Source organism: Methanonatronarchaeum sp. AMET-Sl (assembly GCF_029854155.1).
Classification (GTDB): Archaea; Halobacteriota; Methanonatronarchaeia; order Methanonatronarchaeales; family Methanonatronarchaeaceae; genus Methanonatronarchaeum.
Window position 1 is genome coordinate 230,686 of the sequence record NZ_CP122958.1, and the last position, 57,671, is coordinate 288,356.

General features: G+C 34.0%; 56 protein-coding genes, 1 tRNA gene and 1 pseudogene (1 of these 58 running past the window's edge). 34 read left to right on the forward strand and 24 right to left on the reverse strand.

Going from position 1 to position 57,671, the window contains the following annotated elements; translation table 11 throughout:
- Positions 1-773 precede the first annotated feature (773 nt).
- Complete coding sequence (locus QEN48_RS01095; protein ID WP_280108577.1) at positions 774-1,685, forward strand: glycosyltransferase; 912 nt, start codon at positions 774-776, stop codon at positions 1,683-1,685.
- A 219-nt stretch (positions 1,686-1,904) separates the two neighbouring features.
- Here QEN48_RS01095 and QEN48_RS01100 read toward each other — a convergent pair whose 3' ends face one another.
- Entirely contained in the window at positions 1,905-2,759 is an 855-nt protein-coding gene (locus tag QEN48_RS01100) for a hypothetical protein (protein ID WP_280108578.1), read from the reverse strand.
- A 210-nt stretch (positions 2,760-2,969) separates the two neighbouring features.
- Here QEN48_RS01100 and QEN48_RS01105 point away from each other — a divergent pair, with 210 nt between their 5' ends.
- From QEN48_RS01105 to QEN48_RS01115, 3 genes are all read left to right on the forward strand, one after another.
- Entirely contained in the window at positions 2,970-3,743 is a 774-nt protein-coding gene (locus tag QEN48_RS01105) for a hypothetical protein (protein WP_280108579.1), read from the forward strand.
- Between the two features lie 56 nt (positions 3,744-3,799).
- Positions 3,800-4,729 carry an ATP-grasp fold amidoligase family protein gene (locus QEN48_RS01110; protein WP_280108580.1) on the forward strand — a complete coding sequence of 310 codons (930 nt, stop codon included), beginning with the start codon at positions 3,800-3,802 and terminating at the stop codon, positions 4,727-4,729.
- Positions 4,730-5,892: 1,163 nt separating this feature from the next.
- The gene (locus QEN48_RS01115) at positions 5,893-6,570 is read left to right on the forward strand and encodes a class I SAM-dependent methyltransferase (RefSeq protein ID WP_280108581.1); all 678 of its coding nucleotides are present in this window, start codon (positions 5,893-5,895) and stop codon (positions 6,568-6,570) included.
- Positions 6,571-6,600: 30 nt separating this feature from the next.
- Here QEN48_RS01115 and QEN48_RS01120 read toward each other — a convergent pair whose 3' ends face one another.
- Together QEN48_RS01120 and QEN48_RS01125 are read right to left on the reverse strand one after the other, a co-directional pair.
- Positions 6,601-7,014 (reverse strand): class I SAM-dependent methyltransferase, encoded by a 414-nt coding sequence (locus tag QEN48_RS01120; protein ID WP_280108582.1) that lies wholly within the window; start codon positions 7,012-7,014, stop codon positions 6,601-6,603.
- Complete coding sequence (locus tag QEN48_RS01125) at positions 6,999-7,319, reverse strand: hypothetical protein (protein WP_280108583.1); 321 nt, start codon at positions 7,317-7,319, stop codon at positions 6,999-7,001. The genes QEN48_RS01120 and QEN48_RS01125 overlap by 16 nt, the downstream gene beginning before the upstream one ends.
- Before the next feature lie 118 nt (positions 7,320-7,437).
- Between QEN48_RS01125 and QEN48_RS01130 the strand changes: the two genes are divergently transcribed.
- From QEN48_RS01130 to QEN48_RS01150, 5 genes are all read left to right on the forward strand, one after another.
- Positions 7,438-7,902, forward strand: coding sequence for a hypothetical protein (locus QEN48_RS01130; protein ID WP_280108584.1), 465 nt, complete (start codon positions 7,438-7,440; stop codon positions 7,900-7,902).
- On the forward strand, positions 7,902-8,393 hold the full coding sequence (locus tag QEN48_RS01135) for a metal-dependent hydrolase (protein WP_280109112.1): 492 nt from the start codon (positions 7,902-7,904) through the stop codon (positions 8,391-8,393). Before QEN48_RS01130 ends, QEN48_RS01135 begins: the two co-directional genes overlap by 1 nt.
- 133 nt (positions 8,394-8,526) lie before the next feature.
- On the forward strand, positions 8,527-8,823 hold the full coding sequence (locus tag QEN48_RS01140; protein WP_280108585.1) for a polysaccharide deacetylase family protein: 297 nt from the start codon (positions 8,527-8,529) through the stop codon (positions 8,821-8,823).
- A gap of 146 nt (positions 8,824-8,969) precedes the next feature.
- The gene (locus QEN48_RS01145; protein ID WP_280108586.1) at positions 8,970-9,215 is read left to right on the forward strand and encodes a hypothetical protein; all 246 of its coding nucleotides are present in this window, start codon (positions 8,970-8,972) and stop codon (positions 9,213-9,215) included.
- Positions 9,216-9,268: 53 nt separating this feature from the next.
- On the forward strand, positions 9,269-9,484 hold the full coding sequence (locus QEN48_RS01150) for a hypothetical protein (RefSeq protein ID WP_280108587.1): 216 nt from the start codon (positions 9,269-9,271) through the stop codon (positions 9,482-9,484).
- Position 9,485: 1 nt separating this feature from the next.
- Here QEN48_RS01150 and QEN48_RS01155 read toward each other — a convergent pair whose 3' ends face one another.
- Positions 9,486-10,235 (reverse strand): phosphotransferase, encoded by a 750-nt coding sequence (locus QEN48_RS01155; RefSeq protein WP_347985141.1) that lies wholly within the window; start codon positions 10,233-10,235, stop codon positions 9,486-9,488.
- A gap of 866 nt (positions 10,236-11,101) precedes the next feature.
- Here QEN48_RS01155 and QEN48_RS01160 point away from each other — a divergent pair.
- From QEN48_RS01160 to QEN48_RS01215, 12 genes are all read left to right on the forward strand, one after another.
- Positions 11,102-11,401 carry a hypothetical protein gene (locus QEN48_RS01160; protein WP_280108589.1) on the forward strand — a complete coding sequence of 100 codons (300 nt, stop codon included), beginning with the start codon at positions 11,102-11,104 and terminating at the stop codon, positions 11,399-11,401.
- A 154-nt stretch (positions 11,402-11,555) separates the two neighbouring features.
- Complete coding sequence (locus QEN48_RS01165; RefSeq protein WP_280108590.1) at positions 11,556-12,668, forward strand: glycosyltransferase family 4 protein; 1,113 nt, start codon at positions 11,556-11,558, stop codon at positions 12,666-12,668.
- A gap of 437 nt (positions 12,669-13,105) precedes the next feature.
- Positions 13,106-14,389, forward strand: a complete 1,284-nt coding sequence (locus QEN48_RS01170) for a hypothetical protein (protein ID WP_280108591.1) — start codon at positions 13,106-13,108, stop codon at positions 14,387-14,389.
- A gap of 690 nt (positions 14,390-15,079) precedes the next feature.
- On the forward strand, positions 15,080-16,291 hold the full coding sequence (locus QEN48_RS01175; RefSeq protein WP_280108592.1) for a glycosyltransferase family 4 protein: 1,212 nt from the start codon (positions 15,080-15,082) through the stop codon (positions 16,289-16,291).
- Positions 16,288-17,406 (forward strand): glycosyltransferase family 4 protein, encoded by a 1,119-nt coding sequence (locus tag QEN48_RS01180; protein ID WP_280108593.1) that lies wholly within the window; start codon positions 16,288-16,290, stop codon positions 17,404-17,406. The genes QEN48_RS01175 and QEN48_RS01180 overlap by 4 nt, the downstream gene beginning before the upstream one ends.
- 95 nt (positions 17,407-17,501) lie before the next feature.
- On the forward strand, positions 17,502-18,434 hold the full coding sequence (locus QEN48_RS01185; RefSeq protein ID WP_280108594.1) for an SDR family oxidoreductase: 933 nt from the start codon (positions 17,502-17,504) through the stop codon (positions 18,432-18,434).
- Entirely contained in the window at positions 18,418-19,677 is a 1,260-nt protein-coding gene (locus QEN48_RS01190) for a nucleotide sugar dehydrogenase (RefSeq protein WP_280108595.1), read from the forward strand. The genes QEN48_RS01185 and QEN48_RS01190 overlap by 17 nt, the downstream gene beginning before the upstream one ends.
- A 351-nt stretch (positions 19,678-20,028) precedes the next feature.
- Entirely contained in the window at positions 20,029-22,230 is a 2,202-nt protein-coding gene (locus QEN48_RS01195) for a DUF2206 domain-containing protein (protein WP_280108596.1), read from the forward strand.
- 99 nt (positions 22,231-22,329) lie between these two features.
- Positions 22,330-23,484: a glycosyltransferase gene (locus QEN48_RS01200; RefSeq protein WP_280109113.1), complete on the forward strand. Its 1,155-nt coding sequence runs from the start codon at positions 22,330-22,332 to the stop codon at positions 23,482-23,484.
- 780 nt (positions 23,485-24,264) lie between these two features.
- The gene (locus tag QEN48_RS01205; protein WP_280108597.1) at positions 24,265-24,708 is read left to right on the forward strand and encodes a hypothetical protein; all 444 of its coding nucleotides are present in this window, start codon (positions 24,265-24,267) and stop codon (positions 24,706-24,708) included.
- A gap of 5 nt (positions 24,709-24,713) precedes the next feature.
- Positions 24,714-25,124: a hypothetical protein gene (locus QEN48_RS01210; protein WP_280108598.1), complete on the forward strand. Its 411-nt coding sequence runs from the start codon at positions 24,714-24,716 to the stop codon at positions 25,122-25,124.
- A 331-nt stretch (positions 25,125-25,455) separates the two neighbouring features.
- Complete coding sequence (locus tag QEN48_RS01215; protein ID WP_280108599.1) at positions 25,456-25,617, forward strand: hypothetical protein; 162 nt, start codon at positions 25,456-25,458, stop codon at positions 25,615-25,617.
- 923 nt (positions 25,618-26,540) lie between these two features.
- Here the strand turns inward: QEN48_RS01215 and QEN48_RS01220 are convergent.
- The 4 genes from QEN48_RS01220 to QEN48_RS01235 all read right to left on the reverse strand — a co-directional run bounded on the left by QEN48_RS01220 (position 26,541) and on the right by QEN48_RS01235 (position 30,481).
- Positions 26,541-27,962, reverse strand: coding sequence for a polysaccharide biosynthesis C-terminal domain-containing protein (locus QEN48_RS01220; RefSeq protein ID WP_280108600.1), 1,422 nt, complete (start codon positions 27,960-27,962; stop codon positions 26,541-26,543).
- A gap of 482 nt (positions 27,963-28,444) precedes the next feature.
- Positions 28,445-29,341: a hypothetical protein gene (locus QEN48_RS01225; protein WP_280108601.1), complete on the reverse strand. Its 897-nt coding sequence runs from the start codon at positions 29,339-29,341 to the stop codon at positions 28,445-28,447.
- A 49-nt stretch (positions 29,342-29,390) separates the two neighbouring features.
- Entirely contained in the window at positions 29,391-30,194 is an 804-nt protein-coding gene (locus QEN48_RS01230; RefSeq protein WP_280108602.1) for a hypothetical protein, read from the reverse strand.
- A 116-nt stretch (positions 30,195-30,310) separates the two neighbouring features.
- Positions 30,311-30,481 (reverse strand): hypothetical protein, encoded by a 171-nt coding sequence (locus QEN48_RS01235; RefSeq protein WP_280108603.1) that lies wholly within the window; start codon positions 30,479-30,481, stop codon positions 30,311-30,313.
- A gap of 262 nt (positions 30,482-30,743) precedes the next feature.
- Here QEN48_RS01235 and QEN48_RS01240 point away from each other — a divergent pair, with 262 nt between their 5' ends.
- Both QEN48_RS01240 and QEN48_RS01245 read left to right on the forward strand, forming a co-directional pair.
- Positions 30,744-31,556: a type II CAAX endopeptidase family protein gene (locus QEN48_RS01240; protein WP_280108604.1), complete on the forward strand. Its 813-nt coding sequence runs from the start codon at positions 30,744-30,746 to the stop codon at positions 31,554-31,556.
- Positions 31,557-31,606: 50 nt separating this feature from the next.
- Positions 31,607-31,834, forward strand: a complete 228-nt coding sequence (locus tag QEN48_RS01245) for a hypothetical protein (RefSeq protein ID WP_280108605.1) — start codon at positions 31,607-31,609, stop codon at positions 31,832-31,834.
- Positions 31,835-32,001: 167 nt separating this feature from the next.
- On the opposite strand, the gene glmU (QEN48_RS01250) is transcribed toward QEN48_RS01245, so the two are convergent.
- Positions 32,002-33,195, reverse strand: coding sequence for a bifunctional sugar-1-phosphate nucleotidylyltransferase/acetyltransferase (gene glmU / locus QEN48_RS01250; RefSeq protein WP_280108606.1), 1,194 nt, complete (start codon positions 33,193-33,195; stop codon positions 32,002-32,004).
- Positions 33,196-33,426: 231 nt separating this feature from the next.
- On the opposite strand from glmU (QEN48_RS01250), the gene QEN48_RS01255 reads away from it, so the two are divergent.
- Positions 33,427-33,603, forward strand: a complete 177-nt coding sequence (locus QEN48_RS01255) for a hypothetical protein (protein ID WP_280108607.1) — start codon at positions 33,427-33,429, stop codon at positions 33,601-33,603.
- A 37-nt stretch (positions 33,604-33,640) separates the two neighbouring features.
- Here QEN48_RS01255 and glmS read toward each other — a convergent pair whose 3' ends face one another.
- The 5 genes from glmS to QEN48_RS01280 form a co-directional block, all read right to left on the reverse strand.
- Positions 33,641-35,437 (reverse strand): glutamine--fructose-6-phosphate transaminase (isomerizing), encoded by a 1,797-nt coding sequence (gene glmS / locus QEN48_RS01260; protein WP_280108608.1) that lies wholly within the window; start codon positions 35,435-35,437, stop codon positions 33,641-33,643.
- A gap of 6 nt (positions 35,438-35,443) precedes the next feature.
- Entirely contained in the window at positions 35,444-36,637 is a 1,194-nt protein-coding gene (glmU, locus tag QEN48_RS01265; protein WP_280108609.1) for a bifunctional sugar-1-phosphate nucleotidylyltransferase/acetyltransferase, read from the reverse strand.
- Positions 36,638-36,858: 221 nt separating this feature from the next.
- Complete coding sequence (locus QEN48_RS01270) at positions 36,859-37,746, reverse strand: glycosyltransferase family 2 protein (RefSeq protein WP_280108610.1); 888 nt, start codon at positions 37,744-37,746, stop codon at positions 36,859-36,861.
- Positions 37,747-37,784: 38 nt separating this feature from the next.
- Positions 37,785-38,759, reverse strand: coding sequence for a DUF1616 domain-containing protein (locus QEN48_RS01275; RefSeq protein WP_347985113.1), 975 nt, complete (start codon positions 38,757-38,759; stop codon positions 37,785-37,787).
- 97 nt (positions 38,760-38,856) lie between these two features.
- On the reverse strand, positions 38,857-39,615 hold the full coding sequence (locus tag QEN48_RS01280) for a nucleotidyltransferase family protein (protein ID WP_280108611.1): 759 nt from the start codon (positions 39,613-39,615) through the stop codon (positions 38,857-38,859).
- 543 nt (positions 39,616-40,158) lie between these two features.
- Here QEN48_RS01280 and QEN48_RS01285 point away from each other — a divergent pair.
- Together QEN48_RS01285 and QEN48_RS01290 are read left to right on the forward strand one after the other, a co-directional pair.
- Positions 40,159-40,305, forward strand: a complete 147-nt coding sequence (locus tag QEN48_RS01285; RefSeq protein WP_280108612.1) for a hypothetical protein — start codon at positions 40,159-40,161, stop codon at positions 40,303-40,305.
- Complete coding sequence (locus tag QEN48_RS01290; RefSeq protein ID WP_280108613.1) at positions 40,280-40,603, forward strand: hypothetical protein; 324 nt, start codon at positions 40,280-40,282, stop codon at positions 40,601-40,603. Before QEN48_RS01285 ends, QEN48_RS01290 begins: the two co-directional genes overlap by 26 nt.
- A gap of 1,102 nt (positions 40,604-41,705) precedes the next feature.
- Here the strand turns inward: QEN48_RS01290 and QEN48_RS01295 are convergent.
- Both QEN48_RS01295 and QEN48_RS01300 read right to left on the reverse strand, forming a co-directional pair.
- A complete protein-coding gene (locus QEN48_RS01295; protein ID WP_280108614.1) occupies positions 41,706-42,560 on the reverse strand; it encodes a hypothetical protein in 855 nt (284 codons plus the stop codon).
- 249 nt (positions 42,561-42,809) lie between these two features.
- Positions 42,810-43,115: a hypothetical protein gene (locus tag QEN48_RS01300; protein WP_280108615.1), complete on the reverse strand. Its 306-nt coding sequence runs from the start codon at positions 43,113-43,115 to the stop codon at positions 42,810-42,812.
- A gap of 1,071 nt (positions 43,116-44,186) precedes the next feature.
- On the opposite strand from QEN48_RS01300, the gene QEN48_RS01305 reads away from it, so the two are divergent.
- Positions 44,187-44,930, forward strand: coding sequence for a hypothetical protein (locus QEN48_RS01305; RefSeq protein WP_280108616.1), 744 nt, complete (start codon positions 44,187-44,189; stop codon positions 44,928-44,930).
- A 445-nt stretch (positions 44,931-45,375) separates the two neighbouring features.
- On the opposite strand, the gene QEN48_RS01310 is transcribed toward QEN48_RS01305, so the two are convergent.
- Both QEN48_RS01310 and tnpA read right to left on the reverse strand, forming a co-directional pair.
- Positions 45,376-45,552 carry a hypothetical protein gene (locus QEN48_RS01310; protein ID WP_280108617.1) on the reverse strand — a complete coding sequence of 59 codons (177 nt, stop codon included), beginning with the start codon at positions 45,550-45,552 and terminating at the stop codon, positions 45,376-45,378.
- Positions 45,553-45,921: 369 nt separating this feature from the next.
- A pseudogene (tnpA, locus tag QEN48_RS01315) lies at positions 45,922-46,118 on the reverse strand (IS200/IS605 family transposase); the annotation flags it as partial.
- Positions 46,119-46,350: 232 nt separating this feature from the next.
- On the opposite strand from tnpA, the gene QEN48_RS01320 reads away from it, so the two are divergent.
- The 3 genes from QEN48_RS01320 (at position 46,351) to QEN48_RS01330 (ending at position 48,616) form a co-directional block, all read left to right on the forward strand.
- Complete coding sequence (locus tag QEN48_RS01320; RefSeq protein WP_280108618.1) at positions 46,351-46,770, forward strand: hypothetical protein; 420 nt, start codon at positions 46,351-46,353, stop codon at positions 46,768-46,770.
- 287 nt (positions 46,771-47,057) lie between these two features.
- On the forward strand, positions 47,058-48,044 hold the full coding sequence (locus QEN48_RS01325; RefSeq protein WP_280108619.1) for a GDP-mannose 4,6-dehydratase: 987 nt from the start codon (positions 47,058-47,060) through the stop codon (positions 48,042-48,044).
- Between the two features lie 62 nt (positions 48,045-48,106).
- Entirely contained in the window at positions 48,107-48,616 is a 510-nt protein-coding gene (locus tag QEN48_RS01330; protein WP_280108620.1) for a type IV pilin N-terminal domain-containing protein, read from the forward strand.
- A gap of 1,163 nt (positions 48,617-49,779) precedes the next feature.
- Here the strand turns inward: QEN48_RS01330 and QEN48_RS01335 are convergent.
- Positions 49,780-51,495, reverse strand: a complete 1,716-nt coding sequence (locus tag QEN48_RS01335) for a type IV pilin (protein ID WP_280108621.1) — start codon at positions 51,493-51,495, stop codon at positions 49,780-49,782.
- 465 nt (positions 51,496-51,960) lie between these two features.
- Here QEN48_RS01335 and QEN48_RS01340 point away from each other — a divergent pair, with 465 nt between their 5' ends.
- Together QEN48_RS01340 and QEN48_RS01345 are read left to right on the forward strand one after the other, a co-directional pair.
- Positions 51,961-52,581 carry an archaellin/type IV pilin N-terminal domain-containing protein gene (locus tag QEN48_RS01340; protein WP_280108622.1) on the forward strand — a complete coding sequence of 207 codons (621 nt, stop codon included), beginning with the start codon at positions 51,961-51,963 and terminating at the stop codon, positions 52,579-52,581.
- Positions 52,582-52,601: 20 nt separating this feature from the next.
- A complete protein-coding gene (locus tag QEN48_RS01345) occupies positions 52,602-53,621 on the forward strand; it encodes an archaellin/type IV pilin N-terminal domain-containing protein (RefSeq protein WP_280108623.1) in 1,020 nt (339 codons plus the stop codon).
- Between the two features lie 434 nt (positions 53,622-54,055).
- Here QEN48_RS01345 and QEN48_RS01350 read toward each other — a convergent pair whose 3' ends face one another.
- Both QEN48_RS01350 and QEN48_RS01355 read right to left on the reverse strand, forming a co-directional pair.
- Positions 54,056-54,583: a metal-dependent hydrolase gene (locus tag QEN48_RS01350; RefSeq protein ID WP_280108624.1), complete on the reverse strand. Its 528-nt coding sequence runs from the start codon at positions 54,581-54,583 to the stop codon at positions 54,056-54,058.
- Complete coding sequence (locus QEN48_RS01355) at positions 54,583-54,882, reverse strand: hypothetical protein (RefSeq protein ID WP_280108625.1); 300 nt, start codon at positions 54,880-54,882, stop codon at positions 54,583-54,585. The genes QEN48_RS01350 and QEN48_RS01355 overlap by 1 nt, the downstream gene beginning before the upstream one ends.
- On the opposite strand from QEN48_RS01355, the gene QEN48_RS01360 reads away from it, so the two are divergent.
- Positions 54,854-55,129: a hypothetical protein gene (locus QEN48_RS01360; RefSeq protein ID WP_280108626.1), complete on the forward strand. Its 276-nt coding sequence runs from the start codon at positions 54,854-54,856 to the stop codon at positions 55,127-55,129. The two genes, QEN48_RS01355 and QEN48_RS01360, sit on opposite strands and share 29 nt — an antisense overlap.
- 125 nt (positions 55,130-55,254) lie before the next feature.
- Here QEN48_RS01360 and QEN48_RS01365 read toward each other — a convergent pair whose 3' ends face one another.
- Complete coding sequence (locus tag QEN48_RS01365; RefSeq protein WP_280108627.1) at positions 55,255-56,502, reverse strand: tyrosine-type recombinase/integrase; 1,248 nt, start codon at positions 56,500-56,502, stop codon at positions 55,255-55,257.
- Between the two features lie 345 nt (positions 56,503-56,847).
- A tRNA-Arg gene (locus tag QEN48_RS01370) sits at positions 56,848-56,922 on the reverse strand.
- Positions 56,923-56,978: 56 nt separating this feature from the next.
- Here QEN48_RS01370 and QEN48_RS01375 point away from each other — a divergent pair.
- Entirely contained in the window at positions 56,979-57,404 is a 426-nt protein-coding gene (locus QEN48_RS01375) for a hypothetical protein (RefSeq protein ID WP_280108628.1), read from the forward strand.
- An 11-nt stretch (positions 57,405-57,415) separates the two neighbouring features.
- Here the strand turns inward: QEN48_RS01375 and QEN48_RS01380 are convergent, their stop codons facing one another.
- Positions 57,416-57,671, reverse strand: partial view of an Lrp/AsnC family transcriptional regulator gene (locus QEN48_RS01380; RefSeq protein WP_280108629.1) — the 3' portion only. The gene runs 191 nt beyond the window's last position; only the last 256 of its 447 coding nucleotides appear in the window; its start codon lies off the right edge, out of view; the stop codon is at positions 57,416-57,418.

The following is a 57,671-nucleotide window of genomic DNA, read 5'->3' on the forward strand; positions in this document are numbered from 1 at the left end:
ATTCGAACTTATTTACTTTATAAAAACAAAAAAATCTTTTAACGTCTTTATAATTTTACCCTGAAGTATACATATTAATTTTAATATTCTAAAATAATCATCATTTTTACTTTAAATTCTAAACGTTAAATGTGATAAATAAACCAAATATAAAACCAAATATATTTTTCCTTATTTATTATAAAAACAAATAGCTAATTAAATTTCAAAAATACTATCCAGTCTTTAAAAAAATAAAACTCAATTTATTGCGTTCAAATGAAACATTTTAAGTAAAAAAAGTATAAACTCTCTAATTATCAAAGATAATGAAAATAATCAGATATATATTAATTTAAGGCAAAATTGACCAATAATCGAAACTCGAACAAAAAATAATATAGGAAAGTTCGAAGAATATGAAAAAAATAACCGAGAAGATAAAAAGAACAATTTGGAGCCTTAATTAACCTGAAAAATCTTAGGATAAAGGGGATTCCCTATTTATTGAACTACAAGAAAAAAAACAAAAGTGAAAACAAAATATTAAACCTAAAAATAATTTCAAAAAGTAATTTTGTGGTTTTTCCTCTGTTCTTTAAGCTATAAGGATTTAAAGATATCTTATCAAACAGAATTTTTAATAAAAACGATTAATAAAAAACAGCTAAATTCAAAGGAATTTAAATAGATTTTTAATATAGTAACACTAGAAGAAATATTAGTAATACTAGAGAACTTGATTTTTTATTTAGATCGAGAAATCTTTAAAAAAGCATTCTTGATGTGGAAATATGAAGTTTGTATCGATATTGAATGATGGTTTTGTGGATGGGTTTATTGCATTGCTTAATTCTCTTATTCAAAATTCCGGGTTAGATACGATAGATTATACTATAGTTGAAATTGGAGAAGGTATTTCTTCTATTAATAAAAAGAAAATTAATTCAATGGCTTTAGATTCTAATGTCGAAGTTGAACTTAGTTATTTTGATTCTAAAGGACTTGGAGAAATAGCTTTTAATTCATCCTTATTTAATGATAAATCTAAATCTCTAAACATTAATAAATTACTTATATTTAACCTTCCTTTCGATGAACCTATTTGTTATTTAGATGCAGATATGCTTTGTTTAAGCGATATTAAATATTTGAAAGAGATTGAAGCAGGCTGGTCCTGTGAAAAAGGCTTTTATGCCGTTCCTAACATTGGAAAACTTCCTCCTAAATCTATAAAAAATCAACCTATGTTTAATGCTGGCCTATTTGTATTTCGCCCAGATGAAGAAGTCTTCAATGAAATAAAAACATTCACAAAAAACTTTATGACAAAAAATAGAAATACAGATAAAAAATACTTACAATATAGTGACCAACGCATAATCAACGAATTCATATACAAAAATTACCCTAATTCTCTAAAATTATTAGGTTTCGAGTGGAATGCAATAATAACTTTAAAACACCATAACAAAGGTCTTTGGCGTTATATCAATTCAAGTGACGCTAAATTTTACCACTATACAGCTATAAAACCATGGAGAATAAACCCAAAAACAGCATATAAAGATTATAAAAAGAGAAAAGGAATTAGAGGTAAAATAGGATATATATACGATTATATTTCCTCTCAAATCTTATACAAAAATGAAATAAAAATTTGGAAAAACTACATACCTAAAAATAGGGAAAATAATCCAATATGATTTATTTCACAGTAAAATCATATTTTATATGAAGTGGTTTAAACAAAATGTTAGAAATCAAGTATTTTAGTTAAAATCGAATATAACAAAAAACTAACATCAGAAAAAAGCTTTAAACACACCTTATAAAACTTTCTAAATAAAAAGAAAAGTGTGGCAAATTCTTTATATACTTATGATGAAAACGTCCATCAGTTAAAAAAATAATTTTAATTTTCGTTAAGAGTTTTTCATTAATTCATTTATATCTGGGTGGTTTAAATGGTTTTTAGCTCTTTTACTAAGTTCTTTAATACTTCCAGAATTAATAATTTCATTTCGTAATTTTTGCCATTTTTTGTGACGTACAAAAACCCTTACCGGAATTTCTTTTATTCCAAGTATTTTAGCTATACATACTCTATTTCTACCGTCATCAAATATTAATTTACCGTCTCTACCAATATTAATTAATATTTCCTCTTTGAAAGATAATTTATGATTATGAATTGAAGGAGTTTCTCCCTCTTTTTTTAATTCATCTTGTGTTTTAAAGCCTCCCTTCTTAATGCTGTGGTATAATCTGTCAATTTCTTTAAGATAATTTTTCTTAAACTTTTTAATTGACCCATACCTCGGATGGGATTTTGAATGATTTTTTATTTTTTCCTTTTTATTTTCATAAAATTCGGTTTCTTCCCATGGAACCCCATTTTTAAAATGTCTTTTGTAAGATTCATATCTAGTAGAATTTTTAAACGGTACTAAACATCGATTATTTTTTGCTGATTTTTGTTCAGCTCCACACCTATTAATATCCCAGTTACCAGAAAAAATATAACTAAATCTTTTCAAATATCTGGAAGAAAATCTTGGGTGTATTTTATATTTTATATCAATGGGATTAACCTTAATTATCTTACATCGACTCGGAAATTGGCTCCTATATTTTGATTTACAATAAAAATAATTAATGAAAGATCGAATGCTCCTAGGGTTTTTTATTTTGACTTTACTATATCTATAAACCGCAGAAATAACCCCAAAAAAGCCCTCTACTTGATATATTTTTACAATCCGGTCTTTTATACGCATACAGCCATCCTATATTATATCTATGTAAATAGTTTTTACGTCAAAAGTTACATTAGAAATCAAGTTAGGTAATTACTATTTATAATAGAAAATAAAACCTAAAAAAGAATAAAACGTTAAATAATATTTACTATAAAATCAACCTATTAAATTTAATTGAAAGTTTTATTGAAAAAAATTATAAAGTTTATAAGAAAAAGAAGTAATAAAATGACATACATTGAGTTTATAGGTCCACCAGGAGCGGGTAAATCGAGTTTGCACAAAAAAATAACCAAAAAAAGCAATATATACGGTGGGACTCCTGAAAAAGCTTCTGAAAGGGCGTTTTTAGATAATTCAATATTTGACACTAACATACCTAAACACTATCAGATTTTATATCAGTTTTTTCCAACCCCATTAAAGAAAATCTTTTCAAAAAAAGTTCTTAGAAATTATTTATCACCCTTTGTTTTAACTGATTTTATGTTAGAACACCAAGAGTTCTTGGAAGTTCTAAAAGATATCTTGAAAAAAGAATATTATAAAAAAGAAAGGGTTTTACAAATCATATTGAAAAAAAGTGAAAACTATCAGTTAGGTATTTCAACTATTAGAGAGAATGAAAAGTTACTTTTAGATGAAGGATTTGCAATGGGTGCTGCTATTATCTTATGGTTAAGTAAAACGAAGGATTTTTCTTTTCAAAATTATTTTAAAACCATTCAAAAGTATTTTAATGCTGTCCCAATTCCAAAAACCCTTATCTATGTTAATTGTCCGCCCAAATTATGTATTAAAAGACAAAAAAATCGAAGTAACGTTATCGTTGAACAAAATTGGGGTGAAATGTTAAATCTTCAAATCAAACATCAAAAAGCTTGTGAAAAAGTAATTAAATACCTGAAAAAAGAGAAAGAAGTTCAAATTATTAATATTCAAAACGAAGGAGAAATAGAAGAAAATAAATATAAACTAAATGAAGTAATACAAAATTTATAGTTTTTATCATATATTTTAGCCATAAAATAATACATAAATCCATTAAATATGAAAATATGTCTAAAATAAAAAAATCATTAAAAATTATTAAACAACAAGGATTGAAAAATTTTGGCCAAGAAATTTGCAAATATACTTTATTAGAAAGCCCTATCTCTTCGTTTTTGAAAACAATATTAGGTGAGAAGACAAACCATGAGTTTTATAATTATTTCAACTTGGGTTACTGGCCTAATATAAAAACCCCCGAGACCTTTAATGAGAAACTGTTACATCGTAAATTGTATACAAATAACAAGCTTTTTTCCATTGTTGAGGATAAATTTAACGCTAGGAGCTATGTTAATAGAAAACTAGAAAATGATATTCTACCAGACCTATATCATGTCACAGAAGATCCAGAAACTATACCTTTCCAAGAACTTCCTGATGAATACGTTATAAAGCCAACACACTTGAGTGGACCAGTAATCATACTGGATAAAGATACTGACCTTGAAGAAAAAGAAATAAAAGATAAGTGTAGTGATTGGCTAAAAATAAATCATGGGAAAAAAAACAAAGAGTACTGGTACGAACAAATAAAACCACGTATAATCGTAGAAGAAAGACTCAAAACTGAGGACTCTTATGTGCCCTTGGACTTTAAATTTTTTGCTTTTCATAATAAAGTAGAGTATATCCAGGTTGATTTTGATAGATATGATAACCATAGAAGGACAATATTTGATAAAAATTGGATTGCTCAGAACTTTAAAATAAAATATCCAAAAGGACCTAAAATTCAAAAACCAAGTAATTTAGAAGAAATGATTGAAATAGCAGAAAAACTAAGTGCAGATTTTAATTTCATACGAGTTGATTTATATAGTCTAAACAATGAACGAATCGTTTTTGGGGAATTAACCGTGTGCCCAGAATCAGGTGCAGCAAAAATTAGGCCCTTAAAATATGATTACAAACTAGGTGATTTATGGAGAAAATAACATAACTATTTGAACTATAATTAATCGTATATTGTTTACAATCAATGGTTCTCATTTTATAAAAAATTCTTCCAATTCTACTTAGGTATATCCCTCTATCTCACCACCGATCATTGCATTATACAGTTTAACTCCCTTGCCTTCTAATATAATTTTAGCAACAGTATTTGCCTTTTAATTTCCTCGTTAAAATACTTAAACAAAATCTTGTTTCATTAAGATTCATCAAAATGGTCTTTTCGATATAACTGTAATAAGCCGAGCCAACAGCATCATCAAACAAAAAATATGGTTTTTAAGCTTTTTATTGCTATCTCTAATTTACCATCATATCAGTTTAAAAATTTTTGTAGGTACGGACCCGAGGGGATAAAATCGCTATAGCGACCGTATATCCGTTATTACGGTTGCTATGTAGTTGGTTACCAAAAAACAAACCAAATCGATTCGATAACATAATTATCAATGATAAAATGGACGTAAAACCATATAAAACTTTGGAAAACACATTTAAAAATCGTGATATAACCACATCAAAAACCCTAAAACCATAAAAAACCAGTTATTGATAGAGATATGTTGAAGAAAAAATTAGTTTTTAAAAAAAATAGAGTTAACTTAGATTTCTTATACAGATATTAAATAAACAAGAGCTTTATAGTAAAACTGGAGTGATGGCGGTCAAATTAAATTAGAATTTGGTAAACTATTTTTACTCTATTAAAACCAGATTCTTGGCCAACTTCTGAATGGATTAGCAAAAATTAAAACTAATTCAAATGATTGTTCCCTTTTTCAAATAATACATTCAAATAATAAAACGTTATTTAAGTTTCAATAAAACTCTCCTATCAGAAATAAGTAATAGATTACTACTGGTTTTGATTTCATTGATTTCGTTTTCCTAATTGATATCAGATATTGAAATAGATTAAACCATCAGGAGGGGGGTTTCTTAGCCTTTTGACATTATCTTTTGATTAAATTTGCCTAAAAATATACAAAATATAGCCTTTAATTCAAAAAAAGAAGACTTAAGGTTCTTGAGCAAATTAAGTCTTAGGGGATTATAAAGATGGATATTGAAGATTACATTAGTAAATTAAAAAAGTCAGAATTTTCCGATTATTTGGAATTAGATAAAAAAAGACGAAATCAAGTATATGAAAGCACATAAATATAGATTTGAAAAAATATTAGATAGATTACCTGAATCCTCAAAAGAATTGAATTTACTTGATATAGGGACAACTCCTTTTACTCTTTTTCTTAAAGAAAAATATCCAGACTATGAGATTTCAACTTTAGATCGGACTGATTTAATGGAAAATCGGTGTAAGGAGAAAGATATCGAATTTAAGTCTTGTAATCTTGATAAAGTTTCAATTCCATTTGAAGATAATCAATTTGATATAGTTATTTTTACGGAGGTATTAGAACATATTTTTGCACCACCTAGTAAAGTATTAAATGAGATAAATAGAATACTAAAAAACAATGGTAAATTGATTATAAGTGTTCCTAATATTGCCAGTTTACATCGAAGAGTGAAACTTTTATTGGGTAGAAATCCATTACCTCATCCAGATAACCAATTTAAGAAAGATTGGGTTCATGGCCATGGTCATCTTCATCTATACACAAGAAAAGAGCTAATTTCAATATTAAAAGATTCCGACTTTAAAATTAAATCAAAAAAGTTTTTACAACCAAACATATTATCTAATCCAAAAAATGAAGGAAGCACTACCCGTATAGTAAAGACCATTTATTATACTATCACAAAGTTGTTTCCACCTTTCAGAAACATTATCTTTGTTGAATGTATAAAAAATGCATAAACCTTATATATCGCTCTGAAATTCAAGATTTTATTTGTTATTTTTTGCTTGAATAAAAAGAAGAGGGTTTAATTGTTTTAATTTTTTAACGGGCCAACCATATATAGATACGTTATCAAATATGGATTTCAATTCATTAATTGTATATGTGTAATTGTAATATCGATGTCCTGTTCCATGCTTATTTCTGGGAACGGTCTTTAGAAATTCCTCCAAGGAATAATCAAAATAACGAGAGACTCCATTAGGTGTACCTCCCCTATTTGGATATACAAAATTCTTGGCTAAAAAACGTATTAACCCAGAAAAACCAACTTCAACCGGAGCAGTCAGATATAAAGCTCCATCGTTATTCAGACACCTATCAACTTCAGTAAAAAAATTAATTCTCTTATCTTCTGGAATATGTTCCACGACTCCAGCTCCTATTACAACATCAAACAAGTTTGATTTAAATGGGAGAGGGGGTGCTTGACCTCAATACTATTTAGACCTTTATCTTTTGCAATTCTAGCTTTTTTTTGGTTGATTTCTAAGGTAAAAACTTCTTCAAATTCATTTGAAAGAATTTTTGATTCGAGTTCAGAATAACCTGAACCAATGGACAACATATATCTTCCGGACGGAATAATTTTTGAAAAGTCTCTTAGGCGTTTTATATTATAATGCTTAATAATTTTCCTACGAAGCTTTGTCGGACTTTTCTTTCTTCGGCTTTCAGACGGATCAAAATTATCATTCTCAATCATTGAATCTACCTTAATCTTCAAAAATTAAATAATTTTACTTGCATTTAACAAAAAAAAGAATTCTTATTAAATTTTTATTTAAAAGTTTAATATATCTTCATTTATTATATTTAATAAGATGGATAAAATTAGGATGGGTAAGCGTTTGTTGTTTGTTTTGGTTTTATTGGTTGGGTTGTTTTTTCTTAATGTTGGGTATGCTGAGTATCAAGTAGAGAACGAGATTTTGGCGGAGGAGCTTGCTGAGGGTTATGGTGAGTATGTTGGTGGTGAGTTTAGTGGTTCTGGTGAAGTGGTAAGTGTTTCTCCCCTTGTTATTTCTATTGAGTATGGTTTGGATAGTGAGTTTAGGTTGGAGTTGGTTGGGGTTGATCGGGATGTTGAGGAAGGTGAGATTTTATCGGTTTATGGTGTTCTGGAGCCAGATGAAACCCTTGAAGTAAAAGACATGGTAGTTCAAAGCCAAACCGATTACCTCTATATGTATCTAGTTTCTATATTCGGTTTATTAATTACGTTGGGGTTGTTTTTCCGGTACTGGAAACCCGACTTCAACAAACTGGTGTTTAGGAGGAGAGAGTGATGGCAGACCTATTCACCCACATAGCAACTGTTTTTATTATCCTGAAATTACTTTCCTGGAAAACAGAGTTTATAGAAGATAAACTAATACCAGTTGGGATGATAGGAGCTATAATACCAGACCTATCAAGACTCGAAATTATAATACCAAGCCCAATAATAGAACAACTCGGCATTCACTACACATGGTTCGGCCTACACACTCTTGTAGGAGCCACAATAACCTCAATCATACTAACTTTGTTTTTTGAAAAGCAACATAGAACTAAAGTCCTAATCCTATTGGTTTTTGGAGTAATATCCCACTTAACCCTAGACTTCTTTCTAATATCACCCTCTCCAGAACAATACGCAATACTATATCCTCTTGCTTGGGAACCACCAACAATCGGGATATATCTATCCACAGATAAAATACCAGCAATACTAACAGGAACAGCAGCAACAACCATAATACTGATTGAAAAAACCCGAAAAAACAAAAGACAGTAAATAAAAATACCCAAGATTTTTAGGTAAATAGTTAAATCACTTCAACCAAAATAATGAACATTAGCTGAAAAAATAGTTTTCTAACTATCTGTTTCCTTTCTTAATAAGTGGTTTTCACTTTTGTTCAGGAGTTTTGTTTGTAGATAAGTTTGTTGTGACAACAAGTTGGGATGGCGGTCATCCTCTTGACTTAAAACTGGCTAAACTATTAACGAAATACGATATACCGAGAACATTCTACATACCAATAGACAATATCGAAAGGAAAAACATGGACTCTAAACAGATTAAGGATATATCTAAGGAGTTTGAAATTGGAGGGCATACATACCACCATAAAAGAAAGAACTATCTAAAAAAGAAGCATACCAAGAAATCAATTAATTCTGCTATCCAGGAGGAAAATATAACAAAAACCATCCCGAAATAGTTGAAAAAGCAGGATTCAAACTATCCAGGACAACAAAACCAATCTGATACACAAACCAACAAAAACCCTTTGAACTAGGAACAACCGTACAAGTTGGATCGATCCATCGAGGACATTATATAGGCTATTTAAAGAAAATCAGATCGATGGAAGATTTGGGTTTACCGATAAAATTAATTTTAAAGAAAAGAGCATTTGGCGGTTGGTTTGACATAGCAGAAAGGTCAATAGAAATCCTCAGGGAAAAAGGAGGAATGTTCCATCTACGGGGGCATTCCTGGAGTATAGACAAAAGAAACAACTGGCAAAAACTGGAAAGAATACTCAAAAAACTATCAGAGATTGAAGACACAACCTACGTCAACAATGCAGAGCTAATTAGATACTTATAATTAGGAGGGTTTATCTGGTTAATATAGAAGTCAAAAGCTATAATTCTATATCTATGGTGGATAAAAAGCAATGGAACAATTTAGTTGAACAAAGAAATCTAGGAAGTCTTTTACATAGGTATGAATGGATAAAATCTGCTAAAGAATCGCTTAATAATGATTTTAGACATATTTTTGACTTCAAAAAACAAAACCCAATTGGTATATTCCTAAACGCCATCAAAAAAATTAAATTAACTCCATTTAAGGCAGAATTAAGATATTTATAGGTTATTTTGTTTCTTTTTTGATTTTATGTAGCATATAAAGATGATATATGTTTGTAAGTTTGCCTTTGATGCTTTGGTTTTTAGTATTTTTTATTTTATTTCTTTCTGTTATAACGTATTCTTTTAATAGATTTTTTATGATTTTTTTGTCTATATTATTTATTTTTGAATCTATTTCGTTTTGATAGCCTTCTGCAAATTGTTCAAACAGTTTTTCTGGTGACCACCAGTCAAGTGGTAAAAAATTAAAATGAGGATACAAATTTAGTCTGTATAGAGAGTATTTGAACCTTGCTAAATCTATGTGAGGTGGACCTATACATCCTTTTTTCGATGGACTGGGAAAATCGATTAGATATGCTTTGTCATTCTTAACTAATATATTATCAGGGCTTATATCTCCAAATGTGCTTGATACATAATTTAATCTACTTTTTTTCAATCGTCTTAAAGAAATCTTTGTTTCTCCCCTTATTCTCCAATAACTGCAATAGTTCTCTAAATTTTTCTTAGATTTCCAATCCGGTTTAATAAAAGTCTTGTGGAATTTTGCTAATCCATTACCAACCGACTTAAGAATCATTGATAAATAATCAGAATCTACTGGTTTTCTTCTAAGAAGAAGTTTTCTTAAATCATTTCCTTCAATATAGTCCATTACTAAGATATCTCTATCTAAATCAACTTTCCTTACTTTAGGACAGTTAATATTTTTTTGTTCTGGATTATTTTCAAGGGTTTGATGGAAAATTTTTTGGTAATAATATTCGTTAGACGTTCCTAAATGACCTTCTCCATGTTATGGATAATTCTTCAGCAAATACTTTTGTTTTTTATCATTATCTAAAAAAACGTATAGCTGTGTTTTACCTGAATGAGAATGATTAACTATTTTGAAATTCGAATGATTTAGGAAATTCTCAATAAAACTAATAATTTCTTCATGCTCCATTAATCACCAACTCCAGTCAATTAAGATATTATAATAACGAGAACTGTCTTAATTAATTCGATACAATTTAAACTAAACTTTCCGATTGAATTATTTTTTTTCCTTTAAAAGCTTCTTTAAGACCATAATTATCTCATTAATCTTAAATAGAATTAAATTTAACCTATAAGTAGCTATAGCTGTATAGAAACTATTCGATGATACTCCAAGGTATGTAGATTTGTAAAAAAATAAGCATAAAAGCTTAAATTCAGTAAAATATATTTGATTTAAGTAGATTTTTAAACTTTAACCTTTATTTAATTGTTTTATTTAATATATCGATTGGTTTTTGACAAAATTATCAATTGGAAGCCATTCAATCGGCGACAGAATTAATTAAATTAACAACGGTATAGTATTCAATATAAAGTTTATACTCTATATAATACTGTATATAGAAAGTAGGAGGTCTTTAAAAATAATATAGTGTTATAGTGTTCCTTTTGGTAAGGAGATAATTGGTTTATCTCAAGAAAACAAAAAAGCAAATTTGTGATTAAAGATTAAAATGATTTACCAAAACTTTTTATACTTAAATTGGAATGACGTAGGTAAATTTGATTCATCAATGGAATTAAAAACCATGGGGAACAAAGAGACTTGGTATAAAGTGGAGGCATAAAATGTTTTTAGGGTTATATGGTTTTTTAACAGTGGTTTTGCTAACAACAAGCTTTTTTATTTTGCTAGCTGGAGTTTTCATGGCTTATTTCGGTAGAGGTAAAAGCAGAAAAAAAGGGATATACCTAGGTATAGGTGGAGTAGTCCTTGGTTTTATTACATATTTAACTTACTACTTTGATTTATGGGGTGGTCAAAGTTTTATAGAGATATTGATACCTAGCATCTACTATATAGGTGCGTTCATAATAGGTTTAATAATAGCTATAGGAATTTTCCTATTAATAATAATTAAATCATAAACTCTTAACCAAATATATCTATATAAACAACTTTTGAATTAGATAATTAAGTAGAAGTGGTTTATTGTTTTTTTGGGTTATAATTATTAGATGGAAGTTCAATTAAACTAGCTGTGTTAATCGGTTGTTTATTTTAGGTTTTTATGGTGGTATTTTGAAGATTCTGCGGGTTGCTGGGGATATTTATCCTGAGGTTGTTGGTGGTGTTGGTCTGCATGTTCATGAGATGTCGAAGATGCAGTCGGAGATGGGTCATGATGTGACTGTTCTTTCTAAAAAAACTGGAGAAAAACCTAATAGGGAGTTTAGAGATGGATATGAACTTTATAGATATGATCCGGATATAGAGTTGTTTGGGAACCCTATATCTCTGAATGTATTTAATAGATTGAGGAGTTGTGTTGGTGATTTTGATGTTGTTCATGCTCATTCTCATCTTTTTTTCACCACCAATCTGACTGCATTTTTAAGTAAATTTAGGGAGACACCTTTGGTTATTACGAATCATGGTCTTGAGTCTCAAACCGCTCCATTATGGTTCAGTAATCTCTATAACAAAACTCTTGGGAGATGGACATTCAGACAAGCAGACGCAATAATAACCTATTCAAAAGAAGAAAAACAAAAAATAAGAGAATTAGGAATTAAAAACAAAATAGAAACCATACATAACGGAATAAACACAGATACCTTCAAACCACTCAATCAAGTTGAAGAAAAAAACCAGATCTTATGGGTAGGTCGCTTCCAACCTGGAAAAGGAGTTAAACACCTAATAAAAGCATTCAAACAACTCAAAAACAAAGGATATAAAAATTTAAAATTAAAGATGGTTGGAGAAGGACCATTAAAAAAAGAAATAATCAAAAAAACCAAAAAACACGGCTTAGACCAATCAATAATATTCAAAGACTTCACTCCAAATAAAGAAATGCCTCAACTATACAACGAATCAAAAGCCTTTATCCTACCAAGCCTTACCGAAGGCGTACCCAGAACAGTGCTAGAATCACTATCATGCGGAACACCCGTCATAACAACCAACCTACCCCAACTCAAACAAATAGTCAACGGATGCGGCTACATGGTACATAAAAAAAATCCCCACCAACTGGCAGAAAAAACCTCCAAACTCCTAAACAATGAAACTAAAAGAAATAAATTTAAAGAAAACGGCCGCAAAAAAATAAAAAAACACTACAGCTGGAGCGACACAGTAAGAAAAACCAACCTCGTATATAAAAATCTAATCAACTCTAATCAATGATATACTCAAACTAAATAAATAATTAAAATTACAAATTAAGCTTTGAAATATCTTTAAATATAACTAAAATCTCCGAAAACTAAATAAAACAGAAAAAAAGGTTACAAAAGATTAAAAAAGCAAAAAAAGAGGGATTTGAGAAAAATAATTAAACATATTATAACATTATACCATTCTATAGAGATAATTTTTTAAATAAACAGTATTTTAGCCAACTACTATCCAGATTCTAAAGGATATGCTTAACGTTTGGAATATATTATTACACAAAAAGGTCTTAAGAAATTTAGTAATTAGAAAACAAAATTTTGAAAAAAATAGGATAGTGAAGAAATATCGTGAAGAAGGTGGAAAGGGAATTAAAAATATATTTCGAAGTGATACTTTATAAAAAACTTTAGGGTTTTATCAAAGGATTAATTAGTTTGGTGGTTGATTTGAATCTTATCTCACCTATAAGGAAATTTTATTATTTAAAAAGATTACAGAGAAATCAATGGAAAGGTTTAGAAGAATTGAGGGAGCTGCAAAACAAAAAACTTAGAAAGATTATTAAGTTTGCATATGAGAACATCCCATTTTATCACGACAGATTTAGAGAAGTAGGAGTAAAACCTCAAGATATCAAAAGTAAACGGGATTTAAAAAAGCTACCGATTTTGACCAAAAAAGAGATTAAAGAAAATTTTGAAGATATAGTAAACCCAGAGCTTGATTTATCAGAAGCTAGGGTTGTACCCACTAGTGGGTCAACAGGAACCCCATTAAAAGTAGTTTATGACCAAAGGGGCGATGATTTTAGTAAAGCTGTTAATTTAAGATCCCATATAGAGAATGGTTTAAATTTTTACAAAAAATGGGCGATTATGGGAGATGCTCGAACTGTTCCACCCCAAACATTTTTTCAGAAATTTGGGATATTCAGGATTCAATATATAAATCTTTTTGATGATGTAGAAAAACAAGTTCAAGATTTAAAGAAAATCCAACCGGATGTTTTTACAGGATATCCCTCTCAAATAGAGTTGATAGCTGAATATCTTAATGATAACAATGATGAATTGAATATAGAAACAGTGTTCACTACAGCAGAACTGTTGGACAATATAAGTAGATCAAAAATAAGTAAAAATTTTGGTAGTGACGTTATAGACCTGTTCGGCTGTATCGAGGTGAACAGAACAGCATGGGAATGTGAAGAACATATGGGATATCACATGGATATTGATTCTGTTGCAATAGAATTTACAAAGAATAATAAGGAAGTTAGCCCAGGGGAATGGGGGGATATCATATATACTACCCTTTTCAATTACGGTATGCCTTTAATAAGATATGATGTAGGAGATAGAGGCGTACCAAGTGATGAAGCCTGCAAATGCGGAAGAGGTTTACCTTTGATGGATAAAGTGCTAGGAAGGAAAGGAGATTTTATAAAATTAAAAAATGGAAAGCAGTTATCACCAATACCATTCCATCTAGCAGTTAAACACACAAAAGGTATTGAAGAAGCTAAAATAATTCAAAAGAAGAAAGATCTAATAATAGTGAAAATTATTGGGAATGAAAACTATTCTAAAAAAACAAATTCTAATATTCGAAATAAAGTTAAAGAAATATGCGGGAAGAATGTAGATGTAAGAGTTCACGAAGTTGATGAGATTAGAAAAGATTCTTCAGGGAAAATCCGGATGGTAAAATCCGAAATTAGCGAAACCTGATATATGACGTGAAATTATGAATGAGATAAGTATCTGACAAGATAATAGTTATAATATAGTTAACATACAGGGTGGTCAGGGAGGCTATCATCATCCAAGCCCAAAAACCATGAAGCGATATAGGTTTATTGCTGAAAATGGATCGGATATAGTAGCGGAACATCACACTCACTGTATTGAAGGATATGAATCACATAAGGAGACCCCTCTCTTTGATAGTTTAGGAAACTTTCTATCCACCCCTTCACTCAGAAAAAAGTTATCCCCATTACTGGTTTGAAGGTTACTCGGTTTTACTACATATAACTAAAGAGAATTTAAATTTTGAAATAATACCTTATACGCAATGTAACAATAACAGTATTTCAATTGATATAGAAGAAGCGTCCAAAATTAAAGATAAAATAAAAAAACTTTCAGCTAAAGCTCAAAAAGAGGAGGTAATTCAATCAAAATGGATGGGGTTTATAAATAAAAAACCAAAAAAACCCAAATACGATAGAGAAAGAGAAGAGACAAGTCACTTATTCATAATTTTAATAAAAATCCTACTTATGAATACTAAAATAAATAAAAAATTTTAAAACAATTTAAACGAATTATTACCTGCTAAACCTATAGAAAAACCGCAGAAGAACACTAGAACGGTATATAAATAAAAATAAATAAAAAATAAGGGTTTTTACAAAAATGAGTAAGAAGATAGGGTTTTTTAATACAGAATTCCCCTCCTCTCCCCCATTCAACAAAACTGAAACAAATTGCTCAGGTGGTGCAGGCTATTCCCTAAGAGACACAGTATTGAATATCGATAAAGATAAATTCAAATGCACAATTATTTCAGTCGGCTCAAAAAACCATGTACAAAAAGAAAAAATAAATCAAAATACTAGACTATTTAGATATCCTACTTTGGAGCCATTTTTCTCAAATTATGGTAGCCCATATAAACTAATACCAACCCCACAATTTGTATTCGGACCCTCAAATAAACAATTTGACTTAATTCATTGTCATTTAGGATACCCAGGGGCTGGCCTACCTGCCCTTTACTATAAGTATAAAAACGGTGTCCCGTTAGTGCTCTCTATAAGAGGGTCACTTAACGCTAATTGGGGTGGTTTAAAAAGAAGAATAGGGATGGAAACGTATTTAAATACTGTTATGCCTTTATTGTTACATAAAAGTGATATGGTTGTTGTTCCAACTGAAGGATTTATATCAGAAGCTTCTATCTTGAAGGGATATGAAGACGAAATTAGAGTGGTGAATAATGGTGTAGATTTTGCAGCTTTTTCAAAGAAAGAGGCCAGTTTAATTAAGGATATTCCTTATTATCAGGAGCTAAAAGAGTTTAATCAGAAATTGTTATTTGTTGGAGATCTAGTTGAGAGGAAAGGTATTAAAACCTTAATGGCTGCATTTGAAAGTGTCATAGATAAATATCCATCTACTTGTCTTATAATAGTTGGAAGCGGTCCTTTAAAGGAATTTGTTGAAAAAAGGGCTGATAAAAAAGGTTATTCAAATAAGGTAATCTTAACTGGATATGTATCGAGCCAGGATAAATTGGCTAAATTATACTCGTGTTCCGATTTATTTGTGTTTCCATCGAAAGCAGAGACCTTTGGTAGAGTTCTTCTTGAATCAATGGCTGCGGGAACACCATGTTTAGTAAGCGATATCGGACCATTAATGAGCGTTATTAAAAAAGGGGAAGTTGGTTTACATGCAGAAGTTGATAACCCAAGGGACTTTGCTGACAAAATAATTGAGTTTTTCGAGATGCAGGATGAAGATAAAAGGATGTTGGAGGAGAAGTCTGTTGAGTATGCTAGAAGGCATTCTTGGAGTAATGTTGCTAGGCAGATGGAGGAGATTTATATGGAGTTGTTATCTTGACTGAGTTCGATTCAATCGGGATTGTTCGTTTTCCTGCTAGTTCGGCTGGTTCTAAGCCATTAAGTAACTTAGTTTCTATATGTAGTTCCTTTTCTGATGAAGTCTATGTGGTATCTGGAAATCAAGGTTTTGAACAGACACCTGATTCAAACAAAATTAATACACATCGGGTTAACCATAAGAGCGGAAATAATATCTTTACAAGGACTTTAAGATATCTCTTTAGCCAGATTAGGATGTCATATGGTATATTGAAAGAAAAAAAAGTAGATAACTACTTGTTCTTCTGGTCAGGATACCTACTACTACCTCTAATAGTAGCGAAACTAATGGGTAAAAACACTGTAATAGCTCTTATGGCTAAGCCTACTAGCTACAATAAGGATTCAGGTCGACACAATATTCTAATTAAATTTAGTTTTTGGTTATCCGATGGAATCATACTCTACTCAGAGAACTTGTTGAAGGAATGGGGGCTTGAAAAATATAAAAATAAAACCGAGTTTGCTTATGAACATATAGTTGATTTCAGTACTTTCAACTTAGATAAATCTTATTCTGAAAGAGAATATGATATTGGTTATATTGGCAGGTTTGAAGAGGTTAAAAACGTTATAGGTTTTTTAAAATCCATTCCTTTACTCTTAAATTCAACAGAGTCAGTTAAAAATGTTTTTTTAGGTGGTGATGGAAGCCAAAAAAAGGAAGCTATGAAGTACATCGAAAATGAAAAACTTGAAGAATATATTCATTATGAGGGTTGGATTGAACACAATCACCTCCCAGGATATTTGAATGAATTAAAGGTTTTAGCACTTCCATCTCATTCGGAGGGATTGCCTAACATTATGTTGGAAGCAATGGCATGTGGAACCCCTGTACTAGCTTCACCAGTAGGTTCAATTCCAGATATAATAGAAGATGGAGAAAATGGATTTATATTAAAAGAAAACACACCCGAAGGTATCGCAGAAAAAATAAAAGAAATAGATGAACTTGAAGAATCAAAAAAAGAAGAAATTGCTAGAAAAGCTTATAAAACAGTAAAAAAACACCATACCTCTAAAAAAGTAAAGGAAAACTACAAACAAACCCTTAAACATACATTCAAATAAAAAAACAAGAAAATAAACTTTTATATCTTATAATTGGTTTTATTGAACACGAAATTTATTATCTAACACGGAAATTATCACAGAAAGGGTTTTATATGAATGTATTGGTTACTGGTGGCGCTGGATTCATTGGCAGTAATTTAGCAGAGGAACTATCTAAAAATCATGATGTAAAGATTTTAGATAATCTCTCTACAGGTAAAATCGAAAACATCTCAGAATTATTGAATAAAAATAATGTTGAGTTTATCGAAGGAAGTATCACGGATTTAAACTTGGTTAAAGAGAGTTTAAGTGGTGTTGATTGGGTTTTTCATCAAGCAGCTCTGGCTTCCGTACCAAGGAGCGTAAAAAATCCTGAAAAAACAAACCAAGCTAACATTGATGGTACCTTGAATGTTTTAACTGCAGCAAGAGACCTAGGTGTCAATAAAGTTGTTTTTGCATCTTCTTCATCGGTATATGGTGGCGGTGAAGACCTACCTAAAAAAGAAAATATGAGAGCTAGAACGTTGTCTCCTTATGCTGCATCAAAATTAAGTGGAGAGAAATATTGTGAGGCCTTTCATGAAGTATATGGTTTGGATACGGTCTCTTTAAGGTATTTCAATGTTTTCGGCCCTAAACAAGATCCTGGCTCGGAGTATGCAGCAGTGATTCCAAAATTCATAAAGCGCCTATCAAACGACCAGCCACCCGTAATCTATGGGGATGGTCAGCAAACCAGAGACTTCACATATATAGATAATGTGGTTAGGGCAAATATACTGGCCGCTAAAAAGGATGAGCTCGGTGTTTTTAATGTTGGTTGTGGAGAAAGATTTTCAATCGATGAGCTTGCAAGGAGCCTAGCGGAGATAATGAGTAAAGATATAGATCCTGTGTATACTGAGCCTCGTGAAGGAGATGTCAGACATAGTTTAGCGGATATAACTAAAATAGAAGAAAATTTGGGATACGCTCCTGATGTTGGCTTTTATGAAGGATTGGAACAAACTGTTGAGTGGTATAATGAAGCTTATAGATAAACTTTTAGAGAATGAAGCTACAGTCTGTGTTATGGGTGTTGGTTACGTTGGGGAAGCTCTTATAGAGGAGTTTTCCAAAAAAATAGATGTTATCGGTCTCGATATCAATCAAGATAAAATAAATCGTTTAAACGAAAGAAATGATAAAAATAACCTTGAATACACTACAAACCAAAATCGGATTTCTGAGGCTGATTTCATTTTGATTGCTGTACCTACTCCTATAAAAGATGGAGAGCCGGATCTCAGTATTTTGAAGGATGCTGCAAGTACTGTCAGTGAAAATTTAACTAAAAATAGCGTTGTGGTAGTTGAATCAACTGTATATCCTGGAGCGACTGAAGAGGTTGTTAAACCGGTTCTAGAGAAATCTGGTCTTGTTTGTGGTAGAGATTTCTCGATAGGATACTCACCAGAAAGAATAAACCCAGGCGACGATGAACACACATTAAAAACAATCACCAAGAATATAGCAGGATATGACGAAGAAACCACGGAGTTACTATCCAAATTATATGGGAAGGTTTGTGATGAGGTCTATATTGCTGAGGATATACGTACAGCAGAGGCTGCTAAAGGTATAGAGAACATACAGAGAGACTTGAACATAGCTTTGATGAATGAACTATCCTTGATATTTGATAGGCTGGATTTGGACACAGATAATGTTCTGGAGGCTGCCGCTACTAAATGGAACTTCCATCCCTATGAACCTGGATTAGTAGGTGGACATTGCATACCCGTAGACCCATACTACCTCCTACATAAATCAAAAAAAGCAGGATACGATCCAAAAATAATCACCGCAGGAAGAGAAATTAATAACGAAATGCCAGAACACATAGTAGATTTAGTCCAAAAAAATCTAGAGAAAGTTAATAAAAAAATCAGCGATTCAAAGATACTGATTTTAGGATTAACTTACAAAGAAAACGTAGCTGACACCAGAAACTCACCAGCCAAAAAAATAGCAGAAAAACTTAAAAAAAGAGATGCAGAAGTCTACGGACTAGACCCCTACGTCAAGGAAATTGAAAAAGAATTCGAGATACAGGAAGTAAAAGACATAGAGGATTGCAATCCGGATTGCACAATTGTAAGTGTAACACACAAAGAATTTGAAAAAATTACCCTAGAAAATTTGAAAGATAGTATGAAAGAGAACCCAGTTTTAATTGACGTTAGAGGTAAATATAATAAAGAAAAAGCCATAAAGAAAGGATTCTATTATAAAAAGCTATAATTTTTTTAATAAATAAGTGTATTATACTTTATTTCTATTCTATATTACATTTTATTTAAATAAATGTATATGTTTACTGTTGATTTATTTAATAGATAGTTTAGGATGTCTGAATTTAAATATAGTAATTCAATAAATAATTTAAAACGAAGAAATTAAAAGTAGTACTAAATCCATTCATAGTTTTCTTGAAATTTGAAAACAATTTCTATAGTATGAAATAATTATTCTAAAATAAAGTTTAGATTATTATTTTACAATTAATTTTTTTATTTAGATTTATTAATTATCTTTAGATTTCAGTAACAAATAAGTAGAATTAGGTATGTTAAGATTGTCAAGGTCTTTTTGATGTTGGATAGAAAAGAATTGTTCCTATATTTTGGGTTGGTTTTAGGGAGTGCTGGATATATTTATTTTGAGCTTCCTTTTAGAGAGTGGGTTGTGCTTCCTGTATTTTTGTTTCTACCTGGCTTTTTAATATTGAAGATTTTTGATTTAGATTCTCTTAGAAACTGGGGGGTTTTTTCTTTCTCATTAGCTTTTAGTATAGGGTTTTTGATGGTATCCGGATTTATTTTGAACAATACATTATTGTATTTAGGAGTTAAAAATCCCTTGAATTATCTTTATCTTGGCGTTTCTGCAATACTACTAATTTTTAGTATATTGGCGGTTCACTTCGGGAGAAATAGTGGTTTTGTTTTGGATGGATCAATTTTTAGTTTAAATCATTTGGAAATTTTCATAGTTTCATTGTCTGTATTTATTTTTGCCTTGAGTGTTTTTTCAGCTAATTTTATGAGGGCCTATGACGTTGTTTTTTATTCTTTTATTACTTATCTATCGATAGCTGTAGGATTGGTCGCTATATGGATTGTTAAAGACAAAATAAATGAGGGTATGTATCCATTAGCAATACTTTCGTTTTCTCTTTCGATTACCATTCTATTGGTATTCAAATCGAGTTATTTCTATGGACATGATGTTTATTCTTCTTATTACTTGGCAAATAGTATTTCTTATGCTGGTTACTGGAGTATTTTATATGACGGTGGATTAACGAGTTCCTTGAGTATTACGCTTTTACCTCCTGTTTTGGAGAGTTTTTCAGGGCTTGATATGCTTTTGGTTTTTAATTTGCTTATAACGCTTGTTCTTGGTTTAATACCGGTTATACTTTATTTGGTTTTGAGGAGTTTTATCAGTCCTTTCTGGTCTTTTATCGGTGCGTTTTTCTATTTAGCTAATATGTGGTATGTGACAGCGGGGAGTGGTCTTAGGACTCAGATGGCTTTTCTTTTTGTTGCCTTGTTAATCTATCTTTTATCCGGGTCTATAAAGGTGCATTGGAAGAAATATTTGCTGTCTGTTTCTGCATTGGTATTTATTATATTCTCACATTATGCGACAACCTATGCATTTATTTTTATTTTGTTTTTTGGTTATCTATGGACTGTGTTCAACAAGAATTCAGGGGTTTTATTTAAAAAAATGGAAATCTCCGATATATCTTTACCATATAATACTCTGACTAGTCTTTTGCTCACTTTATTAGGCTTTACATTTATCTGGAACAGCTATATATCTGCTCCATTTGAAAGCGCCGTAAGAGTAATAGAAAGAAGTTTACTTGGATTTTTCTATGGTATAGAGGAAGAACATACATACAGAGATACATTAACAGGTCATGGAGCCGAGGCACACCTATTAGAATACCCATTAACGGTTCAGATAGAGTTTGTGCTTCAGTGGTTAATTATCATCTTCATCGCTGTTGGAGCCATCTATATATTGTTGAAAAATCTGTATCCAAAAAGAAATTTACTGAAAACACCAAAAGACTTGGAATTAAACCAGTATTTTGATTCTGAATATTTTGCACTGGCTGTTGGAGGGTTTTTTGTTGGAGCAATTCTTTTAATGCCAGGACCCGATCCAGGTATGGGAATCAGTAGAACATGGGGACTTTTATCTTTATTCTTCCCAATACTATTCATAATCGGTGCAAACCTACTTCTCAAAAAAACCAGAAAAAAACAACTAACCATAATAATATTGCTCGCCATCTTCTTTCTAAGTCTTACAGGATGCACCTACTATGCATATGACAAAATTGGCGAAGAACACAGGGACATAGAAGACTTTAAAGGGAGTGTCTTAAATAATATTGATGAAGTTAGGGGTATGCATTACGAAATCTATGACTCAGAGATACATTCAGGAAAATGGACATCTGAAAATATAGACGATTTAAAGAACGTCTATACTGACCATAGAGGATTGGAAAGAGTTATCGCTACATTCTATGACAGTGGCTACGTTTACGATTGGGATAAAAGTTGGACATGGTTCTATGATTATAGTTTTGAGGACTTCGAGGAGATTGATGGATATATCTACTTAAGACATGTTAATGTGGAACAAAACGAATATAGAGTTGGAGGGTTTTTTGATTACGCTGATTTTGAACCAATCTATTTAAATATGCATAATGCATCTGAATTTAATAAGATATATTCAAACAACGGTAGTCAATTATTTAAAAAATAAAAACTGTTGGTAAAAATAGATTAATTTTTTTTAAAAATGGCTAGGTTTATAGGGAGAAACTTGTAAAAGGGTGGTAAGATCAAAAAGATATTAATAATCATTAATAGTTTAGGGTTAAGTGGTGGTGCTGAGCGGGTTGCAGCAGAACTAGGTTCCAGCCTGAACTCCCTTGATTATGAAGTAACCTTCCTAACATTTAGAGATAGGGATTTGGAGTATAAATATAACGCTGATACTATATGTTTAAACTTTACTAAAGGCGATTCTAAAGTTAGAAATATTTATAACAGCCTTAAATTAGCTAGAAAGGTTTCAAAGATATGTAAGGAAGAAAATATTGATACATCCATATCTTTTTTAACTTGGCCTAATATTGTATCGGTTTTAAGTAAAAAATTATTCAGAAATCCAAGCAAAGTTATATTATCGGTTAGAAGCAACCCCTTAAGAGGATATCAGTTGGAGAAAAGGTTGCTTTATCCAAGTTCGGATAAAGTTGTGGCGTTAAGTAGGCAAGTTGAAGAAATTCTAAATACGAGGTTCTCATTAAACAATACAACAACCATATATAACATTCAGAATCCTCAAAAATTTATAGAAAAATCCAGAAAACAACTACCAAAAAAACATCAGAAGTTGCTGTTAAATGGTTTTAACTATATACATATAGGGCGTTTACATCCTGTAAAAGGGCAGTGGCACTTATTAAGGAGTTTTAAAAAAATATCAGAGGAAAAAACCGATTCAAAGCTGATAATTTTAAGTGACGGCAGATTAAAAAACAAATTAAATACTCTAATAAATAAATTGGATTTGGAAGATAGTGTATTCTTGTTGGGTAAAGTAGAGAATGTCTTTCCATACCTAAGAGAAAGTGACTGTTTTGTATTCTCCTCCTATTACGAGGGTTTTGGGAACGTTTTGACTGAAGCACTTTCCCAAAACCTACCTGTTATATCTACAGATTGTATTGCTGGTCCAAGAGAGATACTCTGTCCTAACACGCCTATCGGAAAAAAATTAGAGTATCCCTATTATGGTGAATATGGAGTTTTAGTTCCAACCTTTCAAGAAGAGATGTTTTTCAAGAGTTTAAAAGAAGAACCTCTTTCTAGAGAGGAAGAGATATTTGCTGAAACAATGAAAAAACTTCAAAACGACGAAAAATTAATTGAAAAGTACTCTAACGGTAGAGAAAGGGTTGAAGACTTTAAAAAAGAAAAAATAATCAAAAAATGGGAGAAGGTTATTTAAGGAATATGGTAGGATTTCTAAGGTTGGAACATTAACTTATCTTTATAATTATAATAGAGCCATAATAATTACAATAGAAGCTCTATTTTACAAGCATATTGTTTACAGAAAATTCTTGAAGACAATTTTCCGGAGAATACGGTAGTAATAATCGATAAAAAAACTTTATCTCGTAAAATAAGTAGAATTCATACATTAAAACCCAATAAATTGTCTGAAAGTAAGTTTTGAATCTCCAAAAAGTTTAAGAGACTTCAGAAAACTAATAAATGAACAAATTAAATTATATAAAACATCTACCTGATTTTGACAAAATTAGCGTTAAAGATGACTATACAAAAAATTTTAAAAAAAAATGGTGTCCAAGAGAGGGAAAAAGGTTCTCGAGCCACCAATAATATTTAGTTTCAAAGAAAACGACCTTAAAAATAAACTCAAAAAAACAACACCTATAAAATAAACTTCCTTGTTAACCTGGTATAGGGATGGGTATCTGAGATGTAACAACCAATCTACAACTATTTAACAAACAAAACACAAAACAAAAAATAAACTCATAGAAAAAGGTAAAGAACTAAAAAACGTTTCCTAAATATCTTTAATTGTTCAAAAAAAGGAAGAATAAAAAAAGAAACAAGCATAGAAAACACAATAACACCAAACCCAGATAACAAAATAATAGCCAAAAAATAGTTAAATCGTATTTTTATTCGTAATTTTATAAAATTATATACTTCTAAATAACATAAAGAATTACAAAATATAATGGTTGGTTCTTTATTGAAGATTAGGAGATTATATCAAAAAGCTTTGCTTAAGTATAAACAAGATGGAGTTATTCCTTTATTAGATTTAGTTTTTAGATATTCACTTAATAGATTTAAAATTTTTTATAGACAAAAAAAATATAATTACCAGTATGGTAGGGCTTCGCCAGACCCTTTAAAACTAATAAAAATCCCAACTTCTGAAGCAAAATATCTGCTTGTACCAAATGCCAGTAGTAAGTACCTGTTAGACGGTTACAAAATATTAGGGGGGGAGTGGGATAAAAACTATTCTAATAAGAAATTTTACTATATCGCTAATCATAAAAAAAGCCCAGAAAATTTTAAGGGATTTAATTTAATCAATTTTAAGAATTTTGTTTTTTACACTTCTATAAAAATCATTTTAAGAAAAATATACCCTGGGAAGAAACAGAGTTCTACAACCATGCTGTAAAAAATATGCCAATAAGTAACCGTTATAAATCTTTAAAAAGTATTAACTCTCAACTTAAAAGTCTGGATGACCTTTATAATGACATCAAAAATAATGGGTATAAAACTCAAAGAGAACTATTAAAAAACGATTCTGGAATATTTGAACCTACTGGTAAGAAAAAACCTGAAATTGCAGAAGTAACAGTGAATATTGGCAGAGATGGAGAGTTTATTTTTGATGAAGGTAGACATAGATTCTGTATAGCCAAAACTTTAAACCTCGAAATCCCAGTTAGAGTATTTCTACGGCATAAAAAATGGCAAAAACTCAGAAAAGAAGTTTCTAAAGCAACAGAAATTGAGGACCTAAGTGAGAAGGCCTTAAAGCACTTGGACCACCCTGACATGGAAGATATAAAAAAACCTTTAAACTAAAAACCCGAGATTTACAAAATTTATATATCTACCCTCCCCCCCTCTTTTTGGTTTTTAGTTAAATCAAGGCCAGCAGTCAAAAAAACCTTGAAAAAAGTTTCCGCAAAGGATTAAAATCCTTAAAATCTGAATCCTCAACAACGACAACCTCCCTATTTTCTCCAAGCTTAGCCTGCTCCTTGGGGTATAGATTTATACTAAAGTTTCGTAGCACCCGTTTGAAAGTCAATAACTACTCCACTAAAGGAGTTTCGAGTAAATAATTCAGGCTTTAACCCAAAAACTCCTCAGCGGACTAAAAGAACAGCCCCACTGGGTGTTTTGGTTTAGTATGGAGAGAAAAAATATACCTACAACCCCAAGACATGGGAAACAACGAAAGCATATGACCTATATACATGGAGAGGATTTCAAGAAAGCCATAGAAACCTTTAAAGAATATGATGTTTCGGGCATTGAATATATGTTAAATAGTTTAGGGTATTATGTATAAGTTGACCTTGACAATGTGGTTCCGGACGGAGAGGTGATCAAGGAAGCCCAGGAAATAATAAAGAAATTAAACAGCTACACTAAATTTATTCTCTAAGTAAATGGTTTTCACGTTATTGTTCGGGGAAAAAAGAAACGGATTGAGCGAGAACAGCCTTAAAGAATAACCCCAATTGTGAAATAGAAATATACGATAGACAAACTGAGCCTAATCAGATAATTGATAGATATTTCAGAAGAAAACGACACCAAGGTCAAGCAAAAGGCTAAAAACGCTAGCGAGCATCACCGCAATGAACTACACTAAAAAGCATTGAAAGAAACTAAATTTAAGGAATTATATAATGACGACATATCTAGTCATCCGAGTCAGATTGAGGCCGACCTTGCGTTGATGAGTAAGATTGCTTTCTATCCATAGAAATATCCGAGTAAAATTGAGAGATGATTTTTCCATGCTTCTCCCCTATCGACATTCATAAATATAGCACCACCGAATACAGATATTTATATCCACCTAAACCATTTCCAACAAAATCTCTAAAAATCAGATAATAAAACAGAAGAACCTACAACAACCTTTCGTCCATTTATCTCTATTTCATTTCAGTCTTCAATATTCTTAATAACAATCTCATCTAGACCTTTATCAGATATTAAAAGATTTGAACCATTCCCTAAAATTCTATAATCATAATTCTTCTGATTAAATTCTATTAGTAATTCTACTAATTATGCTCTTTTTTTGAATTAGGATATCTGCACGACTCCCACCTATCTTCAGAGTAGTATGCTTTGAAAGAGGTTCAACCTTATCTTTCATAATTTTAACCCATAACTATTGTATTATTTCATAAATCAACTATCTTAGTCGATTCTAACTTGAGAGCCACACTAAGTTTAAAGTTTAACACATTAGTTGTTTTAAATCTGTAAGACTTTTTTTGTGATTTTTAATAGTTTTCTTCTGATTTTCGGGCTTATTGTTAGCAATGTGGATAGGTAGATGATTGTTCCTAAGATTATGTATGCGATAGTTTGTGTGATTGTTAGTGGTTCTGTATATTGTAGTGGTATGTATATAGTGATAGCCATTATTATTGCTGAAGTAAATTCTTTTGTAATTTCTTTTGTGGGGATTTTTATATTGATTAGGTTTGATAGATATCGGTAGGACATGGTTAATGCTATACCTAGTGATAATACAGTTGCTATTGCAGCTCCGACCCATCCGATCATATATATAAGTATGAAGTTTGCTGATACATTTAAAAATATAAATACAGCGTATACGTTGAAAGATAGGTCAGGTCTATCTAATCCGTTGATCACCTTTGTCATAACTGCGTTGAAACTACCCAGTAATTTTCCAACTATTAAAATTGTTAATATTATATATCCTATTACAAATTCTTCGCCAAAAATCTTTAAAACACCTTCTCCAATTAAAATTGCTCCAAAAATACCTGGAAACGCAAATATAGGTATATAAATTAATGATTCCGTTATCAAGCTTTCTATTCTACTTATTTCTCCATTTGAAGCTAAATAACTAATGTTTGGGAATAAAACTGAAGAAATAGCTCTTGAAACATAGAAAAACACGCTTGCAATCATCCAAGCAATTTCATATATCCCAATATACATGGGCGATACAAACAAACCTAAAACCAAAACATCAGTCTTGGAATATACCCTTGTTTTAACCGACCCAAGCCAACTATATTTAGCAAAATCGTATATACCCTTATAATGGCGTCTAGAAGGCTTTTTAAGCTTTATAGACAACAATATTGCTCCAACAACCAAACCGGCTAAATAACCAAACAAATAACCCAAACCAAGGCCTACAGCACCTAAACCCAAACCAAGCAAAACAACCCAAACAAAAACTCTAACAGCCGACTGAACCAGACCAAGAGAATAACCTGTAGCTACTCTTCTCTCACCTTTTAATCCATGTTTAATTGGTTTTTTAAGAACTATAAAAAGAGTGGCTGGAAATATAAGATAATAAAGAATTTCACTACCAATATAAGAGATAAATTGATTTCTAAACGCAACCAAAATAACGCATAAAAAAATGTATAAAACAAGATTTATAGAGAAACCTGCAGCTAAAAACTCCCCTTGCTCTCTATCCTCACTAACCCTCTTAGTAACAGCACTACCAATCCCAAAAGTAGTAAATAAAGTTAAAAAAGAAACAACAGCAGTAAACAAATAATAAATACCTAAAGCCTCAGCACCAGCAACTCTAGCGGCATAAGTAACACCTAAAAAACCAATTACCGCCACACCTATTTTAGCTAAAAAAACCCCAATAGAAGACTTAGAAATACTCACTATAAACCACCTTAACCCAACAAACAAAACCTACCCATCACGATCGAACAAACATCAAACATGTACAGACCAACCACAATCATTCTGTTTCCAGTTTAATTAAATCTAAATCAACTAAAAACCTCTTTAAAAAACAAAGACAACATATACCAAAAAAACCATACAAAAAAATAACCAAAAAAAAAGATTAAAAAAAGCAAAAAACAGTTAAAATATTTAAATATACATCAAACATATAAACCTCAATAAATGTATTCATAACTGTAAAATTAATAAAAAAGCTATAAATAACATTATGCTAAAAAGGCATTATATCGTATTTTTAAAATTTTTCAAAACATATTTAAAAAATGTTCATCGTTATAAAAAGTTATTAATTCGTTAAGTTATAGATGATACTTTGTATATTTATTCTTTTATTTTTAAAGAGTTGTATAGGGATTTTATTTTTATAATTTTCTTTATTTTTACGCTAGTTTTTTCTATCCATTTTCAAAGTCTTTCTTAATGTCATTCATATCAGGATGTTTAATTATTTGTTTCCGTTCGTTAAAATCCATATCTTTATATCTTTCCCGGAGTTCCTGCCATTTTTTATGCCGTACAAAAATACGTACAGGAACTTCTTCAAGCCCCAACAATTTAACTATAAATAAACGATGCCGGCCATCATCAAGGATGAATTTGCCATCTCGCCCAATATTAACTAAAATCTCCCCAGTTTGGGGGGCAACATTAAAATCAGTTAAAGGATAGTTATTATCTGAATTTCCAGTTCTAAGTTCTTCCTGCGTCTTATACCCTTTTGTTTTTATTTCATGGAAAAGCCGATCATATTCTTCAAACCTGTTGAGGAACTTCTCTTTAGTTCCATAATTAGAATGTGATTTTGGAGTATTCTTCACTTTTTCAATCCATATTTTATAATACTTGGTTTTCTCCCAAGATTTTCCATCAATAAAGTGTTCTTTAAATGATTGGTATACTACATGTTTTTGAATTGGAGCTAATTTTCTGTTGTCTTTTGAAGCTGTCTTTTTAACTTGAAGCGAAGAGGCTTTAGTTTCATTCACATCCCATTGACCGGGTATGATGTAGGAGTATCTATCTAGGTAATGAGTTCCGAATCTAGGATATAGAATATATTTGATTTTTTCTGGGTTTATATATATGATTTTATATGGATCTGTATAAGAATTTGATTTTTTGTATTTAAGCCAATTGTAATAGTAATTTTTTAGCGACCGAGGATACTTCCTAAATCTGAGTATGTATCTATATAGGGATCTTGAGGCTTCAATAAATCCTTTTTGTTGATTTATTTCTTTTAATCTCTTTATTTTTCTCTTATTCCGTTTCTTGATTTCATCCATATTCATTTAAACAACAAATATTGATTGTGTTTATTTTTATTTTTTATCCATTTCCTTAGTCTTTCTTAATGTCATTCATATCGGAATGTTTAATTATTTGTTTCCGTTCGTTAAAATCCATATCTTTATATCTTTCCCGGAGTTCCTGCCATTTTTTATCTCGGACATAAACATTTACAGGTATTCTATCTAAATTCAAGATTCTAGCTATTCTTAATCTATGATTTCCTTCACCTCTATGTATTAGATTACCACCTCTACCGATAGAAATTGTGACCTCCTTTGAAACTGGATTTAGGTGGTTACCTTTCTTTCCTTCTTCTATCAGCTCTTTTTGAGTTTTATATCCTTCAGATTTTATTTTTTTATAAAGTTCTTCATAATCCTCAAGTTTCTTCATTAAGTTTTCTTCAGTCCCATATCTAACTCCAGGCCTCGGTCCTTTCCTTTCAATTCTATTGATTTTTAATTTATAGAGAGGTGTTTCTTCCCAAGGAATATCCTCCTCAAAATACATTTTAAGAGACTTCGTGGTTACTGAATCCAATATATGTTCCGTTTCTTTATCCCAATCTCCATCAAAAACATAACAATAATCTTTAGATAATGTAATATTCCAAAAAACAGCAGGATTCACAGATAGTTTTTCACCTACTTTATTAGAATCAACCCAAACCAATCTATTAGGATTGGGTAAAGACCGATTTTTATCATTATAATACTTTAATTTACCAAAAAATCTACCCAATAAACCATCTTTAAGGAATTTCCTATATTTAAAGTATAGAGCCTTAACTCCCTGACTATTGTAAACAGATAAAAACCTATTATATAAGTATGACAAAAATTTAAACGTCATTCCATCCACCACCAATACCGATATAACTCTCCGGAAACTCGAAATAAAATAATCTAAAAATACTTCTCATATTGTTAATCACTTCTTTCAGTTAATTATTTCCTGTTCTTTTCTATCTATCTAAATAATTGGAGTGTCCCTATGTCGAATCTTGTTCCTTTGACCCACATTCCCTTTGCATTGTTGTTTTTCCTCATTAGTTTTATCACATCTGTACACCAGAGTTCATAATCCTTCCCTGACTTAACCTTCTCAATATACTTGAATATCCTTGAATCCAGTATCATTAGTCCAGTTATATTCAGCCAATCAACATCTCTTAATCAAAAATATTATTTCCCTGTCAACATACTTTGTCATCAATCAGTTTTTTAATACTTTATTTATATTCTTTGAAATCATAACTAAAAAGAAAAAACTCACCTATTTAATAGAAATATCCACCTTAGGTATATTCGTTTTTATTTATATGCAGAAAAATTATATTTATCTCTCTATTATTTCATTGAAAGCGTTCTCAATAATAGATAATTAGAGGTTTTCTTAAAGATGAATGAGAGGTTATCGGATAATAGGATAGCGGTGGTGCCTGCAGCTATTATAGTTATTGCTGAGGTGTTTTTTTATCTGGAGCAGCCTATTCCGACTTTCGCTATTCATGGAGTCAACCTCTTACTCTGTATTTTGTTACCTGTTTTTTTGCCTATCCGGCCATATTTATTACCGGCTTTCTCGCTTCTATCGGTTTTGCGGATGCTTAATGTTGGTATGCCTGAATTTTTTAGTTTAACCCTTTACTGGCTTCCCTTAATCTATGGGCCTTTAATTCCTGCAGCCTACATAACACTAAAAAAAGATGAAGTCTATAGAAAACGAATAGACTCCTTGAAGGGTAGAGTTAAGAGTTCTTTTGTTAGTAGGTTTGATGAGTTGGGGGTTGAGTGGAGTTGGTATTATCTTCCTCTCGGCATCCTTATCAGCATTCCATTAGCCGTTTCAGAATACTTGGTTTTAAGGCCGGATATGATGGTTCCAGAGCTAACCCCCCTATATCTACTGTCTTTGTTGTTGGTGATGGTGTTGTTTGTCGGGTTTGTTGAGGAGGTTGTTTTCCGGTCGATACTTCAGACCAGGTTGCAAAACAACTTTGGAGACTGGGCAGGGATAGTAACGGCGTCTATCTTTTTCGGTATCTTACACTCAGGATACTCCTCAATGGAATACGTTTTTTTCGTGTTTCTTATTGGTATGTTTCTGGGATATCTATTTCATAAAACAAGGAGTGTGGCGTTTGTAACGATTATACACGGATTCCTGAACTTCTTCTTATTCTCGGTACTAGCCGCAAACATCATAATCTAATTTGTAAGGAAAAGCTTTATAAATGAAAAGCGGTGAATTATTAGGTAACTATGATACTCAGTATAATCACGACCACCACAACAAGCTCTACAGCAATAGCAGCAGGAATGGGAGTCTTGGTCGCAGCATTCTTAATAGCTTTAGTTTCATCAAAAGAAGTGCTATCAGCAACATCTATAGAAACAAACGACGTCAAAAACATGATGAACTCAACATTAATTCCATTGGTCTTCGCTTTCTTCGCAGTAGTTCTATATCAAGCAATATCCTTCCTGTAAAAATCCCTCAAAAGAGGGATAAATCCCTAACTTTTTTCTAACCCAACTTTCTAAACCTACATCCTAGGTAAGACTGAATTCTATCCCAAGTATAGGTGTGCCTCAATTTTTTCATAAAAACAGGTAGGTTTTAGAATAGTTAGGGGTTTGATTGGGGGGTTTGGTTTTTATTTGTCTTTTTTTATTGTTTGGTTGGGTTTTGTGGTTTGTTTGGTGTTTATTTTTGTGCCGCAGTTTATTGATGTGTGTATTCCTGTTTTAGCTTTGTCTCCAATTATTACCCCTAGTTTTCGTCTTCCGGTGTCTTTTTTTTCTCCTTTAACGTTCATTTTTATGTTTTTTTCGTCGTGTCTTAGGTTTGCTGTTATGGTTCCTGCTCCAAGGTTACATCTGGCTCCTATGATGCTGTCTCCTACATATGATAGGTGGCCTATATCTGTTTTTGGTAGTATTATTGAGTTTTTGATTTCTACGGCGTTTCCGATTTTTACTTGAGGTTGTATTGTTGTGTGGGGTCGTATGTAGCAGTTGGGTCCGATTTCACAGTTTTTTCCTATGTGTGTGGGGCCTTCGATGTATGCCCCGCTTTTTATGGTGGTTCCTTCCTCAATTTTAACTTTGCCTTTTATTGTTGCACCCTCTTCAACAACTCCATTTATCTTCCTCTCTATTTCTTTTGATTTTGTTTTGTTTGCTTTTAGAAGGTCCCAGGGACGTCCTACATCAATCCACTCCCCCTCTATCTCTGCACAACCCACATTTTCTTTTTCCATTAAGATTTCTATTGAGTCTGTGATCTCGTATTCTCCTCTACTGGATTCCTGTGTTTTATCGATTGCCTTGAAGATTTCTGGTGTAAACCTGTATATTCCGGTGTTTGCATGGCCTTTTCTTTTTTCATCCGGTTTCTCATTAATCTCTCTTATGATTCCATTTTTTTGTTTTATTTCTCCATATCTACTGATATCTTCTACCTTTTTCACTGCTATAACATTCTCAAAATCATTTTTTATTATTGGATATAGGTCTGCGGTGAGATGGAGATCGCCATTTAAGACCAAAAAATCCTGGTTTACCTTATCTTCAACCGCTTTTATTGCATCTGCTGTTCCTCTGGGCTTATCCTGTTCAACATAGGATATATCCACTCCCAGTTCTTCTCCATCACCTAGCTCTTTCTTTATGGTTTCTTTTTTGTAGTTTACTATCAGTATGATCTCCTTGATTCCATGTTTTTTGAGTTTCTCTATTGTATGTTGGATAAGTGGTTTGCCCGCTACCGGTAGTACTACTTTTGACCTTGTGTCTGTGAGCGGTCTCATCCGTGTTCCTTTTCCTGCACTTAATATTACTGCTTTCATTCTATCCCCCTATTAAATTAAAAACCGCTCCCCCTCTTTAGAAGGAGATACAGTCTTGAAAGTTATTTTAATTGGTTTTTATTTAATTTCACATCAACTTTTACATAACGGTAGTTCACGTCAAACCCTGTGAATAGGTTTCTGTCCAAATATTCAAAGCCAGACTCAAACCCACCAAGACCCTATAAAAAATAAAACCCAATCAACAAAACTGTAGGCCCAGGATAATCAGTGACAACCGATAAGTCCAGAATAATCGGTGAAAAAATCCAGAACTCCCCTACACCAATAACCCAAGGCCTTAACCGTAATTCACAGAGTAAAGGAGAACCATCAACAATATCAAACGTCGAGGCTTTACCAACATTTCCATCGGTAACAGCACTAATCTGCGGTACAGGGTTATGAAATACAAGGTTTTCTCTATTTTTTTAGGTTGGGTTTTTTATTCTACTGTTACGGATTTTGCTAGGTTTCTGGGTTGGTCTATGTCTCTGTTTAGTTTGTTGGCGATGTGGTATGAGTAGAGTTGGAGTGCTACTGTTGTTAGGATTGGTGATAGGATTGGGTTTGTTTGGGGTATTTTGATTGTTTGTGTGACGTATTTGTTGATTTCTGTGTCGTTTTGGTTTGCTATTGCTATGGTTGGTGCGTTTCTGGCTTCTACTTCTTTTATGTTGCTTAGTGTTTTTTCGTATGTTTTGTCTTTTGTTGCTATTGCTATTACTGGTGTGTTTTGTTGTACTAGGGCGAGGGGGCCGTGTTTGAGTTCTCCGGCTGGGAATCCTTCTGCGTGTTTGTATGAGATTTCTTTTAGTTTTAATGCTGCTTCTAGGGCTACTGGGTAGTTTATGTTTCTTCCGATGAAGAAGTGGGCTTGGCTATTTAGGTGTTTTTCTGCTAGTTTTTCTATTTTTTGGGAGTTGTCGAGTACTGTCTGGATTTTTGTTGGTAGTTTCCGGAGTTCTGTTAGTAGTGATTTTGATGTTTGTATTGAGATATTGTTGTTTTGTCGGGCTAGGTGGGTTGCAAGTAATGTTAGGGCTGTTAGTTGACTGGTGAAGGTTTTGCTTGCTGCTACTCCTATTTCTGGTCCTGCTTTTATGTAGGTTGTGTAGTCTGCTTCTCTGCTTGCTGTGCTTCCGAGTACGTTTGTTAGGGCTAGTGTTTTTAGTCCGTGTTGTTTGGCTTTTTTTAATGCGGATAGTGTGTCGGCTGTTTCTCCGCTCTGGGTGATTGTTAGGGCTAGGTAGTTGTTTCTGGCTATGTTTTTGTATCGGTATTCGCTGCTGTGGATTACTTCTGTTGGTATTGAGGCTAGTTCTTCGAATAGGTATTTGGCGTATAGGCCGGCGTGGTATGAGGTTCCGCATCCTATGACCTGGATTCCATTGAAGTTGTTTTTTAGGGTTTTTTCGTGGTTGAGTTCGATTTTTCCTTTTACTTCGTCTATTCTTCCTGATATGCATTTTCTTATTGATCGGGGTTGTTCATGTATCTCTTTGAGCATGTAGTGTTTGTATCCGCTTTTCTCAGCTTCTTCAGCATCCCACCCCACCTCACGAACCTCTTTCTCTATCTCGTTTCCATTTTTATCCATGATTTTTAGTTGGTTTTTGGTTATTGATGCAGTTTCATCATCTTCGAGTATGATTACTTTGTCTGTGTGTTCCAGGAAGGCTGGTATGTCGCTGGCTACAAATGTCTCATTTTCTCCAACCCCGATAATCAAGGGAGATTGTTTACGAGCAACCAACACCTGGTCTTCATCTTTTTTTATTGCGACTATTGCGTAGGCGCCCTCTAACCTACTCACCGTTTCTTGAAATGCCTCTATAAATCCTTTGTGGAGGTTTTCTTCTATTAGGTGGGGTATGACTTCGGTATCAGTGTCTGAATCAAAAATATGACTATCTAGTTCTTTTTTTAGTTCTTGGTAGTTTTCGATTATTCCGTTGTGAACAACTGCTATCTCGTTGTTGCAGCTTGTGTGCGGGTGTGCGTTTCTGTCTGATGGTTCTCCATGGGTTGCCCACCTGTTATGTCCTAAACCAAGTTCTCCCTTATAGTCTGGGAACTTGATGTTTTTGATCTTGCCTTTCTTTTTAAATACATTTAATTGGGTTGTGTTTTTAATTGCTATTCCGGTGGAGTCGTATCCTCTATAGGTGAGTTTTTCAAGGCTATTTATTAGGATGGGGGTTGCGTTTCTCTCTCCTATGTAGGCTATTATCCCGCACATCTGGTTTTACCTCAAGCAAACATTATTAGGGGTGTTTCCATCAACTTTCACAGCGGAACCAACCTCACAATCCACACCGACTATAGTTCCTGGCATTACGGTTACATTGGTTCCAAGTTTACATCCATCTCCAATTAAGGCTCCAAGGTGGTTAACTTCGTAGATTTCTTTGTTTATTTTAACTTCGGTTTGGTCTGAATGGCAGGATAGGTGGCTGCCTGAAGTTAAGTTATATCCTATTATTGAGTTTGAAATTGAGGAGTTGGCTCCAATTGTAGAGTCATCCATAACTATTGAGTTCTCTATCGTGGTGTTAGGTTTTATCGTGCAGTTATCTCCGATTGTTGTGGATGGTAGTATCACTGTGTTCGGCCCGATCTCACAGTCCTGACCTATTTTGGCTGGACCCATGATATATGAACCTGACCTGACCCTAGAGTTCTCACCAACCTTAACGCCTTCATCAAGGAAGACGTTATCTTCAATCATGTCTTTATGTTCAGTCTGTTGTTCTGAAATTATTTTAGAGTTCATTTTGAGTAGGTCCCATGGATATACTCCATCCATCCAAAATCCATCCAGCTCTATTGCTTCAACTCTCTCTCCATCCTCTATCATTTTTTGAACCGCAGAACCCAACTCGTATTCCCCTCTCTCCGAAATCTCAATCCTATCGATTGCCCTAAACACTTCATCTGTAAATTTATAGAGACCGGTAACTACTTTATTCGAAACACCATTACCAGGTTTCTCAAAAACACGGTCAACCCTACCATTCTCAGTGGTTATAACTCCATAGTCATCTGTATCCTTGAGAAATGAAAATACGATAGAATTTCCCTTCTCTTTTAATGATTTGATTGGTTTTTCATCGATTATGCTATCACCATTCACCACTAGGAACTCAGAACCTACCTCCTGCCGAACTTGACTTAGGGCGTGAGCAGTTCCTAACTGCCTACTCTGCTCCCTATAAACTATATCTACATCCCAATCCTTTCCATCACCAAAATAAGACTGAAGCCTTTCCTTCCTATACCCAACAACCAAAACAACCTTATCAATACCGGCATTTGAAAGTGACTCAACCACATACTCAAGAATGGGTTTATTCCCCACAGGCAACATCACCTTCGGCCTATTATACGTAAAAGGCCTCATCCTACTGCCTTCACCAGCCGCCAGAACAACAGCTTCCAAAAAAACCACCAACAAACAATATAAAGCTTTCTTCAAACAACAACTTTCCCAGCTAAAAAAACCAGGTATCTCTTACATCATATCTATTAACAACGTTTAAATACTTAATCGATGCTTATAAATTTTAAGTTAAATACCATATATACAACAGTTAAATACAAAAAATATATGTAGATATAAAACTGGGTTCTGTGTTTATTTCCTTGTTTTTGTTTAGGTTTTTATTCTGTGTTTTTTGTGAATTCGGAGAGTACGTTTAATGTTAATCCTGCTACTGCGAGTTGTACGCCTATTATTCCTAGGAACCCTGATATGGCGAGGTCTAGGGTGTATGGATTGCCTGTGGTATAATAGAAAGTTAGTCCGAGATATCCGAATATCCCTGCAAAGATAAAGGTGATTAGGGAGGCGGTTCCAAACAACAGGAGCGGCTTTTTATATCCTATCAATGTAACTATCCGGCCGAGTACATCGAGTCCGTGTTCAAATGGTCCTTTGCTATGGCTGTTAGGGACATCGTATCGCACTTCAACTGGTTTCTCCATGATTTCTAGGTCTTTCTCCGAAATCTGGGATATCATATCATTCTCAACATGAAAACCCTTACTACTATCCAAATTAACTGCTTCGATTGCTTTTTTGTTAAGGGCTCGAAATCCGGATTGTGAGTCCGTAACCTTCTCTTTCGAGGTGAAGTTTGTGAAAAAATCTAGTATAAACAACCCAAACCGACGATATAAAGGTATATCCTTCTTACCATCCTCTAAAAACCTTGAACCAATCACCATATCAGCCTCTCCATCTATGATAGGTTTCAATAGGTCTTCAATATACTCAGGAGGATGTTGTCCATCCCCATCCATAAGCAAAACCGCATCGTAGCCATTTTCCAAACTATATTTTAATCCAGTCGAAATCGCTTGGCCCTTCCCCCTATTCGCTTCATGCTTTATTACTTCTGCTCCAGACTTCCTAGCAACCTCCGATGTCCTGTCAACACTTCCATCATCAACCACAACTACATCATCAACTCTCCCCTTAACCAAAGAAACCAACGTACCTATAGTCAGTTCCTCCTCATAAGCCGGAATAACAACAGCAACATTCATTCTATACACTCCAAACAATAAATTCTAAACTCTAGATCTCATTCAACGACATTTATCCATAGATGTACATCACTATATACCGTTGAGTCTTTTATCAACAAGAACTGCAGTTTATATTCACCCTCTTCATCAAACGATATATTTAGGTCTTTTCCAGTAGTGTTCTCCAGGAGTTCTTCTCCAAGCTTCTCTCCATGTTCTAGTTGTATTTCTCCTCCATAGGTGGTGTTTGGCTCCATCTCAAGCTTGATTGGTTGCTCCATCCAATCTATTTCCTTATCCGTTTCGTTATAGGGGTCTCCCTCCATATATCCACTTTCCCCCTGATATGGATACACAACTAATTCATACTCCATCGGCCTCTGCTCCAAGTTTTGTCCTCCAAGGATTATTTTTGCTGTTTCTCCTGTTGTTAGGTTCTGTGGATAGTTATCTGCATCTCCTTCCGGACCAAGAACATAAAACTCTGTAATCGGTTCATCCTGAGGTATCGGCATAGAAACAAGAAGGCCTGCAGAAGCTATTATCAAGGCTATTATTACGATTAATGGTATAGTTTGTTGTTTCCTACCTCTAAAAGGGTTTGATATAGAGATATTTTCTATATCTATCTTTATTCGATATGGTTCATCCATACCTACAAACGGATCTTCATACTCCCGTCTCCTGTAGTACACAAACAAACAAAACAACAAAGTAAACAATGACACCGAAACAACCAAATTAGTTGTCCCAATCACAAACGGAGATAAATATAAAATTGAACCTATTAGCGGTACAACCAAAATTGAAAAACCGACAGACAACGCAATCCGGTCAGAAACAGGTAAATCATTTTTCCCAAGATAAAAAACACTAACAACAAGATAACCAGGAATAAAAACAAAGAAAAAAACAGTTAAAACAGTTAAAAAAGCCTCCAACCTATAAACATCAACAAACGAATTCACAGCCCCAATTAACAATAAAAAGGCTACAAAAAATAAAATCCCTAATAAATCATGATCTTCCAATTTCTAAATCACCCATAAAAACTACTAATTATATTTTTTTAATTAGGTTGTTTCCCCTAGTCTTTTTTCCAGATTGTCCCTAATTCACTATATAGTTTTATTTGTTGTTTGTTCTTTCTTGTTCTTTTTTGTCAGCTTGTCTAAGTGATTTGAATGTACCTATGTCGAATCTTGTTCCATTGAACTCATATCCCTTCACCGTGTTGTTGTCTTTCCTCATCTGTTCTATTGCATCTGTCAACCAGAGCTCGTTATCTTTACCGGGCTCTATCTCCTCAATATACCGGAATATCTCTTGATCCAGTATCATTAAGCCTGCTATGTTGAGCCAGTGGCCATCTCTCTTGTATGGCATAGCTTCCTCCATAGAAGGCTTCTCAACCATACCCAACACTTTGTTATCTTGGTTTAGGTCTACGATTCCGAACCTGGTTGGGTCATCGACCGGATGTAAAACAAGCGTCCCGCTAGAATCATTGTCGTGGTGGTAATCTACTATTTCTTGCATTGAGTTGTATGGGGTGATATAATTATCTCCGTATACGAGTGCGAAGTCGTCTTCTATGAAGTCTTTTGCTAGGTATGCTGCGTCTGCAGTTCCCCGAGGTTCTTCCTGCACCCTATAATACACATTCATATCCAGGATGTCGCCGGAGCCAACATAATCAATTATCGCATTCTTCTTACGGCCAACAACAATCAAAACCTCATCAATACCACCCTCCTTCAACACCCTCAAAACATGCTCGATAGTCGGTTTCCTACCAACACGAATCATCTCCTTAGGAATTGCATTCGTAATCGGCCTCAAACGAGTTCCCCTACCAGCAGCCAAAACAACAGCCTTATCAACCATAACAAAACACCAAAAACAAACAAAAAATACCCAGACACAAACTTATTTTTTCCCCCAAAAAACAACCAAATAAATACCAAAAAAACCTTACAAAAAAGACCTAAAGACAAAACTAAAACACCAAAACCCATAAAATATATTTCTACAACACCAACTCACCTCTAATCCCTAAAGACGGTTATAAAGCCACAAAAAACCACATAATACGTCAAAACCACCGCCTACATACTCTTTACCAAAGCAACACACACTTAGAAACACCTCTCCACCCCCTCCGCATCATTATCAGAACTTACTGAAAACCCATCAATTCACCTTTAAAAAACTTAATTGCTTAAACCTGCTTCTGTAACCAACCCAAAATCCATATCTTAATGATTCGAAGTACCCCCCCCCATCCAAACACATAACCCAAGCTAAAAAAAATTTCAAACATACCAATAACAATAACTCCAGAAAACCAGTTAAAACAAACAGAGTTCAAAACAACAGTTACAGCGATAACGAGGCGAAAGCACACAACACAGGTATCGACACATACAATTGATCAAAGAAATAAGACACCTCAAAGACATACAACCAATTACATGTGAAGGCGTCCAAAAAACACAAAAATACTTCAAGCACCCTATATTTGGGTTGAACGACAACGCGGACAAAAACGGTGCAGTATACGGTAAAAAAGCTTAAAGCAAGTACTCAAAACCCACTGTCCAAAGCAAAGGCCACACTGGCACGACCCAAAACACAGGTCAGCACCCACCACAACAACAAACCCCCCCAAACCTTCTCCAATAACCATAGACCCAGCCCAAGAGAACCCCACAGCCCTAGCCGTAAAAGAAAGCCAGAACAGACAAACCCAACACCAACAAACACCAACAAACACCAACAAACACCAACAGACAGAACAACAGAAACAACAGTCGTCAACTACCCAAGAAAACAGCCGCGTTATAACAACAGTTTTGTTGTACAGAGAGACTAGTGAGATCAGTTACTGGATTTTCGACATCCAGACCAACAGTATACGAAGACAACAAAACAACAGTGAGAAGAGGCAGCGATAACACAACAATAAACAGTGATAGCGGGCAAGTAAGCAACTGGTACCAACAGTCTAACTAGTACTAACAGTCGCAAAAACCCCAATACCCCCTCAACAAATAACAACCAAAGAACTAACACTCAAACCAGGGAGTTAAACAAAGGAGTATGGAATAACAAATCTCGAAAAAAAAGTAAAACAACAGACAGAACAAACGATAACAAAAACCTTAGAACAACAATGAACCACCTTAACAAACCACAGACCAAAAAAACAAATAAAAACCAAAATAACCACCCTACATAAAGACAGAACACCCCATTTTTTTCTTGTATCCAAGCAAAGACCACTCCTCTTTAGAGACGGCCCACAAACCTCAATAGACATAAAATAAATCGAGAGACCATTTGATATAGCAACAGACATCCCCCGCCACCCAATAAACAATGGCCCCACAACAGCTCTGAAAAAAAAAGACCTAAATATATTTTATAAAGATTTTTGGGATTTAAAATGGTGTAGTGGTGTTGTGTCAACACCACCGGAGAAAAAAGTAGGTCTGAGGAAGACTTTTTCCACAACTCCCCTCCTGTTCATGTGGAGAAGAATCCCCGCCTACCCTATAAACTAGGTTAGTTTATATTTTTGTTTTGAAAGTAAACTAGCTTAGTTTATATTTTTATTATGATAAAAACCCTAAAAACAAAAAAAAATACTTTTAAAACCCCTTGAATATAAGATGTGGCTGTAGGCCTTATTGATCACAGACTATCTGTTGAAGGAGGAGCAGTGTTAATCTCTATATTATTTCTTAGGAGCTGTTTTTTGTATTTTTTTTATTGTATTTTTAATTATTATAGCTGGAAAATCCATCAGATTGATTCAAATAGAATTTAAATCTAAATATAACTCCCTAAAAAAAATAAATCCGAAAAAAATTGATTTTAAATAGTTTTTTTTTAAACTTTTTATTGGTTAATAATCGATTTGTTTTGGGTGATTTTTTAGGTGTTTTTTGTTTTTCTGGGGTTTGTTTTATTTTTTAGTTATTGTGGTTTTTTAGGTGTTTTTTGTTTTTTTGTAGTAGTTGTGGTATTTTTTGGGTTGGTGTTTTGTTTTTGAGTATTTTTTTGTATTTGGAGTTGCTGTAGTTTTTTAGGTTTTTATGGATTTTTTGTATTGTTTTTTCTGGTTGGGGGTGTTTTTTTGTTATTTCTATTATTGGTGTTGTTGTTTGGTCTTTTAGGTCTCTTGGGATGTCTTTTATGTCTTTAATTGTTAGTTCAGCTGCTCTGTAGTTTCTTAGGTCTTTTATTATTTTGTTTTGGTTTTTTATGTCTAGTTTTTGGGCTGGTAGTTTCGAGAACCAGTCTATGTCTCTTGCTCTATATCGATATAGTTTGGTTGATTGTTCGATGATTTTCTGTGTGTCCTGTGTTCTCTGTATTTGTTCTATAGTTTTTCTTTCAACCATTGGTATCTGGAATAATTCGGATAGATATTTGATGGTCATTTTTCGTATCTGGGAGTTCATTTCATCTAGCTCTATGAAAGCCATCATTCCTGAAAAAGCGATGTTAGCAGTTAACTCAACTTTTAGTTGCTTATCCAGATCCCTAGTGTCTATTATGTCGTCAAGTGAATTTATATATGCATCAAAACCGACAAGAGATCTATATACCTCTCTAGGGAGTTCACAACCCAGATAGCATTCATATACAGGCACCACCACCTCTGACCGAAGAGACTTCATACCTGAACTCCAGGTCCGACCAGGTCTTTCAAGAAGCCCGCTGACACCATAAACATCCGAATCCAACATCTCACCGATCCTCTCTTCCTCAACAGCTACCTCCCTACACAGCTCATTATACAGGGAAACAAGATCCTGAGACATTTAACCACCAAACCAAAAAACACTACAAAAACTAAACATATGGTATACAAAAGAAAAATAAAAACTTTACCCAAAAAACCAACCCCCAAAGAAATGAAACAAACTAACCCAACAACCAAGAAACACCAAAATAAAAAACCTATTAAAAAAAGGAAAAAAAGGATTCATTCCCTACCTACAAATCAAGCTATATGAATAAGAAATGGGGTCGGGCTTTCAAATAACATAGAACAACAGAACACTTGGTCTTTATTCTTCTTTTTGTTTGATTGATTTCATGTATCTTTGTGCTGCGTAAATCCCTATCGCATAGATCCCGATCGAAAATATACCTACCGAGAAAATGCCGATGGCGAATATCCCTACTGAGAATATTCCTGCAGCAAATACACCAGCCGAAAATAAACCAGCTGACAAAAACCCAAAACTATAATCCCCTGCTGAAATCACATCAAAACCAGCTATACTCTCGATGCCAGCAGCGTAAAGCCCTAAACCAACCAACACCAAAACAATAATAACGATGCCACTAAGATCCTCAAAACTAAAACTCATAACCAAAAACCCCAAAACAAAAATCTAAACAAACATTTAAATAGTTTCTGGAAAACACTACCAAAAACCCTTTACTGGAACCTGAATCCACCAACTCTAACAAAATCGAATTTATATTTATTTCCCCTAACTAATAGAGATTAAAATAAAAAGATTTAATTTTTCTATTAACTTTCTTACTGGGTTTTTTATCTTTTAAATATTTTTATATCTCTGAATAATTCAATTTCAATATATACTTATTTTATTTTTCATGTCGCCTAGAATGTCGCTACACCGTTTTCAATTTAACGAATGAGTGAACTATATTGAAGAGATTAACTGTAATAAATCAACAGATCCCAATGGAAAAGCAAAACACAAAAAAACCCATTAAAAATCCAAAAACAAAGATAAACCCCCCCTAAACTCCTTGTATTTAGATTTCGTTTGCTAACAATGATCTCATATGTTTGTTATCAACTAAAAACTGGATATGTAGAGCTAAACTTACTGTAGGCCTTTATAACCGAATATTAAAAACAAGCTCAAAAACCCCAAAACAAATTAAAGAAAAAACCAGAAAAAACAAGGAAACTACAGGAAAACGGAGAAATAACCCTAAAAACACCAACTACCTCAAAGACATGGATCTAACAAAAAAACAACAAAAAACAAAAACAATAAGTAAACTTCATATTTAATGTAAATTGAGACATACAAAAAAAAATAATGACTTGTTTAAATGCCTAATCATTTAAGTTATTGTTTAAAAAAAATAACTACTACGGAGACGGAGTGGTTACCGAAAGGGTATATTTTCCCTAAATCCATTACCACTCCGTTTCCTATCTCAACTAAAAAATTAGTGATCAAGTAGTTATATTAAGGCCCGGCTAAATGGAAATTAAGGCTAAAGTATAACCCCTATTTTTACATAAAAAACCAAAAAAGAGGCTAAAAACTGAGCCAAACCCAAATAACCTATAATTCAAAACGGGAAACTTCCAAGGTACCATAAAGAAAACGAAATCAAAAAAATAATAAACATATTAATTAAAATTAAAAATCACAAAAGAGAGAGTTTACTATATGAGCTATATCGAATTCATCGGTCCACCAGGAACAGGGAAATCAAAAATACATCAAGAGCTAATAAAAAAAACTGATTTTTATGGAGGATTTAACGAAGATGGGTTAGAGAGAGCTTTTTTAAACGATAAAATAGAATTAAAAGCCAACCATAAATTCAAACGCATATATAGGTTTTGCCCATCATCATTTAAGTCATTTTTTGATGACAAAATACTTCAATATTACATTGGAGATATATGTTTCACTAATTTCATCTCAGAAAAACCAGGTTATCTAGAAATTATTAAAGATGGTCTAGAATCAGTAGCTGTTGAAAAGAAAAAAATAATAAACTACCTAAAACATAATGCTGAAAAATATCAGCTCGGCATATCAACTAAACTTCCAAACGAAACTCTAGTTCTAGACGAAGGGTTTAGCCAAGGAAGTGTCTCTATATTGTGGAGAGAAAACAAAAGAAGGTTTTCCTTAAAAAAATATTTTGAAGTTGCTCCAACACCAGATAAAATAATCTACATAAACGCGCCAACTGACCTCTGCATCGAAAGACAGAGAAAAAGAGGAAATATAATTGTAGATAAAAATTATGGTACACCCCAAGAACTCCAAAAAAAACACGAAAAAGCATGTAATGAAGTAGTGAACTACCTCGAAAAAAATGGTGTTGAAAAAATCCAAATAAAAAACAAAAACAAATCAATAAAGAAAAAAACCGATAAAATAAAGAAAAAACTTAAATAAACAAACCAACCACCTCTCAACCACCCAAAATATCCTCAACAAAAAACCAAAAAAATAGACTTAGAAAACAGAGAATTCTAACCACAAACCGATATACAAGATAAAAAACGAATCCACCAAGAAACATAAAAAAAATAGAGAAAAAGGAGAACCCCTTCCCCAAATACTCAATCCTGACATAACTAAAAATCTACAAAACAACCCAACCAACGCGAAACAGAAAAACCCAGATCAATAACTTCAAGGAAGAGGAGCCCTCCCCTTAATCCTTGATAGCCTCTATTCCATTTGAGGAGCCTAAAAATCGTTTAGGAACTGCAGACCCACCGCTTCTTTTATTCTATATAGCCTCTATAAACTCAACCCATAACCCTCTTTTTAGTTGTTGGGATAAAGAAGTTCACTTCTAGTTTAAAGAAGAGGTTTTGACCTATACCTAAGGTTTTTAGTTACCTGGTTCCGCATTTTCTAGTGCTTCTATCGCGGCGTCAGGCAGTTCTCCAGCTGCATCTTCAAGGGCAGCTTGAGCTGCTTCCGGCAGTTCTTCAAGCGCACCGGTTTCAGCAAGCAATATAATAAGTTCAATAGCCTCCTCCTCAAACGGTACTCCAGCAAAACTCATAAAAAACCCACCTCCTTAAATAAATTTAAATATTAAATCAACTAAAACCCTTCGATTCCACCCAACCACCAAAGACACTAAATACCTAATGACATCCCCCGTAAAAGAGGGAAGGCCTTAATCCTCAGTTGAAATAAAACATCAAAAAACCATAGAAAACCCCACAAACCCCCAAAAATAAGACAAAGCCAGCTATAAATCACAAACCACACAACCAAACCAACATCAACTATGAAAACCAAACCATCTTCCTTCTGGAGATGAAACGTACCCCCCTCAATAGATATAAAAACCATATAACAGAATCTAAAACCTGCGAGGGCGAGCTCCCCGACCAACCGGAGTCAGGGGTGAAGCCCGACACTCGGCCTAATGTTCCGTCTCCACGATAAATCGTTCAACAACTTCCTCCGACACCACACCCGTCGTTCCCACGTAGTACCCAACCTTCCAGAAACCACCTCCCAAAAATACGACTCCCGAATCTCAGGAGACCGCTCCAGCAAATGCTTCCCCGATTACGACTTGAACTGCCGAACAATATCTGCCGGACCATGCTTCGGGTCTGTTCAACGCGCCCGAGGCCGTTTACATGTAAGTTTATACCTTTACCTAACCAAAACCTAACACAACAAAACACAAAAAAAGAGATCTACATTGAAGAACGGTGAATGGAACTCACCACTCCCATGCTAACTCCAAGATTGATTAGACTACATCCACACCAAACCTCAATGGAGTCCTTTCTCTTTAATTTTAAATATAATAATTTGTTTTATTTTATAGGGTGTGAAATGGATGAAGATTGCTGGTAAAAAGAAAATTATTGTTATTCTAGTTGTTGTTTTTCTGTCAACTGCATTCCTCTGTGGCTGTATACAGACAAATGGAGATAATGAAACAAATAGTGATAACGAGTTACCGGATAATGGTGATCTGGAGAAAACAGATGCTTATGTAGCTGATCACCAACCAGATGAATCCCGTTATGGCCCGGATTTTGAAGCAGAAGTAGTAAACCAAGCAAATGTTTCAGGCACCATTGAAGTCACTCTCTATTTTTATGATGAAAACGATGACCCCATAGACACCGTAGTAAAGGAACTATCAATCGACAGCCAATCAACAGAAACTATAGAGTTCCACAACGTCGGGCTGCCAGACAACACTGAATCATACGGCATAGAAGTTACAAAACAAGGCCATGAATACACATAAAACAACCAAAACAAAAAATAACCCCTCTATAACCATTTATAAGGTTTTAGATACGATAAATCCAGGCCCAATAGCTCTTTGAGTCTTTGAAAAACCCTTGAACAAAAAAATTATTGATACGGCCAGCTATCGACTCTACATACCCCTGTCTCCCAATTAATTCTTTTTAATCTATCTCTGTTTTAGTTTATTAGTTACCTAAATCCAGGTATTGGGTAGGGTATGTTAGGTAGGAATAGAGTTAAGTTTTTTTATAGGTATTATTTTGTTTGTTTGGTGATTTTTATATGGATGTTCTTGTTACTGGTGGTGCTGGATTCATTGGCTCTCACTTAACTATGGGTTTATTGGATAAGGGGTTGGATGTAGTTGTTCTCGATAACTTAAATGATTATTACTCTCCAGAAATCAAGGAAAAGAATCTTGAGTTATGTAGAGATAGGGCAAATGAAACCGATGGTGGACTAGAGTTTATAGAGGGAGATGTCAGAAATCGGGATTTGGTTGAGGGGGTTTTTGGTAGGTTTGGTTTTGATGTTGTTTTTCATGAGGCTGCTCAAGCTGGTGTCCGATATTCGGTTGAGAATCCTTTGGAGCCGGATAGAGTGAATGTGGAGGGAACCCTCAACCTACTGGAAGCATCTGTTGACTATGGTGTGGGTCGCTTCATAAACGCTTCTTCTTCCTCTGTATATGGTGAAACCGAGTACCTGCCGTTCGATGAAAAACACCCTAAAACACCCCGAAGTCCCTACGGTGTCAGCAAACTGGCCAGCGAACAATACACCAGGGTATACCACGAACTCTACGACATCAACACAATCTCCCTCCGATACTTCACCGTCTATGGACCAAGGATGCGGCCAGACATGGCTATCTCAAACTTCACAAAAAACTGCCTAAACCAAAAACCACCCCAAATATACGGAGACGGCCAACAAACCAGAGACTTCACCTACATCGACGACGTCGTAAAAGCCAACCTAAAACTACTCGACAACAAAAAAGGATACGGAGAACCCATCAACATAGGCTCCAACCAAAACATAACAATAGAACAACTCGCACAAAAAATAATAGACATAACCGGATACCAAGGAAAACCCAAATACACAAACAAGAAAAAAGGAGACGCCCGACACACCTACGCAGACATAACAAAAGCCAAACAAAAAATAAACTACCAACCAACAACCACCCTACAACAAGGACTAAAAAAATACAAAAAATGGCTAAAAAACAACAAAAACTGGTACAAACCACAAAAACCATAAAAAACCCAAAAACACCCCAATCCTTATAAAAAGTAACAAAGAGAAACATTGAATGTGTAAAAATGAAACAGACATTAAAACAGAAAATAAAAAAAGAAGACGGTGTATCCCCCGTCATAGGCGTCATACTAATGGTCGCCATCGTCGTCCTACTAGCCGCAATCGTCGCCGCATTCGTATTCGGAGTAGTCACAATACCAGAACCAACACCACAAGCAGCAACCACAATCGACGACGCAACATGGGATGGTGATACTTTAGAGTTGACTTTACTACATCAATCTGGAGCATCACTAGCAGCTGACGACACAAAAGTAATAGTAACAGCCTGGAATGATGAAGAGGACTCTCCATTTACTGCTGAACGCCTACTATCAGATTTAGAAGATGAGTTTAATGCAGGCGATTCTTGGTCAACAGGTGAAAGAATAACTCTATCGATAGAAGACGATGATTGGGATTTAGATGATGACGGGCCTAATCAGGTTGAGGTGCGGTTGATTGATGTACCTTCTGAAGGTACGATCAGTGTGATGACAACCACCAACATAATAGACACAACAGAGGATTAATAAACTGATTATGACGGTTGATGGGTTGGTTGCCTGTTTGGTTTGTTAGAATCGTTTATTGAGGGGGTTTTTCCCTCTTTTTTATCTATTTTTTTGAATCTTTTTTTTTGTTCTTTGAGGTTTGTGATTGATTTCTTTTTTTTCGGGTTTTATGTATTTTGGATGGTTTATTAGGTTTTTATATAGATTATTATTTTTATTATTTTATTATTAGTATAGTAGGAATCGAGTCTTTGGAGATTGCGAAGTTTTTTAATGATTTATGGTATTGGGTTTATAGAGCCTAAAAAAGATTTAGAAAAAACTAAGAGCCGACATATAAAAAACCCGATAATCAACTTAATAAATAATAAATATAGAGATAAAACCAATAAAAACTAAAAATACGCTAGTTAAAAAAAATCATATAGTCAAGCCAGTAATTAACTTCATATAAAGTGCCATTACCACAGTTAAACCAGTTATCATTGTGGTCTAGATACGTATTTAGAGTAAAAACTAATGCCAGACCTAAAACAAGCAGTATTAAAGCAATAGACAATTCAGCCACAAAACAAATGATGAATATGATGAATCTTATTTTGCTTGTTTTAATCAGCCTGTAGCGTACTTAAACACTAGATAAAACTATATCTACAGTTAAAATACCTGATGAATTTAAAACTTAGATATAGGTATTAAGTGTATAAAAAGACGTTAATTGGAAGAATCTACAAAAAAGACAAAGCACTCATACTGACATAAAAACCAAATCAAATAAAGATTAAAACGGTAATTTCGACCAATATGATTAACAGGAGAACCTGAACAGGTGGAGGTTAATGCGATGGATACTACATTCCAAGGGTACAATAAGGAATTATAACCATCAAGATAACAATCATCTGAGAAAAACCCAAATCCATTTAAAAAATTGGATAGAGGTCTAAATAAATGCGGATATTTTTTTAAATGCGGATATTTTTTTAATCCTTATCTCTTACTTCCAAACCCTTTTTTACATATCTAATAATTTAAGATTTATTCTATAAATTAGATTTCTTTAATTTTGATTTAATCTATATTTTAAGTGATTTAGGCTTTATTTAATGGTTTTTAGATTTAAAGAGGGATATAGATACTTTAAATCTAAAAATAATTCAAGAACGGTATATGATTAAATATCAATTTGGTTGACCAAACACTATTTCTCCGTTATAGGATTTATTTTGATGGTCTCTTTCTATTTCTATCGTTACTTTTCCATCGTCCCTATTGATTTCAGTAATATCCATACTGGGATCTATTGTTATCACAGTGTTTTCATTACTTTCTATGTCATAGTCAGGGTCTTGATCGCCTGTATATTCTAAATTTAATGTTACGTTGTTTGTATTAGCCCATATTTTTTCTACTCTATCTGTTTCTTCAATTTCATCGCCATCCTCATCATCTTCTTTGATTATTATATCATATGGGTCTTCCTCTGCCTCTTCAACAGTTACTGTTGATGTATCAGTTATTTCATTACCATCTGCATCTTCTGCACTGAATTCTATTGTATATTCATCTGCAGTTTCTTCGTTGAATGTGAATGTTGCTATACCCTCTGTATCAGTTGTCTCAGTATCTCCAGTTTCTATGCCATTGAGTCCGTCATCTTCTTCAACACTTATCTCTATGCCTTCAATAGGCTCACCTTCGTAATATGCTGTAACTGTTATTTCTCCGTTTTCACCGGCTGTAATTGTAACGTCATCCGCTTCTATTGAATCAACATTTGCTGGTTCAACAGTTATTGTTGATGTATTTTGTATGTCTGGGTCTTCTGCACTGAATTCTATTGTATATTCACCTTCATCGTCACTGTAGATATCTTCAAATGTGGCTGCACCATCTTCAGTATCCAGTTCGTCTGTTTCACTTATACCTTCAAGACCTTCTTCTACAGAGTCAACTGTTACGGTTTCATCATCAACGAGGTTACCAAATTCATCAGTTACTGTAACCGTTATATCTCCAGTTGTTTCAGGTTCCAAAACAAGATCAGGTGTTTCTATCTCTGCTACATCTGCTGGTTCAACAGTTAGAGAATCACTTGCTTGGGTTACTTCATCTGCATCAGCTGTAATTGTATGTTCATCATCTGCTAAAGTAATAATGTCTTCATCAATTTCTGCAGTGTATTCTCCATCTTCATTTAATTGAACTATATTTTCAGTATAAACTTCTTCATCCTGGGTTCCGGAAATTATTTTAAAATCTGTTAGGTCTTGGTCCGCCACCCGATCACCATCTTCGTCATACACTGTAACCGTTACATCCAAGCTATCACCAGCAGTTAGTGGATCTTCACTAAAAGATGTTATCTCAACTTCGAAATCTGGTTGATCATAAACCACCTCTTCAGATACATCTGAATTTAGAGCTTGGATCGTATTACCTGTAGGAGTATGTATTATCCAGACCTCTACTTCAACTATATCTCCCTGAATCTCCCCAAAATACTGTTCCAGGTCATCAAGGTCAAATATTTTATTTATTTCCTGGCCTGCAGTCCAACTTTCCTCTCCATCCAGCCATTCAGATAGATCGAACTGCTCCGCATAACTATTCTGCTCACTATCATAAACTGTAACCGAGGTATGAACGTCCTCACTATCGATTGGGCTACCCATCCGATGAAAAAGAGATACACTAACCAACTCTACCTCTCCATCCTCATTAACTTGGACGTTTGGTTCTTCAATTGAGATTTCGGCAAGAGGTTCACGCTCCAATGATAATTCAACGAAAACAAAAGTAGAGACCATTCCAGCTAAAACTACAACTATCCCTACCATCAAAATAACACCGATCACGGGGCTAACACCCCTCTCACCACCGAAGAACCCAACCATAAAAACCCTAATAAAGAATGGAACACCATATAACTTTAGATTTACCCAAAAAACTGACTACTAAAAAAACTAGCGAGCCAGATAAAAAACCACCTAAAAAACTGTATAAACAGAAAAAAAGACAAAAAACCTGTGATTTATTCTGTGATTTATTAATAGTATACGGTATTTCAATCCTCCAAGAATAAAGTTTTTAAATCACTACCTTTCTAATTCCATTACCTCCTATCCCAATACCATAAATTAAAGTTATTTTTCAGGAAAATATCCAGGTATTTAGATATAAAGCAATCTAAAACAACCTAAATCGATATAAAGGATAATAAAATATATTTACGGTTTTTAATGTTTTTAAAAATTATAAATATTAATTAAAGCGTGTATCCTTGGTTTTTTCATTTTTGATAAACGCTAAACGGGTTTATATACCAAAATAAACTTCTTTTGTAGTAGGTGTATAGAGACATGAACAAGATACAGAATTTCTTCCAGGCAGAAGAAGGTCAGGTCGGAATCGGAACCCTAATCGTCTTCATAGCCATGGTCCTAGTAGCAGCAATAGCCGCCGCAGTACTAATCAACACAGCCGGATACCTACAAGAACAAGCAACCAGAACAGGAGAAGAAAGCACAGCCGCAGTATCAGACGGAGTAGATGTAGGACTGATAACAGGAGAAATAGAAGAAGTAGATATAGATGGTGATGGTTCAGAAGATGTTGTTACTGAAGTTAATATGAATCTAAAGCTTAAACCAGGTAGCTCACAAATCGATTTAACAGCAATGACAATAGACTATAACGACGGAACTGTAGCAAAAACACTAACACATGGAGAAACCGCAGATGAAGCACAATTTACTGTACAACCTATTTACGATGAAGATAGTTCAATTACTGATGATAATGTAATGGCCGACAGCAGCGATGTAGCCCAAATAACAATAGATACCAGTACGGATGATGTTAATGGTCTTGAAGCTGGTGATACTGCCGACCTAGTTATCAATCCTGGTCAAGGTTCAGAAGCCTATGCAACACTTGTTGTACCAAACACACTCACAGGACTAGACGTAGTACAACTATAAAAAATGGAGTGTAAAACAAAATGAATAAAATACAGAGTTTTTTTGAAGCAGAAGAAGGTCAGGTCGGAATCGGAACACTGATCGTCTTCATAGCCATGGTCCTAGTAGCAGCAATAGCCGCCGCAGTACTAATCAACACAGCCGGATACCTACAAGAACAAGCAACCAGAACAGGAGAAGAAAGCACAGCCGCAGTATCAGACGGACTAGAAGTAGGAACAATAACAGGAGAAATACAAAACAACATACTAAAAATCGAGACTATTAACGAACAACATATAATGGACCTTAGTGGCACGGATTGGAGCGTTGATGAAGATGATACTACTGTTGAGATTGTTGATGATAGAAAAGTTCACTTCGAAGTAACCATAACCGGTAATGGAGAAGAAATAAATGATGTTGCCGCCACTCTTTCAGTATTCGACGATACTAATGATTATGAAGTAGAAGTAGCAGAAGAAACCGAAGTCACTCTTAGCAGTGAAGACGATGAGGTTACTTTAGTGGGTGCTTGGATGCCTGACGCTGATGAAGAAGTTGAGGTCGAAGACAGCCCGTTTGATGTCAAAATAGATGTCGATGGAGATTCAGATGATACTACAGATTCAGAGGATGATACTATAGTGGTTGTTGAAGAGGATATTGATCGTGCGGTTACTCAGGTTAGTATGAATGTTGAGTTGAAGCCTGGTAGCTCTAACCTCGACTTGTCTGTGGTGACTATTGATTACGTCGATGATAGTGTTGCTACTACGTTGACTTATGGCGGTAACAACGGTGACCTTGGTGCTATCGAAGGTGATGGTGAGTTTGTTGTAGATCCTATATATGATCAGGATGGTTCGATTGACTCGGATAAGGTCATGACTAGTAGCCAGGATGTTGCTCAGATATGGATTGATTCCTATGGACTGACAGATGGCCTGCAAACAGGTGAAAGTGCTGACATAGTTATAACACCAGGTGATGGTTCAGAAGCTTACGCAACACTTGTTGTACCAAACACACTCACAGGACTAGACGTAGTAGGGCTCTAAAAAACACATGTAAAAACGCTGAAATATATTGTTGGTTGGATTAACCCCCAACCACACAACCCTCCCTTTTTTTATTAACTACCTTTTCCTTGAATCCTGTGTTTATCCAAATTGATTTTAATTTAAACATCCTCAACCACTTATCCCATCATATCTCCAGATAACATTGTCGAGATGGTTTGTATGGCCTAAAAATCATTTATTGCTCAATATAGACCTATCGGATAGCTTTTAAATTCAAAAATAGTTTTTTCAGTTAAAAAATACATAATATAAACCATATAACTACAGATATTTCACTTAAAAATATATGTCGGGAACTTGTTTGGGTTAAGTTAGATAGGTGTTTAATTTCAATTAGATAGGGTTGGTTTTTTTGGTTTTTAGGTGGTGTTTTTAAGTCATTGGGTCTGTGTTTTCGGTATTTTTATGTTCTATTTTTTTGTTGTGTTTAGGGTTGGTTTGGGTTTGGGGTTTGGTTTTTTGTTTATTGTTTCTATTATTTTGATTGTGATTGCTGTTGTGGTTGTTATTATTGCTGGTGTTATGTCGGTTGATAGGTAGAGCATGTTTGTTGGTCTATCTATGATTAGGGGGTAGAATCCCCAGTACTGGCTGGGTGTTGGTTTGAGTAGGTAGTAATCGAGTATTAGGTGTGAGATTGCTCCTATGATTAGGAGGGTGAATATTTTTTTTCTATGTTTTTTGTCGAAGAGATATGTTATGAGTAGGGCTGTGATGGTTGTTCCGATTAGGGTGTGCAGTCCCCACCATGAGTAGGGGGTTCCAAGTAATTGTTGTATGTGTTCTGGTGGGATGATGTGTTGGATTCTTGAGAGGTCTGGTAGGATTGCTCCGATCATTCCTATGGGTATGTGTTCTTTCTTTATGTAGTTGGTTTTCATTGACATTATTTTGAGTATTATGTAGATGATGAGTACGTGGGTTAGGAGGTCGGCCATTATAACCGTCTCCTGAAGACATATTTTTTGTAGCCCGGTTTCCAGTAGGTTAGGAAGAGGAGGAGGGTTAGGGTTAATCCGATGAATGAGGCCAGCCACATGTAGGTGGTTTTGTTATCGCTTGATATAATCTCTATCTCGATGAATAGTTTATCGACCTGAAGGGTGTTATCGGCCTCTAATACTCCTGTTACATATACTGTGTCTCCTATAGCTAGGTCGCTACCTATATTTGTAAGGGTTAGGTTTTGGTGGTGGTTTGTGGTTTTGATGGATATTGTTGTTGGCTCGGTGTTCACTATATTTCCTTTAACCGTTATTTCATTGCCAATATGTTCACTGCCTGTCTCTGAGGTCTTCTATCAGGCTATTCATCTTGTTTTGGTATTGCTGTCGGTCCATAAAATCGGTTTGTCGGTGACCGGCATACCCTACATTAAGAACTTGGAATCGATATCAAGAGAACCGAGACTAAAACAACTCTCCACTTCATTCCTACTCAAACTCAAACTTTGTAGTCTTGCAGAGAAAACTGGGGTTCTTTAAACTCTCTGACTTTCAATACTCAACCAACCATTTACCATCTAAGTACTTGTGCCTTTCTTTTTTATAAAGAAAGTGTATTGGATAAGATGTATTTTAAAGAAAGTGTATTGGTTAAGATGTGTTTATTATTGTTTTTTTCTTATGATTATTTGGTTTTCATTGATTTTTTCGATGTATTTCCATCCTTTGTTTAGGTGTTTTTGTAGTTTTTTTGGTTCTATGATTTTGTCTTTTTCTTCTGTTGGTGGTGTGGTTGTGAAGTCGATTTTTTTGTATTGTTTTCTGTGGTATTTGGTTTTGGTTTTGTCGTAGTATGGGTCTTCGCTGCCTGGTAGTACGTGGCCCATGAAGAATTCTTGTGTGCCTCGGTCTAGGATTTCTCCGGTTTCTGTTTCTGTTCTTAGTTGGGATTTGAATGCTTTTCGGAGTGTGTGGGGTGATATGTGTTGGTGTTTGTCTATTTCTGCGTGTTTGGCTGCTTTTTTGATTTTGCGGGATATTGATGATCTGGTTACTCGTTCTTGGTTTCGGTTTTCGTATTGGTTCCATTCTGAGTGGAATAATGGGTGTTCTGGTTTTAGTTCGCCGTATTTTGTTTTTCTTTCGTTGAGGTATGTTTTGAGTGCTTTGGTTGCTTGTTTGCAGATGAAGCTGTAGTATGGTATTTTTCCTTTGCATGCTCCTTCTAATCTTTGTTTCATTTCGGGGTATACGGGTAGTTTGATGACTTCGTGGTCTTGTTTGAGTTCTTGTTGTATGTCTTTTATGTTTAGTGCTAGTAGGGTGTTTATTCGGAGGCCGCTGCTCCATAGGGAGAGTATTATTGTTCGGTCTCGGTTGCTGTTGGCTGCGTCGGCGATTTGATGGACTTCGTGTTTGGTTGGGATGTATTCTTGTTTTTTTCTGTATCTTGTTGGTATGTGTAGTTTGTCGATTTCTATGTCTTTGTTGTTGGTTCTGTAGAAGGATTCGATTCGTTTTATTTCGCTGTTTATGTATCTTCTGCTTTTTTCTTCTATGAGGAGTTGGTCTCGATAGTCTTCTAGCTGTTGCTCAATCGCTTCTTTTGTTTGTTGGGTGAGTTGGTCTGGCTCTATGTCTAGGTGTTTGGTGTATCTGCTGATTGTGCGGAGGTATACTTTTCTTGTTTTCATGCTTTTTGTTTGTCTTGCGTAGTGGTTGAGGAATCTTTGTATTGTTTTGTATTTGCTTTTCCATGCGTCTGTTCCTTTTCTGGCTTTGATTTTGAGGTTTTTTTCGAACTGTCGGAGTGGTTGTTGGCCTTGTTTGAATTTGCCGAACTGTTTTTTCTCTCGCTGGTTTTGTTGGTTTTTGTTTTCTGGTTTTTGTTTTGGTTTGTTTTTCTGTGTCATTTTGGTTACCTTTGTTTTTGTGGTTTGTTTGTGGTTTTTTGGGTTAGGTAGGTATACTTTTCGATTTCTTGGGGTTTTCTGGTTTTTTTGGTGGTTTTTTGGGTTTTTTGTGGTTTTTTTGGGTTGTTTGGGTTTTTATGGTGGTGGGTTTGGGTTGGTTTTGTTGTGTTTTTGGTCTGTGTTTTCTTGGGTTTTTTGGGAAAAATTAGACTGTCTCTAAATACTTTTAGAAAGAAATTAGGGGTTTTCGGGATATCAATATTGTTATAAATATATATAAATATGTTATATTGGTTTTTATGCTTTGAGAATCCGTAATTTTTTTTATTCGTTCGCTGTGGCGAGCGGACCCGAGGGGATTTGAACCCCTGATCTACAGCTCCGAAGGCTGTCGCCTTGTCCGGACTAGGCTACGGGCCCAGAAATGCATAGGGTTTTTATTGTTGAGCCTAATATTTCTTCTGATTAGTGATATTATGTCTGTACTTTCTGAAGCAAAGGTTTTGGAGAAAATTAATAATGATGAGTTGTTGATCAAGCCTTTTTCTAGTGATTGTTTGCAGCCTGCTTCTTATGACCTGCGGGTTGACCAAGATTATGTGTTGGAGGGGCATTGTCTTGTTAGTAGTTTGGAGACTGTTGGCTTACCTATGGATGTTGCTGGTTTGATTCGTATGCGTTCTACCTTTGGTCGTGAGGGTGTTTTTTTGAGTGGGGGGTATATTGATCCTGGTTATAAGGGTGATATTACTTTGTGTCTTTTTAATGCTGGTGAGCCTGTAGAGATAGAGGAAGGGGAGGGTATTGCTCAGATTATTTTCTTTGAAGTTATTGGTGAGACTGGAGGATATGATGGGAAATATCAGAATTCATGTGGTGTTATTGGGTCTAAAAGGCTTTAATACGTTAGATTTTATAGTTGTATTTGGTGTTGTTCTTTTATTGTGTTTAGTGTTAGCATTGTGTATGTTTTTTTTACGTCTTTTCTTGATAATATTTGTTTTATGAATTGGTTTAGTTGTTCTCGGTTTTGGAATTTGGCTATTGTTATTGCGTCGTATTCTCCTGTTACATCATATACTGCTGTTATGTGGGGGTTTTGTGCTATTTCTTTTTCTAGGTCTTCTATTTGGCTTCCTTCTCCCGAGATTCCGATTATTGTGATTAGG

Coding starts and splice junctions, on each gene's coding strand:
- QEN48_RS01095 (WP_280108577.1), top strand. CDS start 774: ATGAAGTTTGTATCGATATTGAATGATGGTTTTGTGGATGGGTTTATT.
- QEN48_RS01100 (WP_280108578.1), bottom strand. CDS start 2,759: ATGCGTATAAAAGACCGGATTGTAAAAATATATCAAGTAGAGGGCTTT.
- QEN48_RS01105 (WP_280108579.1), top strand. CDS start 2,970: ATGACATACATTGAGTTTATAGGTCCACCAGGAGCGGGTAAATCGAGT.
- QEN48_RS01110 (WP_280108580.1), top strand. CDS start 3,800: ATGTCTAAAATAAAAAAATCATTAAAAATTATTAAACAACAAGGATTG.
- QEN48_RS01115 (WP_280108581.1), top strand. CDS start 5,893: ATGAAAGCACATAAATATAGATTTGAAAAAATATTAGATAGATTACCT.
- QEN48_RS01125 (WP_280108583.1), bottom strand. CDS start 7,319: ATGATTGAGAATGATAATTTTGATCCGTCTGAAAGCCGAAGAAAGAAA.
- QEN48_RS01130 (WP_280108584.1), top strand. CDS start 7,438: ATGGATAAAATTAGGATGGGTAAGCGTTTGTTGTTTGTTTTGGTTTTA.
- QEN48_RS01135 (WP_280109112.1), top strand. CDS start 7,902: ATGGCAGACCTATTCACCCACATAGCAACTGTTTTTATTATCCTGAAA.
- QEN48_RS01145 (WP_280108586.1), top strand. CDS start 8,970: ATGGAAGATTTGGGTTTACCGATAAAATTAATTTTAAAGAAAAGAGCA.
- QEN48_RS01150 (WP_280108587.1), top strand. CDS start 9,269: ATGGTGGATAAAAAGCAATGGAACAATTTAGTTGAACAAAGAAATCTA.
- QEN48_RS01160 (WP_280108589.1), top strand. CDS start 11,102: ATGTTTTTAGGGTTATATGGTTTTTTAACAGTGGTTTTGCTAACAACA.
- QEN48_RS01175 (WP_280108592.1), top strand. CDS start 15,080: ATGAGTAAGAAGATAGGGTTTTTTAATACAGAATTCCCCTCCTCTCCC.
- QEN48_RS01185 (WP_280108594.1), top strand. CDS start 17,502: ATGAATGTATTGGTTACTGGTGGCGCTGGATTCATTGGCAGTAATTTA.
- QEN48_RS01190 (WP_280108595.1), top strand. CDS start 18,418: ATGAAGCTTATAGATAAACTTTTAGAGAATGAAGCTACAGTCTGTGTT.
- QEN48_RS01195 (WP_280108596.1), top strand. CDS start 20,029: ATGTTGGATAGAAAAGAATTGTTCCTATATTTTGGGTTGGTTTTAGGG.
- QEN48_RS01210 (WP_280108598.1), top strand. CDS start 24,714: ATGCCAATAAGTAACCGTTATAAATCTTTAAAAAGTATTAACTCTCAA.
- QEN48_RS01215 (WP_280108599.1), top strand. CDS start 25,456: ATGGAGAGAAAAAATATACCTACAACCCCAAGACATGGGAAACAACGA.
- QEN48_RS01225 (WP_280108601.1), bottom strand. CDS start 29,341: ATGAATATGGATGAAATCAAGAAACGGAATAAGAGAAAAATAAAGAGA.
- QEN48_RS01230 (WP_280108602.1), bottom strand. CDS start 30,194: ATGACGTTTAAATTTTTGTCATACTTATATAATAGGTTTTTATCTGTT.
- QEN48_RS01235 (WP_280108603.1), bottom strand. CDS start 30,481: ATGATACTGGATTCAAGGATATTCAAGTATATTGAGAAGGTTAAGTCA.
- QEN48_RS01240 (WP_280108604.1), top strand. CDS start 30,744: ATGAATGAGAGGTTATCGGATAATAGGATAGCGGTGGTGCCTGCAGCT.
- QEN48_RS01245 (WP_280108605.1), top strand. CDS start 31,607: ATGATACTCAGTATAATCACGACCACCACAACAAGCTCTACAGCAATA.
- glmU (WP_280108606.1), bottom strand. CDS start 33,195: ATGAAAGCAGTAATATTAAGTGCAGGAAAAGGAACACGGATGAGACCG.
- glmS (WP_280108608.1), bottom strand. CDS start 35,437: ATGTGCGGGATAATAGCCTACATAGGAGAGAGAAACGCAACCCCCATC.
- QEN48_RS01270 (WP_280108610.1), bottom strand. CDS start 37,746: ATGAATGTTGCTGTTGTTATTCCGGCTTATGAGGAGGAACTGACTATA.
- QEN48_RS01280 (WP_280108611.1), bottom strand. CDS start 39,615: ATGGTTGATAAGGCTGTTGTTTTGGCTGCTGGTAGGGGAACTCGTTTG.
- QEN48_RS01295 (WP_280108614.1), bottom strand. CDS start 42,560: ATGTCTCAGGATCTTGTTTCCCTGTATAATGAGCTGTGTAGGGAGGTA.
- QEN48_RS01300 (WP_280108615.1), bottom strand. CDS start 43,115: ATGAGTTTTAGTTTTGAGGATCTTAGTGGCATCGTTATTATTGTTTTG.
- QEN48_RS01305 (WP_280108616.1), top strand. CDS start 44,187: ATGAGCTATATCGAATTCATCGGTCCACCAGGAACAGGGAAATCAAAA.
- QEN48_RS01310 (WP_280108617.1), bottom strand. CDS start 45,552: ATGAGTTTTGCTGGAGTACCGTTTGAGGAGGAGGCTATTGAACTTATT.
- QEN48_RS01320 (WP_280108618.1), top strand. CDS start 46,351: ATGAAGATTGCTGGTAAAAAGAAAATTATTGTTATTCTAGTTGTTGTT.
- QEN48_RS01325 (WP_280108619.1), top strand. CDS start 47,058: ATGGATGTTCTTGTTACTGGTGGTGCTGGATTCATTGGCTCTCACTTA.
- QEN48_RS01330 (WP_280108620.1), top strand. CDS start 48,107: ATGAAACAGACATTAAAACAGAAAATAAAAAAAGAAGACGGTGTATCC.
- QEN48_RS01335 (WP_280108621.1), bottom strand. CDS start 51,495: ATGGTTGGGTTCTTCGGTGGTGAGAGGGGTGTTAGCCCCGTGATCGGT.
- QEN48_RS01340 (WP_280108622.1), top strand. CDS start 51,961: ATGAACAAGATACAGAATTTCTTCCAGGCAGAAGAAGGTCAGGTCGGA.
- QEN48_RS01345 (WP_280108623.1), top strand. CDS start 52,602: ATGAATAAAATACAGAGTTTTTTTGAAGCAGAAGAAGGTCAGGTCGGA.
- QEN48_RS01350 (WP_280108624.1), bottom strand. CDS start 54,583: ATGGCCGACCTCCTAACCCACGTACTCATCATCTACATAATACTCAAA.
- QEN48_RS01360 (WP_280108626.1), top strand. CDS start 54,854: ATGGATATTGTTGTTGGCTCGGTGTTCACTATATTTCCTTTAACCGTT.
- QEN48_RS01365 (WP_280108627.1), bottom strand. CDS start 56,502: ATGACACAGAAAAACAAACCAAAACAAAAACCAGAAAACAAAAACCAA.
- QEN48_RS01375 (WP_280108628.1), top strand. CDS start 56,979: ATGTCTGTACTTTCTGAAGCAAAGGTTTTGGAGAAAATTAATAATGAT.